The following is a 57,671-nucleotide window of genomic DNA, read 5'->3' on the forward strand; positions in this document are numbered from 1 at the left end:
TAGGGAGGTCCCGTGCAAAGCGGTTATTCCGTCCGATGCCGATTGTACGGGGCGTCGTCGCGCGGAGGCGATACAAGCATGGTCCTTCGAATCCCGGCCAGGCGAAAAAAAGCCGCCCGGAAAGGGCGGCTTCTGCGGATGCGCGACGCGTGGCTTACTTCAGCGCGTCAAACGCGCGCTCGCGGATTTCCTCGACGGCGCCAAGACCCGAGATCTTGCGATACTGCGGTGCCTTCAGGCCGTTTTCCTCGCCGCGCCGTGCCCAGTCGCCGTAATACGTGATCAGCGGCTTGGTCTGAGCTTCGTACACTTCGAGACGCTTCTTGACGGTTTCTTCCTTGTCGTCGTCGCGCTGGATCAGCGGTTCGCCCGTCACGTCGTCGTGGCCCTCGACCTTCGGCGGGTTGAACTTGACGTGGTACGTGCGGCCCGATGCCGGGTGCGTGCGGCGGCCGCTCATGCGCTCGATGATTTCCGAGAACGGGACGTCGATCTCGAGCACGTAGTCGATCGCGACGCCGGCTTCCTTCATCGCGTCAGCCTGCGCGATCGTGCGCGGGAAACCGTCGAACAGATAGCCGTTCGCGCAGTCGGATTCCTTCAGGCGCTCCTTGACGAGGCCGATGATCAGCGCGTCCGGCACGAGCTTGCCGGCGTCCATGTAGCCCTTCGCTTCGACGCCGAGCGGCGTGCCGGCCTTCACGGCCGCGCGCAGCATGTCGCCCGTCGAGATTTGCGGGATGCCGAACTTTTCCTTGATGAAGTTTGCCTGGGTGCCCTTTCCCGCGCCGGGCGCGCCCAACAGGATCAAACGCATGGTGATATCTCCAAGTATGTAGATTCGTGTGGCGAGCCTCAAAGGTGTCGGCGACGGCGGGCGCGGGGCTTGCCTGGCGCGCGGCGGGCCGGTCTGATGCGGCGCGTCGACTTGGGCGACGCGCGGCTGCCGGCAAGGCCGCGGGCGGGGTCAAGCGAGAACGCGCTGGTCGCGGACGGCTCGCACAATCGCCTGATTATGCCACGGGTTATTTTGAACCCGGCCGAAAAAGGGCCTGCACGCGCGCGAGATCGGCCGGCGTATCGATCCCGGCTTCGGGCGCGGACTCGGTGATCCGCACCGCGATGCGCTCGCCGTGCCACAGCGCGCGCAGCTGTTCGAGCTGCTCGGCCTGTTCGATCGGCGCCTGCGCGAGCGACGGATAAGTGCGCAGGAAACGTGCGCGATAGGCATAGAGGCCGATGTGCCGATAGACCGGGAAAGCCGGCGCAGGCATGGCCGCGACGTCCGGCCAGTGCGGCTGGTACGCGTCGCGGCTCCACGGAATCGGCGCGCGCGAGAAGTACAGCGCGACGCTTTGCGCGTCGAGCGCGACCTTCACGACGTTCGGGTTGAACACGTCGGCCGCGTCGTGGATCGGGTGGGCGGCGGTCGCGATCGCGCAGGCCGGATGCGCGGCCAGGTGCGACGCTACGTCGCGCACCAGCACGGGGTCGATCAGCGGCTCGTCGCCCTGCACGTTGACGACGACTGTGTCGTCGCTCCACCCGAAGGCCGCCGCGACTTCCGCGAGCCGGTCGGTGCCGGACGGATGGTCGGCACGCGTGAGCACCGCTTCGAAGCCGTGGTCGCGCGCCGCGTCGAGCACGCTCTGCGCGTCGGAGGCGACGAGCACCTGCCGTGCGCCCGCCTCGCGCGCGCGCTCGGCGACACGCACGACCATCGGCTTGCCGCCGAGATCGGCGAGCGGCTTGTTCGGCAGGCGCGTCGACGCGAGCCGGGCGGGAATGACGGCGATGAAGGGTTGCGGGTGAGTCATCGGGGTGAGCGGTGAGAAGAACGGGGCAGGCGGCGCGTCCGGAACCGGGCGGCCGGCAGGGTTCGGCGCCCCGGCCGGGGCGCCGCGGGCGGCTTAGCGGCCGGCCGGATCAACCGGCGTGCCTTCGACGGTCTGGCGCGCTTCGTCGACGAGCATCACAGGGATGCCGTCGCGGATCGGGTAGGCGAGCTTGTCCGCATTGCAGATCAGCTCCTGCGCGGCGCGGTCGTAGTGGAGCGGGCCTTTGCAGATAGGGCACACAATGATTTCAAGCAGGCGAGCGTCCACGGAGTTTCTCCACAACGAGGGCAATGAGGCGAGGGTCGAGCGCGGCTTCGACGGGGACGACCCACAGTCGGGCATCGCGCCAGGAAGCGCCCAATTTTACTGCATCCTTCTCGGTGATCAGGATTGCATCGACCGCGTCGTCGATGAACGGATTGTCGGCGAACGCGTAGTGGTCGGGCAGCGCGCGCGTCGCCGGCGCGAGACCGGCCGCGCGCAGCGTCGCGAAAAAGCGTTCCGGCGCGCCGATGCCGGCCGCGGCGAGCACGCGCTCGTTGGCGAACTGCGACAGCGGACGGCGCAGCGCCGGCTGGTCGAGGTGCCAGGCGGCGCCCGGCGTCAGCGCGAGCGCGTAGGTATCGGGCCACGGCGGCAGCGTGCCGCTGTACGGGTCGTTGACGAGCGTCGCGTCGCGGTGCCGCGACAACGGCTCGCGCAGCGGCCCGGCCGGCAGCAGGAAGCCGTTGCCGCCGAGCCGGTGGTCGAACACGACGAGCTCGACCGTGCGCGCGAGGCGGTAGTGCTGCAGGCCGTCGTCGCTGACGATCACGTCGACGTCCGGGTGCGCGGCGCGCAGCGCCCGCGCGGCCGCGACGCGGTCGGGGCACACCCATACGGGCGCACCGGTGCGGCGGGCGATCAGCAGCGGTTCGTCGCCGGCCGCGCTCGCGCGCGACGCCGGCGTGACGGCGGTCGGCGCCGTCACGTTCGCGCCGTAGCCGCGCGACACGACGCCGGGCGTGAAGCCGGCCGCGCGCAACGCGTCGACGAGTGCGATCACGGTCGGTGTCTTGCCGGTGCCGCCGACGGTCACGTTGCCGACCACGACCACGGGCACGCCGACGTCGACCGGCTTTTTCCAGCCCTGCGTGTAAGCGGTGCGTCGCAGCGCCGCGCACAGGCCGAACACGCAGGCGAACGGCGTGAGCGCCCAGGCGAGCGCGCCGCGCCGCTGCCATTCGCGTGTCAGGTGCGCTTCGAGCCGCGCGAGCGGGCCGCCGGGCGCGCTCATCGGGCCGGGCGCGGCGCATCGTGCGCCGCGGCGTGGGACGGATTCGTCAAGGCGGATTCTCCGTTGGGCGGCGCGTGCCGCGGGGTCTGCGGAAGGCGGCACTCTAGCGCGCCGCGGGCGGCCGCGGCAAGCGCGGCCGGCCGACGCGGCTCGCGGGGCCGGATCGGGACGGGCTGTGGATAACTCTGTGAAAAACTCCCCGCCCGAGCACCTCAAACGCCCGCCGGGCGGGCATCGAATCGGATGAGAATCATTTCGAAAGATTTAAAAATATATAAAAATCAATGCGTTATCGTCAATCGTCTGGGTTTTCCAGCGGTTTTAATGCGTTTTACGCGGAAGATTGCCAGAGTGTGGACACCTTCCGCGTGCCGCGGCGAATGCGGCCGGCGCTGGACGCCGCGCGCGTGTCGGACTATCGTGTCGCCGCCAGCATTCATCCGACCGCCCATGCTTTCCGACACCCCTTTTTCCGCACCCGGCGCGACGCGCGGCGGCGACGACGTGATTCCCGTTTCGGCGCTCAATCGCGCGATTTCGACGATGCTCGAGCGTTCGTTTCCGCTGTTGTGGATTTCGGGCGAAGTGTCGAATTTCACGCGCGCCGCGAGCGGCCACTGGTATTTCTCGATCAAGGACCAGCAGGCGCAGATGCGCTGCGTGATGTTCCGCGGCCGGGCGCAGTATGCGGAATTCACGCCGCGCGAAGGCGACCGGATCGAGGTGCGCGCGGTCGTCACGATGTACGAGCCGCGCGGCGAAGTGCAGCTCAATGTCGAGGCCGTGCGGCGCACCGGGCAGGGGCGCCTGTACGAGGCGTTCCTGCGGCTGAAGGCGCAGCTCGAAGGCGAGGGCCTGTTCGCGCCCGAGCGCAAGCGGCCGCTGCCGGCGCATCCGCGTGCGATCGGCATCGTCACGTCGCTGCAGGCCGCCGCGCTGCGCGACGTGCTGACCACGCTCGCCCGCCGCGCGCCGCACATTCCGGTGATCGTCTATCCGGCGCCCGTGCAGGGCGCCGGGTCCGCCGAGAAGCTCGTCGCGGCCGTCGAGGCCGCGAATGCGCGCCGGGAGGTCGACGTGCTGCTGGTCTGCCGCGGCGGCGGCTCGATCGAGGATCTGTGGTCGTTCAACGACGAAGCGCTGGCGCGCGCGATCGCGGCGAGCGAATTGCCGGTCGTGAGCGGCGTCGGGCACGAAACCGATTTCACGATCGCGGATTTCGCGGCCGACGTGCGCGCGCCGACGCCCACCGGCGCGGCCGAGCTCGCGAGCCCGCAGCGCGCGCTGCTGCTGCGCGAGGTCGACGACCGCCGGCGTGCGCTCGCGCGCGGCATGGCGCGCCGGCTCGAGCAGCGCGCGCAGCAGCTCGACTGGCTCTCGCGCCGGCTCGTGAGCCCGGCCGAGCGGCTGCAGCGGCAGCGTACGCACGTCGAGCAACTCGCGGTGCGGCTTGCGTCGGCGGCGTCGCGGCCGGTGCGCGATGCGCGTGCGCGTTTCGCGCTCGTGCAGCTGCGCTGGCAGCGCGCGCGGCCCGATCCGTCGCAGGCGCGCCAGGCGCTCGCGGGGCTGTCGCAACGGCTCGCGGTTGCGTGGCAGCGCCGTCACGAACGCGACACGGCGCGCGTGTCGGCCTGTGCGGCGCGGCTCGAGGTGCTGAGTCCGCAGCGCACGCTCGAGCGCGGCTATGCGGCGCTGATCGATGCGCAGACGGGCCGCGCGGTGCGCGCGCCGAACGCGCTGAAGCCGCAGCGGCGCCTGACCGTGCATCTCGCCGAAGGCTCGGCCGACGTGTCGCTCGCCGACGTGCAGCCGCGGCTGACCGATACGATCTGACGTAATCGCCGTAAGGCGGGCGAAGGCCGCCGCAACGGACGCATCGTGCGCGGGAACGGATGCTGCGCATCGTCGGGTTCGTCCTGCCGGACGCCGCGCGAACATCGCTTTTCCGCATACCGCGGATAAATGGCCCGCGAGTTTGCGGGGTTATTCGGTCTCGCCTACAATCGGACGCTCGGCAGCATCCAACACGCCCTCCCTACATACTCAACGAAGGAATCGCCATGGCTCATACGCTCCCGCCGCTCCCGTACGCTGAAGACGCACTCGCGCCGACCATCTCGCTCGAGACGATCCAGTACCACTACGGCAAGCACCATCAGGCTTATGTGACGAACCTGAACAATCTGATCCCGGGCACGGAATTCGAAAACCTGTCGCTGGAAGAGATCGTGAAGAAGTCGTCGGGCGGCATCTTCAACAACGCCGCGCAAATCTGGAACCACACGTTCTTCTGGAACAGCCTGTCGCCGAACGGCGGCGGCGCACCGACGGGCGCGCTGGGCGACGCGATCAACGCGAAGTGGGGTTCGTACGACGCCTTCAAGGAAGCGTTCACGAAGGCCGCAGTCGGCACGTTCGGTTCGGGCTGGGCATGGCTCGTGAAGAAGGCTGACGGTTCGCTCGACATCGTGTCGACGAGCAACGCGGCGACGCCGCTGACGACCGCCGACAAGGCACTGCTGACGATCGACGTGTGGGAACACGCGTACTACATCGACTACCGCAACGCACGTCCGAAGTTCGTCGAAGCGTTCTGGAACATCGTGAACTGGGACTTCGCGGCGAAGAACTTCGCGTAAGTCCGGCTGTTCCGTCACAATAAAGTTTGGAAACGGCAACAAAGTTTGGAAAGTTGACGGAGTGACCCGCAACAAACTTTGGAAATCGTAACCGATATGAAAGCCCTCGTCACGAGGGCTTTTTTTCGAAATTTGAATTTCGAAAGTTGTACGTGATCGCTGACTATAGATACAGGGACTAATCGCGTTTACCCCGCGGTGGGAGCGGTCCAACCGAATGGTGTGAGTGCCACGTTGTACGCAGGCGAGTTCGGAGTTGGGTACCCGGACGTCCACTCACGCGGGCGTGCGCCATGTACGGTACTTTCCTGAAATTCTTGCCGCTCGATGCTGCCGTGCTCCGATGCCATGAGTCTCAGACATTTGGCCAAAGTGCCGCGACATACGCCAGCTCAGCATCAATGATGGCCCTCTGTACCGCAGAGTTGGTGCCAAGCGTGTATAGCTTAGATCCACGCACATCCAGAACCCCCATGCGTGTATTTGCGCTTGATTTTTGTCTGAGGCAATGCTCCATGAGTGCGGTAATAAGATCCATTTTGGATTTATTTACATCGTCATCTTTCAAGTAAAGCTTTATGACGTGTGGCGTATCGTTGTAAAGCAATCCAATTTCAGGGTTGACGGAGACCTCGATACCGGAATTTGTATACACGGCCGTTGGTGGAGAAAACCATTGAGGTCTCTTTGCTCCCCACCATTTTCGATATCCTTCAATAATTTCCGGATACGCGGAGCGCTTCTTTACATCTTTAAGGCCATCGAGAATGGAGTCTAGCTCGGATTTGGATTTTCCAGATTGGTGAACGGAAACGATTCCATCGCGCAATGGCTTGTAGAAATCAATCGCCGGGCTGTAGTCATCTCTGTTCTTGATTTGTCTAACTTTTGTTGCCTTCGGGGAGCCCGCCTTCGAAACTACGTCAACTAGATCGGTGAGGGAAAGTCGCGGCATAATTGCTCCAGGATTATGATCGTGGCGTGCAGTCCGTTTGGTAGCATACTCTTGAATTGGATGGATATGTGGTGCTGAGATCGAAGTTCGATGGATTTTATGTGGAACGGAGGTGGGAATAGATTTAAGGAGGTATTTTTTCTACGGAAAACGTTTGAGGGGTGATGTGTTTTCTCGAATGCTACGTTATGGTTAAGTCCAGTTCACTTCAATTGTGAATTGAATTGCGAGTTGGACATCTAGGTGACGGAGGGCGTTGATGGGGACCTTGCACCCATGGAAAAGACGAGTCTTCATTGACACGGAGTTCACGAATTTGGACTCTCCGGCGCTTGTAAGCCTCGCGCTAGTTGCGGAGGATGGCCGCGAATTCTACGTCGAGCTGACAGATTATTTAGTTAGTGACTGTACTGACTTTGTGCGAACGATTGTTGTTCCACAGCTAGGACAATATCCCGATAGAGTGATGTCCAGTGTGGAGGCGGCAAGGGAGTTGAGCAGCTGGATGAACGAACTTAGACAGCGCCGTGAGAAACCCGTGCTTTGCTACGATCATCCTATCGACGTCGAACTGCTGGTGCGGTTGCTTGGAAAGAGACCAACGGGTTGGCAGTTTCAGAATGTAGCAGCAAGGCTTGATGTGAGCGAGCGTGGCCGATACTTAGAACAATCCGGTAGGCATCATCACGCACTGTTCGATGCACGAGCAAATTGCACTTCGTTTCGTTGAGCAAGTTGTACTTCAGTCCGATAGTCATGACTGGCGCCAGCTCAATTTGGTACCTAAGTCCGGCGAGGCAGTGAATATCAAAGACCTGCTTGCGACAGAACAGCCGGTAGACGATCGCGCGAGACCCTCATCGTTTGCGTTCGGGCGAAGATCCAGAACGAACGCAAGCAAGCAGGGAGTACCGGAGCGCCAGATAGATTGTTGGTCCGCGCACACACCTCCGACGTTCGATCGAGAGGGCCATCAAGGCGTTATATAAACTCCTGCTGTTGAATAGGTCACCCTCATTCGGGTACAGAGAAATTCCAAAAAAACGAGAGGCGGATAGTCTCGACCGACTCGGGCGACCATTCAATTCCGATGCACATCGCTTCGTCAAAGGCCGCGTACGAAAGCTTCGTGAAGTCCTCGAGCTGGGCTATATAGCAGGCGTCAACAGTGACCGGCGCTGCGTGAATTGGTACGTCTCCCAAGTGGCCGATAACACTTGCGACGTCGTTCTCACGTCGGTAGTTAAACGCAAGTGCATCCGAAGCATTGCCTGGGCCTTCGCGCAACTGACGAAGCCATGCTGGCGCACTTTGAATCGGGACGAGGATAGCTGGAGTGCCGCCGTTCCGCTGAATCGATTGTACTTGTTCTGCGAGCCAGCCGAGAAAGACGTCAGTGCTTGTATTGGGCAAAGAAGCTGGGCGCTTAGCGTGCAGGTATTTTTCGATGATGGTTGAAGCAACTTGCTCTCCAACCAGCTTGTTATACCACTCGATGGAGTGGTCATGCCCGCTTTCCAGCGGCGGGTCTGTGAAGGGGCCTTTTCTAACGTTCACGACGTTTAACCTCGACAAGTCAGCGGAGCAAGGTTCAGCGATAAACGTTGGAGCAAGGGAAAGCGGAAAAATGGTGCATTGCTTGTCCAAGATGTAGCGTGAAACCGCGGATGACGCTAGCGCCAATCTGCTATTTGCGACCTGTGCGTTAGTGAATACCGCCTGCCGCGCTTCGGCGGCGGCAGTAGCCAATGCATTCAAGTCGCCCGCCAAAGCCGTTTGTGCGTCCTCCGAGCTGGTTGCATTGCCTAGTGCCTTCCGCAGTTTATCGATCAGATCTAGCCGGGATGTGAGGCCTGGTGAATTCAAAGCGTCGCTGAGTTGTCGCGCGAAATGTCGCAACTGTTCAAGTTGGTTCATGTCTCGAGACCGGTACGGCACAGCCGATACTGCGGTGAAGACACCGAAGGGCGTTCGGCCACCCGCAACGGCAAGGAGTAGCTCGATTTGCGTGTTGAGGAGCGACTGCATATCGCTGTCACCCCAGCCGGAAAATATTCGTCCGCCGAGTCGGTCAGGCTCAAGGGCGTCAAACATAGCGCGCACGACTCCGTTGAGCCGATTCTCGTAACGTCGGTCGGCATTTTGCGCGCGAACGAGATGCAGCCAAACCCTGTTGAACTCGGAAATCTCTCGCACCGCTACCGTTCCACCTTCTATGTAGCTACGCCCAGTTAGTAGTGCGACTGCCAATTCAAACGAAAACGTAGAATCGCAGCCCGAGGCGTCAGTCCACGAAACGAGTACAAGTGCAGTGACAAAGCGAATGTCAACCCAGTATCGCCGCAACAATGTCGACGCGAGCGCCTGCGCAATCGCTGGTTCCTCATCCCCTTCTGGGAGGTTCTCCAACGACGAGCGTACAACCGACCAATTATCGTCAATGCACGCGAGCGTGTGGATGGGGAACTCATGTTCGGGCAACGGATGACCATCAAACTGTGATTCCTGGGATGCCCACCACTTTAGGAGCGAGTCCTCGAGATATAGTGCGGCTGTCCGGTCCCCGCGAACGACTGCCCCGGAAAGCATCTTGACCAAGTATCGAAGATACTCCGCAGCGAGCCGTAGTTGCTCTGAGAGCGCCTGCCATGCATTCGCCGCATTGTCGGGGGGCACGCGGATATCCAAATAGCTGCTGGCTTCCCAACCTTCGATAAAAGTCTTTACCGCGGACTCGTACTGCTTTGCCGATGGGATAGGCAAAACGACTGCGTTTGCAGCACCGCGCATCGTGAGGCCTTTGTCGTCAGCCTTCGATTGCCACCACAAGCCGAGTCGATGTGACATCAGTGATGACAGGTTCAGCACATACGAAACGACATCTGGGTGCTGGCCATGAAGCCGGTTGAGCAGGCGGTAAGGTATGTGGCAGCAGCGGCTATAGAACGGCGTTCCAAGATTGACATCTGTAACGGCTGCGATAATGAGTTGCCGGTACCCATTGACCCATTCTTGGTGAAGACGCAAACCACTCAGTTGATACGGGTCTGAGAGCAACGCGGCATTGTCCTTCGTTCCATCATCGGCCACGAACGCCCCTGCTTTAATCAACTCGGCATGGAGATCGACCAGTGCAGATATCGTTTCGGCCGCGGCCTCGAATCGATGTTGCTCGAGCAGCGTGAGCACCTCGGCAGCCAACTCTTCAAAGATGTCGATTGTGGATGTTGAGGGCTTCCTTTGCCCAAGTACGAGCGAGCGACGAATCAGGAGTGCTGCGATGCGGCTTGGTGGTTCCCCGTCCCGCACTGTGCACAAAGTTTCCTCGCCGCTGAGTTGTTCACCAGGCGAGAACGTAAAGGAGAGGCACGGTGACCGGATCGAGACTGAACGTGGATTCCCAGAGGATTTTTCGCGGTGAGCACGAATCCATAGTTCCGTTGCGATGCGAAGCAAACGAAGGCGGACGTCGACAACCGTCTTCGAGCCGCGGACCATCACGGTGACATAGGGTGTACCGTCGGGGAATGGGAGGTACCGCACGCGAGGTTTGCTCGAACGTCTTCCTTCCTCTTCTACCGTATCCCCGACATGGCCCTCTTGGAGAAAAATGCTTCCCTCAAGCCGCCCACGGATATCTGCTGGCAAGGCGTTGCTCACGGCGTAGCGCGTGAAAACGCGCATCCTGGTGCTGTCGTCAAGATAGAGGACGGTCCGATACAGAAACCATGCAGTGAGCACGGTGTTAGCAAAGAACCAGACACAGTCCCCGGCCGCCCCCATGGCAATCCATTCCGCTGAGACGTAGGGGACAGCCAGATACTCAGCGCCCATGGTGGCGACCAGCGCTATCGAACTGATGCCAGCTGTAAGCGCCGCAGCGTCACGCAGGTACAACTGCAAGCTAAGTTTTGCCGTGGCTCGGCGCTGAAGAAGCACTGCCACAAACGCAATGACGATTGGATATACCAGGGCGGCAATTGTTGCCTGTACTGACCAGAGCGTGCCAACATACGCTGCAAATTCCGCGTTGCTCCAGTCGTAGGACGGTACCGTCAGGGCGAGAAATCGAGGGCAGGTCCACCAAAGCAACGCTATGATGAATTTCACGGCGACCAGTACCGACAAACAAACGAATGGCCTCCCGAGCGCAAGGGGGACCAGCTGCCGCCAGCTCGCAATATTGAAGGATATGGATACGCTCTGCTGGCCCAACCACTGGGCGACAATTTTGTTGACCCGGCGTGACAGATTGTCAAATGCGAAGCTGAGCATCGTTGCTCCACTTAAGCTGTCGGGCTCAACTATCTTCAGGTAGTTGAGCCGGATATCGTGTGACCGAAAAGGTGCTAGCGCCGCCGTGTCGGCGTCAAACTGCTATCTGATGACGCACTGCGAAAAATCCCGAGCGAATGCAAATCGAGTACAGCCAGCTATTACAGAAAGATTTAAAAACCTGACGCTGCTTGCGTCCGCGCGGGGCATGTCCATATTTCCGAGGAGGGAAACCGTCGGGGATAGCGGAACATACAGTGCTTGAGGGCTATCCGGGACGAGAAACTCGCCGGCGCCTGGTTCCGCCTCCGTGACGTACCATCGTATACCCTTTAACTGAAGGTGCGTGTAGTCAATGGCACGCTGGATGTGCATTCCGGTTAGCTGCCGGCTACCCATCATGCCATTCTCGTCTATGAACAGGTAATGGTTGCTCTCCAGCCGTTCCTTTTTATCCTTTGTGATTTCATTATCTGGCGTCACACCTTTCAAAATGACTGCAGGTACAGGGTTTGCGCTGTAGTGCACGCGGTGTTTCCATAGAGCGTAGAAAGCAGTGATCGTATCGTTCTCGAGAGCTAACCATCGACGGTCCCCGTAAAGAACGAGGTTGGCGATTTTCTGAAACCGTTTCTCAATTTGCGCCATGTATCCTGACTCGGCGCGTTGGTCCCAGACACGTTTCGCACAGAACATTTCATGCTCGGCCGTAACGCGAAGACGACTTTGGGTTTCACCCAATCGGAGCACGCTTACTTTCCCGTCAAGTCCATAGAAGCGTTCGATAGATTTTCGAGGGAATATATGTTGTCGTTGTACTAAACCGTACGGATTTCCTTTCTGCACGGGTTCGGGCTTGTGTTTGCGGTATTCCACAGGTTCGTCCTCGTGGATATGACTAGGTTTGCCTCGGGTCGCTTGTTAACCTGCGCTTATCGAGAGCCTCATGGCGAGCGATGGCACATACAATCCCCATGCTACCGTGTCGTCGCTGGCGCTCTGTTCTGAGGCTCACCATTCAAAGAGCCTTCTCTATGTACGGCATCATTCATTGCGTCAAGGAAGGAGGAGTTGAACGGGCCTCGCATGAATAGATGCATTCCAGGAACGACAGGTGGAGGAAGCTGGAAGTGCTGTCGCATGACTTCACTGAATTGCTCGCATACCGCAAGCGTTCGATAGACGACGGAATTGATTGCGGGGCGCAAGGGTACGAGATTGTTAGGTTGACGCTCCTGATCCCGCCATATCTTCATACTCTCAAACGGTCGCAGGTGCCCTGAGATTAGGAAATCTGCATCGCCGGAAAAAATGATCTGCATCTGCGATCCGTGATGCACTAAGTTGTCGCGTATTGTTCGGAGTTGGAGAAAGAACGGCGTCACCGCCACGTAGAAGTCGACAAGGGGCAGTGGCAGACCAAATTTTTCGACCAATTTTTCAGCAGTCGCAGGCGCCTCTTGGAACAATGCGACGGCAGCGAAAGAACCCTTCATCGGGCGCTTCGTGTTGGCAGTGCCAGTTAGCGTAACCTTTTGCCATAGCTTATTGATAACCTCTTGCAGCAAGTCGAAGAGGCTCCTGCATACAGACAATACATACTCGACCTCTGTTGCAACCATCCTCGTGATGCCCGACCCGACATTGTCCCGGGATGTGTGCAGTAGTTGAAGCTTTGCCAGCGATGCCGATAGATTCGAGATGTCATCCATCACGCCGGCAACGGCCAATTTCAGTTCAGGAAAGGACGCGTGCTGAGCGATGAAGTCCATGAACCGAAAATGTGCATCGGTTGGTGATTGAGGCTTCTCGGCGAAATAGAATCCTTCCGCAAGTTCCACAATATTCAGTTCAACCAAGGCACCAGTTGCAACGCGGGCCCATGTCCGCCATCGAGTTCCATCGTGAAAGAAGTTGCTCATCACAATGCGCCTGTCAAGGTTGGCGAGATCTACAAAGGGAATGGGCGCCGACGATGGAGTCTCGAAGACTGGATGTACATCGGGAGTTGGCTGGTTCTCGTCTATCATGGTTTCTGAAGACATCTTGGGGTTCTTTGGCAGCAAAGGAGACTCTTGCAATAGAAGAAGTGGACCGTGTGTCGTTCCTTGAGGAGTGTAGACATCGTCCGAATCTCCGGCAACGAAACCGCCGCCGCAATCGATAGATACCCACCCGATGCCACAGCACGGACGGGTATCAGTTTCCCCAGCCGAGTTCGGTTATGAGGAAACCCGTTGCGTGCAGGGCAAGTTCGGCGTCCTCCTTTGACACCTCCCGAAGGTCGTAGCGCTCGCGCTCATTATCTTTTCCTCTCGGGTGAAGAAGATTGACGGTATCAAGTGCAGCACGGATTAGCCGTTGCTCTTTTTCACCGAAATGCTTCTTGACCGCTGTGATGCAACCTCCGAGGTCTTCCTCAAGTATCGTTTTATTTCCAGTCAGAGCATACAGCCATCGAGCGCTGACGACCGCACAAAGATTTCGACACTGGTCAACAACTGAGGTTGGGGAGTCCCTGTACGCTACCTGCATGACACGGTCGTAGGCACTTGATATGGATTTCTGATTCTCCTCCGGAATTTTCTCCAACTTGAGAGCTGGCAGAATGCCAAACGCAGACTCTGCCCGAAGAGTAACCAGCACATCGTGACTGATTGTTTGCTCGGTCTGCAGGATTCGCCAGAGGGAGTGTGCCTGCGTATTGCCTATCGCTAGCTGAAGTCCCTCACCTCGATTGGGACACCCCAAGAGCTCAGTGCAATGGATGAACACATTTAGGTCTTTCTGTATGCGGCCGTAGTCGTTCCTCAGGCGGCTATCAGATTGTAAATTCGGATGCGCCTCTACGAAAACGGACGTGCGATTAGTTTTACCGAATGACTGGAAGATGCGCCCACGCCTCACTCGGGAGACTGGGTCGAACGAGTCCTCCCGGAAAATCCAACGGAACGGGTCGCCTTGCATTCCGCGAGGCAATTTATCGAAATCAGCAGGTGACTCAATGAGTGTGCATTGAGAAATTATTGGCGCAGGGACGGTGAGGTGGTTAGGATTGTCGGTACCCTCATAAATGAGGCCATGGTCGTGTTCGACGCCGAGGCTGGACATGATTTTTTCCGTCAAAGAAACAGCGCCAATATATCGCAGGTCCGAGCCGAAGCGCGATGCCGTATATCTTCCAAGTGATGACGCAGTACGCCGGCGAGGCGAGGTTGGTCAAAGGGAGACGTCGAATCAGCTTTCGATCGGTTCCCCGGGCACATCAGCTAAGCTGATGTAATCCAAGAGGGATGAAATGAGCAGAGCAAGAAGGCACTTTACTGACGAATTCAAACGGGAAGATGTGCGGCCGTGCAGAGAGCCCGGTGCACCGGGCGCAGAGATTGCCCAAGAGAAGGTATCGTCCGGGAAAGCGATGGAGGCCAGTTCGATCTTGCTTGAGGCTGGGTCGCTTTAGATTCTTTCGCGTGCTGCATAGGGCCACAAGACGTCCGGCAAAAAATGTTGCATCATGCTCCTCAATTTTCACCGGTGAAAGTTGAGGAGTACCACTTCTGATGAACTGTGTAGGCCTCGATGGACATCAATATCCAATATATATCGGACTGCAAAATAAACTTGATGACGAAAAACGAGGAGGTGTCTAATGTGACATCACATGGCTCGACACTCAGAGCACATTTTCTCTACTGAAGTTGGTGAACGTAGGAGGCGGTATGTAGAAAAGAAAAAAGCCAATCACGGATGACTGGCTTTGTTTCTTGGCTCTATGAGAGCGCGGTACTGTGAGACTGGACATCCTCAGTATCGTTCTCGAATTCGGCCGAGTCAAGCCCTTTTTGCCTCTGCATTTGCGTATCGCACGCAGGTCCATATTGCGTGCGATTGATGCAAGCGCATTGGCCGTCGGCGTGCCTGATCGCCTCCTGGCGATCTGGTGGGCCGACATCGGCCGGAGACACGAGATGCGAGGAACGATGACGTGGGAGAAGCTGCAGAAGTTGATTGAAGAGGGGGCGGGCCAAGGGCACGGGGAAAGTTACAGGCCGTTCATCGAGGTTCGACGGAGGAATTCGTCACCGAATAGCAACCAGACGGTCGGTCCGCTTCCAGGCCAGAAGCGCCCATTTCATGGGCTGGCTAGGCTCGAACGTCACATTGGAATGCTGTGCTACTGGTTAGGCGCACAGGACGTACGAGAACAGTTCCCTGTTTGGCCCTTTCCGCATTCCCACCCCTTGGCTGGCGCTGCGACCGCAGAGCAATATGAAACAGTCGTTGCACCAGGTTTGCTCGAGATTGCTGAGGACGCAGGCATAGACCACGGTGTTTACGTCGGAACAGGCATTCCCTATGTCGCCACGCTCGATGTGGTGGCGACGGTACTGAGGGAGCACGTGCCTCCGCGACTAGTCGTTTTCTCGTGCAAGCCCTATGAGGCAGTTGCCAACGCCTGTCCAACATCACGGATCCTGGAGCGACTCGAATTAGAACGACGCTACTGCCGTGCGATATCTGCTCGATATCACATCGCGCACGATCTCGCCCTGCCGCGGCAGTTGTTTGCAAATCTCGAAGTATGTGGAACCGGGCTCGCTTGCCGAGACCGAATTTGCTCGGCGCCGCGCTTCGACGAATTTCGAGATGCCTTGATCAGAGGGATGCTTCGGAGACCACTAAGAGAGGCCGTCCGGATAGCTACGGCAAACACGGGATTTTCGAAATGCTTGGCGTGGCCGGCGTTCAGGTTGCTCGCGTGGCAGCTCGATATCGATATCGACCTAAGTGAGCCGATTGCAACGTCGAGCTTGATGGTTCGTGGGGGGCGAGCCATACACGCGCGTCTGCGGGATTCGCTTTTCGAGGGAGGTGGAAAGTGAGCAGAATTCTCGAGAACAGTATTTTTCGCTTCAACGACGCGCCGTCCACATCGTGCGGAACGTATCGAGCACTTCTTCTCAATGTCCCATGTAATCGTGTCTGGGCGATTCAAACTGCTCGCGAGGACAACCGCAAGATCACCTATCATCGCGGCCCCAAGATGTTTTCGCTAGGGCAGATCGAGCTGTCGATTGACGACGGACGTGTGGAAATTGAAACATACATCGCTCCTACCACTTGGTTGCTCTCGGACGAGCAGATCGAGGCAAGGTACGGCCGAAGCGCTGGAAGCGAAAAGTGTGCTCAACTCAGTCGCCGCGATAGAGCGTGGCACGTGATCGAGCCAATCGTCTCTCGGTACTGCCTCCACGATTTGCTGGAACTTGGCATGTTGCGAACGGCAGTTGGTGAGCGCGCATCCGAGTTGGGCGTCAAGAACAAGATCATTCTTGCGATTCTGCATCGATACTGGGCGGGTGCTAGTAATCGCAATGCCTTGTTGGGGAGTCTCAGCAACTGTGGGGGAAAAGGAAAGATCCGTTCGCAGGCTAGGAAGTTGGGCCGTCCGAACGTCGCGATTCGAAGCGATCCATCGGCGTCACCCGGGTACTTGTTGAGCGACGTTGATCGTGAGCAGTTGCAGTTTGGGTGGGAGACATTTCTACGCCCGGGAGTATCGGTTCATGCGGCCTATCTTAGAACGATGGAGGCCTTTTATCGTGCCGAGACCGAGAAACGGGGGGATGCATTGATACCGATGCTGAGACTCCCCGAGAACAGGCCGACGCTGCGCCAGTTTAGATACTGGGGGATGGGCGGTCTGCGGTCGAGAGCAGCCTCTCGGTTGCAACTGATGGGAGGTGAGTTTGACCGGAATCTAAGAGCGCTGCCGGGGACAGCGCGAGACGGAATTCAATGTGTCGGGCAGGTGGCGTACTGCGATGCGACAACGAACGACGTTTATCTTGTGTCTTCAGCGAGCCCCCTACTCGTTGTGGGCACAGCGAATCGGATCATGATTCGCGACGCATACACCGGAATCATCGCCGGATTCTACTGTGGGTTCGATGCGCCGTCTGCGGAGACGGCTATGCAAGCGATCGCTCATGCAGCTCTCGACAAGATGGACTTTTGCTCGCGCTTTGGGCTTGTCGCTTCCTTCGAGGATTGGCCTGCAATAGCGTTCCAACGATACATCTGCGATAACGGCGAATTTCGAGCACAAGAATCCATACAACGCGTCGCGAATTTTGGCAGCACCTTGGAGTTTACGCCGGTGGGGCGCGCCGATCTGAAGTCTCCGGTCGAGACATATCATCATGTCCTTCATTCCGCGTTAGATCATAAGATCCCGGGCACGACTCGCGGTAAGCGTACCGAGCGCGGGCAAAAATCGCCGGTGCTATCCGCATGTCTGACGTACTTCGAGTACGTGAGGAATTTAGTCAAGCGGATTCTTCATCACAATAACGAAGAGCGCTGCGAAAATCTACTGACCACCGAAATGCGCCGAGATAACGTCGTTCCTACGCGGATCTCAATTTACAGATGGTGCATTGAGAACGGGTACACGGCGGGAGGCCCCCCATCGGCAGACTTGGTGAGATCGCATCTGTATCCAAAGTTGCCGGCCGTATTGACCGGATCAGGTGTGTACCTTCTACGACCTGATCGCGGACGAAAAGCTGAAGTCGTGAGAAAAGCCCGCTTCGTCGGAAAAATTCTTCTGGAGCGAGGGTTGATGGAGGAGGCGCGCAGGAATCACGTGCGGCTTGAGGTTCGCGCAGATCCCAACGATCTTCGCAAGATTTGGATAGTCCACGACGGGGTGCACGAACTCACCAACGTTGACGATCACGATCGCCTTGCAGTGACGGAGTGGACATTGCAAGACCATCTTGCCGTACAAGATCACGATCTACTTGAGCGGCATCGAAGCAGAGGGATGTGCGAGCAGCAGGACGTAACCCTCGATGCAGAACTTTTTGCTGACGTGAGCAATGCAAAGGAAGAGAAGAAGGAGCTTATCGAGCGCAGTCGGAAGCGATTTTCTGAGAGGTCTTTGAAGTCGAACATCAGACAGAATCGAAAGTTCGAAAAGAGTATTCTGGCGAGCGTTGCTGAACCACTTTCTCGAACGGACAGCGTCCGAGAAGACACGGTGCCGCCGACGACAAGTGCGAATGGGCCCAATACCGCATCGACACAGACGTCACCGGCCTTGGAGGTGATGAGGCGATTCAACAGAATGCGAGAAGAATCATGACTCGAGTTCATGCCGCGTCATCGTCGGAAGGTGCCGTACCTGTGAACCCGCTGTTGGAGGTACTACCGCTTCCAGTACGCTACGAAGATCTTCCGATGCTCCTGAACCACGAGCCTCTCTTGTCGGTAAGGATGCGGGATTTGCCTCTTGCCGATCGAGAACCATATGCGTCCAAGATCACTACACATTTCGTACCTACACCGGCAGCAGTGGATATTGCAGATGCCATATTTTCGGCAATCTGGGCAGGTTATGAGGATCGAAATCCTGCGACGAAGTCCTTCCTGAGCGAGCGAATGCAGGTGGCCAAAATGGATCCGCTCAAAGGTCTTTCGCTGCAACTGGGGAACGTAAGAAATGCGCGCGGTCTTACTATCAAAGGTATGACGGGACTCGGAAAGTCGACGATCGTTAACCGGGTGCTCAGCCTCCTCCCACAGGTCGTCCAGCACGGTCAGAATCAGCAGTGTGGCTGGGCGTCGCAACTGCAGTTGGTCTGGATCAAAGTAGACATGACATCGGACGGAAGCCGGCATGGCTTCCTGATGCAGATATATGCCGCTGTGGACGCTGCGTTGGGAACCGACTACTTCAGGCAATACTCGGCGAAGAAATGGTCTGTAGAAACGCACATGGTCGTTGTTGCTCAGCTGCTCTTCAATTCGTTCTGTGGTGTCCTGATAGTTGAGGAAATTCAGCTGCGCAATTTCCAAAGTGACGCGTCTCGCAATCTCATGTTGCTGTTCTTCCTTCGCCTCTGCAATCTTGGTATCCCAATCGTTCTCATTGGAAACCCGATTGGGTTCGAAGGATTCGAAGACTTCTCACAAGATGTGCGGCGTATGAGCTCCGGCGGTGCATTTGAGCTGTGGCCCGCGCCCTCGTCGAATGATGTTGAGTGGGTTGAGTTCATCGTCCCGGGCATGCTGAGATTCAATATTCTTCCGAAGCCGCCGCAGCTTGTCGACGCCGCCGAGTTGTTGTTTAGCTTTACCGGCGGCATTTGCGACTTCCTTGCGAAGCTCTTGATCCAGGCACAACTGCTGGCATTGAGATCTGGAAAGGACCACCTGAGCAATGATGAGGTGGTGGCAGCGTTTAGAAGTCCAGTGATGCGCTCGTCGCATGCCCTCATTCGCGGGCTTGTTGAGCGAGACGTCAATGCGTTGAGCAGGTTCCTTGATGTGCCAGCATTGTCGTTTGCATCAATGTGGGAATCCGAACTTGATCCGATGAGGCCAGTAAAAGGCGGTTCTTCGTCTTTGAGCGCTGCTGCTTCTGCCAAGATGGCGCTGACACAAGGCGCAGATATCGCAAGCAAAGGTGGGCGCGCGAGATCATCTGCCAAGGCACCTCGGTTTGTGGCCGCAGCAGCGACATTTCAAGGAAAGAAGACATCGGCTGAGCGCCGCAAGCAAAAAGCGGAGGAGTTGCGAGCATCTCTGTCTCCGGAGGATGTACGAGCGGATGGACGCCAGAATGTGCTGCTTGGGAATTTCCATGAACTGAAGAAGCGGAAGGGTCCGTAGGTTTTTGGTTTCCCGGGAAGCCAGATATGAGATTGCAAACCAAGCAGAGCTACATACGTTGTCTGCGCATTTCTTCGACGATATCGTTGAGAAGTGCTGCGGTGCGTGGCATTTTGGCTAGCTGGACAGCAAAAGGAAGTGGGCCCAGCTCGCGGAGAACCGTGCTCACAGTGATGCGTCGACCTGCGGAAAGGCTGATGCGATCGCGCTGTTCCATTGCTAGTGCATGCAACCGCGCGTCACGTTGAGGCCAATTGACCCACGTGTCGTAGCGACGATTGGGTGGTAGCGGTTTACGACAATTCTTTTCGAGCCAATCCGGATCGTGGCGATATAGCCACCGCCATGGTCCGCCAACATCTCGAGCTATCTGCGATCGTGATGCGCCGGGATGTTCAGTGAGGTAGCGGAGCACGGATGTGACGGCTTCTTGCCGGCGACGGTGTCTTTCCGATGGCGATACTAGCCGCCTTTGTATCGATGACGGACGATAGGTGGCTGACGGAGGTTGTGTCTCGCATTGTTGTGTTGGGGACATGGTGCTCTCCCACTCATATACCGATATGAAATGCTCCCACGTGCCAAACAGCATTCCAATGAGAACGAGGTTTGGCAATGTGTTAGACGTTTCTCGCTTTGAGCGCAGTATGTCGACAAGCGAGACTATTTCTCGTGATAGTTCGGGGCGACAGAGTTGGACACCACGAGGTAGCGAACTCACATGTAGTCTTAGCTTCGATTCGAGTTCGGCGAGCCGCAGTCGTCCGGATCTTGAGAGCAACTGCCTCTCTTTGAGAGCATGCCGGTACGTGTGATACAGAACATGCTGGTCGAACTGCCCGGGAAGCCGGCATTGAAGCGCGGCAGCGGCTAGCTTCGCAAACTGCAGTGTGCTGCTGCTGGATTTGTTCTGGGTGTCGGCAGAGCGCGTCCACGTCAAATCACTCGGTAGAAAAAGCGTTGTTTGCTTACCTTGTCGCATCGACTTCGCAGTTATCAACCCGACTCGATGTGCCGGGCAAACAGCAACTCCTGGAAGTTGCGGTGTCCGGTGCCAATATGCGGCGCCTGCTGATCCAACATCTTCCTCCATGCATTCTGGGCAGGCCTTGATCGGAAGGCTCGCCCCAACCGCGCACGCCTGCAATCCCAATCGCCGCTTCAGCGACGCAACCGTTCCGCTGCAAATCTGTTCGACAGCGCTTTGTGCGAATTTCGGTTCGCGAAATCGAACAAAAAAGGGCAAGCAAGTTGCAGCGATCGCGATGTCCACGGGGCTCGATAGAGGCGGTGGCATCAGCCTTGCCAGGGTGGACAGTCCGTGAGGGTAATCGAAGATCAGTGCCGCTCTTCTGTTGCCAAGTAGTAAGCGACTCAGATCCGTTGACGTTGCTTGAGAAGTCAGCAGCATTGTGCGCGAGAGCAAGCTGAACAACGTCTCGTCATATTGGAGAAGCGGCAGATTTAGGACATGACCAGAATCTTGATAGAGGCGCATAACGCACTCCTGCGTTGAACTCAGATGCTCGCGCTATCTGCCGCAACAAGCAACGCTAGGAGCTTGCATAAAAATATGCAAAAGCGCATAGTCGTTCAATGGACTCCGAAACTGAACAGTTACTTACATGGTTACGTACTGCCGTAGCGGATCGCCGATTGACGCAAGCGGATGTTGCCCAGAAGACCGGCGTCAACCAGTCTCAAATCAGTCGGATATTGCGTGGTCACAACAAGCGAACCTCTGAAAACGTCGCCGTACTGTGCTCGTTCGCGCGGCACGAGATTCAGTCGATGCTTGGCGCGGGAGAGGTGGGTTTGGAGGCCGAAGCGCAAGGGATACTTCGGAATTTAATGAACGGAAGCGATCACGAGCGCCGGCTCGTCGTCGACGTTTTGAGACGACTCAAGGTGCTGCGTGATACCTGGAGGGCTGCTGATGATTCCTCAAAGTGACCGACCGCTGTTTGTGCCGACCATCCCGGATGGCGTGACCTTCTTTTCGCTTGTTGCTGTTACGCATGCTCTGTCGGGCAATACGTCAAAATCCGTAACGAGCTTCCAGCTGTTCGGCTGCGCGACTCCGTTTCCTGCGGCACCCTTCGCGCAGTGCCTTTACCGAGCGCAAGCAAAAAGATGTATCCCAGAGAGCAACTCGTTGCTCGAGCGTGGAACGTTGTTCGGCTTCTACTCATCGGCGATGTCGATGCGCCAAGCGCACGAGTGGCGAATGACGATACGGCCGAAGCGGTTTCAAGGACGTAATACGAGGAGTTTCATCCCGACTTCTTCTCAGAGAAACTTGGCCAAGTACAACATGTATCGTTGTACGGCGTGCATGGAAGTGGATGTGTGCAGATACGGCCTGGCGTATTGGCATACGATCCACCAGGTTCCGGGGATACATCATTGTCCAATCCACGGCCTTCCTCTCCTGGGAGCCTGTAACGCTTGCGGCCGAAGTCAGGGATCTAACAGTGACTGGCATCTCCCTCAACCGAGTTGCCCGCACTGCGGTAATGGCCAGTTCGATTCACGATCTACCATCCTGACGCGCGGTTATCTACGTCACTTGGACTTAACTTCTGAGCTCTTTTCGAGTAACCGCCGGGCGATATCGCCTACCCGGCGGATGGCGTTGTACCGTCGAGCATTTGCGACGGAGCGAAAACGTTATCCGGAACGCATAATTCGGTCGCTGCTGCGAGATTGGGAGTGCACGTCACTGCGTCAACTTTCGAACGTGGTTGGGGCTGAGATTACACCCGCGTTCGTAGAGCGGGCGATAACTGGCAATGACGGTGGTGTGAATCCGATTGGTCAGTTGGTGCTGGTGGCATTAGCCCGTGCGTCCGTTTCTTGACAGGAGTGAGAAGTAGAGCTGAATGGACGTCGCCCCATTGGGCTTTTGAGTGCGGATCTCATGTGCTAACTGTGACGTTGACCGATAGTACCTGACCACAATAGTACTGAGCAGGTTGTAGCAGTTACAACTCAGTGAGCACGAGATGGCAAGATCTGAGTAGACTATGGTGGATACATGCGACTAGCCGCGGACCGCGGAGCATGCTTCGATATTTCTCGCAATTACAGATTTGGCTACCCCATCACCGACAGTTTTCATGACGCTCACTGGAGCGATGAGCCTGTCTTGCTATCAGAGTTGCCTGATCTCTACCATGTGTATGTCATCTGTGACGCGGCCGGGCAACTCAGCGTCGCTATCGATAAGTCGCGAGAGATTACTGGCGCGGCTCGCCCAGTGGACGCTCAGGTTCCGTCATTTCCACCGTGGAGACAGTTCCGCGCGCGGTCACGACCTTGAATAAGGTGTCTGCGTAGCTAATCGGGTTTCGGTAGGCCCAGGCATCGACACCGTTCGCAATTGGTTCAAGGTCGTTGCCCATTAGGTCGGTTCGCTCTTGGCGCAATTCCTGAAGGAGTTCACTGACCTTTAAGGTTTTGGGCTTTTGTTCCCCGCCCTGTGCAGTCAGTAGCTTCCAGACCAAAGGGGCAACCTTTTCGCTAATCATTGTTGGGGCGCGCACGATGACAGTTCGTGCCTCACCCCCGTCAAGCATGATCGGCAGGGAGATGTGTTGGCCGTCTACGGTTTCAAGGTTATCAAACTTACCGCCAACGAAGGTGCGCTTACCGTGCACAATGTTAGATAAGTCCTGGTTCACAATAGAGAGACGGTCCTCGCTCTGATTGGCAATCGTGACTTTCCAGCACAGACCGATTATCCCCATTTTGGGGCCGCCGCTATATTGCACGGCACACTCACCGGTTGGGATGGCTGTCATGGTGAGTGCTTCGCGCTTTGCTTCGTTAGCCTGCCACGAAAAGAACGCGGATGCGCTACCGACAATTAACGCGAGCGAAGCGACGATCGAGTTGATCCATTCGTGCAGGTTTGTGCTTTTTGATGCCATTTATATAGACGGCGCATGAGCCGCTTGTCTAGAACGTTGAGAGATTGTATCGGCAAGAAGAAACCCGCTCGATATCTTCGCTGCTCGAACGCCGGGCTGGCACTGTGGCGTTGACCGAGACGCCGGGAGGGCGGTGACGGCCATCAACGGTCGTTCAGAGCGATGGTGCCGGCGACCAGTCTTAGACTGGCGGCTGTCCGTCCCACGATGCTTGCGAGCGCCAGCAGACGAATTCTGCGGTCATTGCGATTGCGCTCTGAACGGGACCGTCGATTCGGAATCGCGAAGCGTCTGGGGCGGGACGCCGGGATGGTTGCCGGAAGACGCCACTGGCGACGTCTACCCAAAGTCGGCTGAAAGGTTACCGCCATTCTTTTCCACGAACAGGTGGCGGGCGCGGCGGAGAGTTCGTCAGATGGTGCATGGTGTTGGTCGAACTCACGGCGTCTTGAGGCCGCTGTCCAGCGAGACAGTCGCGTTGGCGCAAGGCCGTTTTCGTTACTGTCCCTTAGTACGCAGCGCAAAGGGGCGAGGCCGCCAGGCCGTGCAAAATTCGAACAAAACCCCCGGTACTCTGTATAGACGGTCGCATTCGCTTCCCGAAGGTGACTTCAGTTCACGGAGGCGCAGGATAGCCCCTCCCGTGAACTAAGCTAAGCATCGCATGAACGGCGCGCGACGAGCATAAGTTATTGCTGCATAAAGCTTTTCAAGATATTCTGGCTTGTAGATCCTGCACCTATATCTAGATACACTTTCCTAAAGTCGATAAATTCCGGTTCATCAGCTCAACGTCCGAAAGGAAGGACCAGATGAACAAGGAGTTGCTGCTTTTCTGCTTGGATTGGTTGTCGGCAAACGCGCCGTCGCTGGTCCAGTTGCTCACCGCGCTGGTGCCCGTCATGGCGCTTGGGGTCGCCGGGTACGCGCTTTACCTCGCGTCGAAGAAGGGGGGCCAGAAGTGATCCGATCCTCGCAATGGCATCGACTGCCCTCCGCACCTGTGCTCGCGGCTCTGCCTGAGATGAAATGGAGCACTGCTGACAATGCGAGGCCTGCAGCTGAAACGTCGGCGCTGATGTTGTTTGTTGCGCTCAACTTCATGGCGACGGCATGGCTCGACGAGCAAGGGCGGTACGTGGCAGTCGCCGAAGGGACGTACGTTGATCTTGGCGAGGCGACCGGCTTATCGCGTGCGCTGATCTCGGCAGGACTGCAACGCCTGGTGGCGCTCGGTCTGATTGCGCCTGAGGGTTCGCATCAGAAGCGCCGCTATAAGATCAATTGGCCGGAGGAGCACCGCTTCTTCAAGTTGCCCTGCCATGCGATCGTGGCGGGCAATGTGATCAAGCCGTTCGCGCATTTCACAATGCGCTCGAAGCACGAACTGCACGCTATGAAGCTTTACCTCTACTTCGCGGCGGTTCGTAGCAACCACGCCTATTTTTCGATGGCATCGTACGAAACCATCTCCGAGCGGACTGGCATCTCCGAGCGGGACATCCGCAAGGCGATCAGTCTGCTGATCGGCACCGGGCTGCTGGTCGGAATCAACCGCGACCACAGCCACGTCTCGACTGTGAATGAGCCAAACAAGTACTACCTGACGGGCTATCAGGCGCTGGTGCAACAGAAGAGCGGCACCCCCGACGGAGGGACCGCCGTCACGCCGCCATCGACGGTCGCAGTTGCCATTACCTAGCGTGAGTGGGTGCACCGAGCAGGATTCCCGCGGCGGCTTCGTTCTGCCAACAGAAGAAGGAAACATCGCGGGCATGGCGTGCATGGCGGACAGGACGGAGTATGGGATGCAGGTAAGACAACTGAAGATCAGCAACTTTCGTGGGATCGGTGCACTCGACTGGAAACCGCAGTCTCCGCTCTGCTGTCTCATCGGCGTGGGCGATACCGGTAAATCCACGGTCCTCGACGCCATCGAGGCAGCCCTGTCCTCACGCTGGCTCACCTTCAGCGAAGTTGATTTCCTCGATGGAGATACGGCGACGCCAATCTGCGTCGAGGTCACGGTCGGAGAATTGTCGAAGGCACTGAAGTCAGACGAGCGCTTTGGCCTGTACATCGGCGGCTGGTCGGTAACTGGGACGCTGAACGACGAGCCGGAAGACGGCGATGAACCGGTGCTCACCGTGCGACTAACTGTCGACGCCACGATGGAACCAATATGGGAGCTAGTCCGCGACTCTGCCACCCACCCGCGCACACTCTCGAACAGGGACCGAGCGTTGTTCGGCCTGGTGCGGCTGGCAGGTGACGACGCCCGACACCTGACTTGGGGCCAAGGCTCGGTGCTTGCCAAGCTGACGGGTGATGCCGACGACGCCGCTCGCAACCTCGCCGATGCCTACCGCACGGCGCGCAGCAGCGCGAAGCTCGACAAGGTGACGGCACTTGCGGATGCCGCGAAAGTGGCGCAGGCGCAGGCCTCCTCCCTCGGCGCTTACGTGCAGGATGAGTACGGCCCCGGCCTAGAGCTGCTGCGAGGTGGGTTCTCCACCAGTTCGATCGCACTCCATGACGGCAGCGTCCCTTTGCGGCTCGCGGGCCTAGGAACTCGGCGGCTGGCGACGCTGGCAATTCAGCGTTCCGCCATCACGGAAGGTGCCATCGTCCTTATCGACGAAATCGAACATGGCCTTGAACCGCACCGTGTGATCGGCGCGATTGCACGCCTCAAGGAGGCACAGGCGGCCGCCGCGACGGAGAAGAGGGCGGTGGGACAGCTTCTCATGACCACGCATTCCGATGTCGCTATCGGCGAGATCGAGGCGCGCAGCCTCTATGTCGGGCATCGCGACAGGGCCAGCAAGTGCGTCGAATTCCACGCACCTTCGATGCTCTCATCCTTTGCGAAGTTGATGAAGAAAACGCCGCGGGCTCTGTTCGCGCGCCGCATCGTCATCTGCGAGGGCGTGACAGAGGTGGGTCTGTTGCTTGGCTTTCGCGATCCCTTGTGCTCACGCAATAGGGGTGTCCCCGTCGAACAGCGCGGCGTCGCTTTTGCAGATGGCGAAGGAGCGCAAGCCCCGCAACTGGCAATAGCGCTTGCGGCGCTCGGCTACCCCGTCGCCTTGTATCGGGACTCCGACCGTCCGATGACACCGGACGAGACGCGCGACATCGTAGCCGCCGGCGTCGTAGTCTTCCAGTACGACGGCGCGATGGATACGGAGACGTCGCTGTTCACAGCAGCGAGCGATGCGCAGGTGCAGGCGCTGCTAGACTACGCTCGCGCCGAGAAGACCGAAGAATCGGTCGCTGCGACCCTGAAGGCCAGGGACGCCGAGCTGACGCCTGAGACGACGAGCCTTGCCTTCGACACGTGGCAACTGTTTGTTACCGCAGACGGGGCTGCCCTTCGCGCGACTCTGGCGGAAATTGCATCAAAGAAAAACTGGTTCAAGGAACTGCATTCGGGGCGCGCCATCGCGCCCATCGCATGGGAGATTGTCGAGCAAGCGCCCGCATCGGCTTTCTCGAGGTGCGTACGAGCGCTGGAGGCTTGGCTCTATGCCTGAGGCCCGCATCTTGGCCGAGCTTCCCGTCGGCTCTCTAATCGCACCGGCGGGCCACGGAAAGACCGAAGCCATCGCGAAGACGGCGGCGCTAGGTATCCGGACGCTTATCCTCACACATACACATGCAGGCGTAAACGCGTTGCGCAGCAGGCTGAAGCGTCTCGGCATACCTGCAGGTGCGGCGAACGTGGACACCATCGATGGATGGTGCATGCGCTATGTGCGCGCCTTCCCCAAGCGCGGCCACCCGCCAGCGGGCATGCCCACCGGGGCCGAATGGAGCGCGCTTCGGCAGAACGCCCTCAACGTGCTGAAGATCTCGGCGGTCCGCGACGTGGTGCGATCCTCGTATGACCGTATCCTGATTGACGAGTATCAGGACTGCGATCCCGGCCAGCATGCGCTTGCCATCGCGCTCTCCGAGATTGTTCCTACGATCGTATTCGGCGATCCGATGCAGGGCATCTTCGAATTCGCGAACGCCAGGCTGCGCTGGCAGCGCGATGTTTATCCGATCTTCCCGCTCGCGCTCGAATTGGAAGAGCCGCGCCGCTGGCAGAAGAAAAACCCGGCCCTTGGTGCTTGGATCGCCGAGACGCGCCAGCGCCTCATCCGCGGCGAGCGCATCGATCTGGACTCCGGTCCGGTCACGTTTCGGTACACCGACGAAGCCTTCGACATGGGCGCGTTTTTCGAAGGTATCGGGGATCGCGAGGGAACATCCGCTGCGATCCATTGCCGCCGGGGCATGTGTGACAACCTGGCCCGCGCAACGCGAGGCATGTACCAGTCCATCGAGGAGGTTGCTGCTAGGCGGCTGACGAGATTCGCTTCCGACTGGGATGGCAGCGCAGACGCACAGCAGCGTCTGGACACCGTCTTGGCCCTGAGCAAAGATTGCTTCCATAAGCGCGAGAAGCAACCCAACGAGGAGTTGTCGCCCGACCAAACGCAGGTCATCGACGAAATGAAGACTGCCGCGCGACAACTGGGAGGCGCTGACTGTGCCGAAGCGGCTCGCGAGTTCATGCGGCTCGCGCGGCGTCACCCGCGCTGGCGGTTATTCCGGGGGGAACTATGGCGCGACGCCGAGCGTGCACTGGGCGAACTGGCTGCCGATCGGGCGGCTAACCTCGCCGAAGCCGTGCTGAAGATCCGACTGCGTGTGAGTGCTGCGGGCCGCTCTCTGCAGCGACGGACGATCTCGACGCCCCTGCTGCTCAAGGGCCTGGAGTTCGATCACGTGCTGATTCCCGACGCCTCGCACTTCGGCAACGAGGAGTACGCGCAGGCGAAGCTCTTCTACGTCGCAATCTCCCGAGCGACGCAGAGCCTGACTATCACCGCACCGGGTCGGTATGTTCAATTTCCACGGCCCGATCTATGAGGGGGATGCTCTTTAGGTGGGGCAATCGGGACACCGCGCGCACGACCTTGATGGCCGCTGTTCGTGCCTCGACGGCGGGGTTCTTGTACGGCGGCGGTGGAAGTCGTCGACAACCCAGAGTCTTCCGCAATTAACGCTGGCGGTGTGATCGTCTTTACCCGCCCACTGCGATTGCACAGATGAACAAAAAAGCTAGGAAATATGCTTTCAATGAGATTTCATGTCGGGCTGAAAACGCAGATGACATAGGAAACATACGCAATTTTTTATGATTGAATAGAATTTCATGCGAAATTTGATATAAGGAGCCGATGATTTCCTGTTCCAACCGCGCATGCGCGAGGTTGGTGCGTTCCAAACTTAATTGCGAAACATTCCAGACTTTATTGTCACGGGACACCGGCGCCGGCGTGCCGCCACGGCGCGCAGCACCCCGAAAAAGCCCTCGTTTCGAGGGCTTTTTTGTTTTTTGTCGCGCGGGCAGGCGGCGCGCGTGCCGGATCAGGCGGCCAGCCCGAGCGCCCAGCCGAGTGCCGCGCTCGCAAGCACGACGGCCCATGGCGGCACGCGCCAGAACACCAGCGCGACGTAGGCGACGAGCGCGGCGGCCAGGTCGCGCGGTGCGACGATCGTGTCGGTCCAGACCGGGTGATAGAGCGCGGCGAGCAGCAGCCCGACGACGGCCGCGTTCACGCCCGCGAGCGCGGCCTGCATGCGCGTGCTGCGGCGCAGGCGCTCCCAGAACGGTGCGGTGCCGGCAATCAGCAGGAACGACGGCGCGAAGATCGAGACCAGCGCGAGCGTGCCGCCGAGCCAGCCGTTCGGCGCGTCGCGCAGCGAGGCGCCGAGGAACGCCGAGAACGTGAACAGCGGTCCCGGCACGGCCTGCGCGACGCCGTACCCGGCAAGGAACGTCGAATCGCCGACCCAGCCGGGCGCGACCACGGCCGCCTGCAGCAGCGGCAACACCACGTGCCCGCCGCCGAACACGAGGGCGCCGGTGCGGAAGAACGCATCGACGACGGCGAGCGTATCGGAGTGGAGCGCGCGGGCCGCGAACGGCAGCGCGACGAGCAGCGCCGCGAACAGCGCGAGCCACAGCATGCCCGCGCGGTGCGACACGTGAAGCGGCAACGGTTCGTGCGCGTCGCGTGCCGGTTGCGGCAACAGTGCGAGGCCGGCGGCACCGGCCGCGGCGATCACCGCGATTTGCGTCCACGCGGCCGGCGCGAGCAGTGCGACGCACGCGGCCGCGGCCATCAGCGTGACGCGGCGCGCATCGGGGCACAGCGTGCGCGCCATCCCCCAGACGGCTTGCGCGATCACCGCGACCGACACGATGCGCAGCCCGTGCAGCGCGCCGGCTTCGATCGGTGCGCCCGTCGCGTGAACGCCGAGCGCGAACAGCATCATCAGCAGCGCCGACGGCAACGTGAAGCCGAGCCACGCGGCGAACATGCCCGCATAGCCGGCGCGCGCGAGGCCGATCGCCATCCCGACCTGGCTGCTCGCGGGCCCCGGCAGGAACTGGCACAGCCCGACGAGATCCGCATATGTGCGTTCGCTGAGCCAGCCGCGCCGCGTGACGAATTCGGCGCGGAAGTAGCCGAGATGCGCGACCGGGCCGCCGAACGACGTGAGGCCGAGCCGCAGGAACGCGACGAAGACGGGCCACGGATGACGGTGCGGGGCGGCGGCGGTCGATGGATTCAAGATGGGGCGCGGGGAGATCGGACGAGCCGACACGATAGCGCAACGCGGCGGCGGCGGGGCGGCGTGCGACAGCGCGGTACGCGCTGCTCAGCGCGTGCCGTCGCCCAGCCCGCTCGCGCGGCGCAGCGCGTCGATGTCGACCAGCTCGATCTCGCCGACATGCAGCCGCACGACGCCGTCGGCCTGCAGCGCCTTCAGCAACTGGTTGGTGGTCTGCCGCGTCAGCGACAGCATCGACGCGAGCGTTTCCTGCGACAGCCGCACGCGCGTGCGCCCGGCGCTGATGCCGCCGTAGCCTTCGGCGATCATCAGCAGGCGCGCGGCGAGCCGCTGCGCGGCCGGCATCACGCTCATCGCCTCGACGGTCAGGAAGCTCAGGCGCAGCTTCTGCGCCATCAGCAGCGCGAACTGCCGCCAGTATTGCGGCGTCGCATCGAGGATCGCGAGCAGCGCGGCCTGCGGGACGTGCAGCAGCAGCGCGTCGTCGAGCGCGATGGCGTCGTGCGTGCGCGGCTGGCCGTCGAACAGTGCGATTTCGCCGAACCACGTGACGGGCTCGGCCACCGTCAGCAGCGCTTCCTTGCCCTGCGGGTCGACCGCACCTATCGTGAGTGAACCGGCCAGGACCGCGTACAGCCCGCACGGCGGGTCGCCGCGCCGGAACAGCGCGTGGCCGGCCGGCAGGCGGCGCAGCGCCGCGCCGGCGAGCAGGTCCGCGCGCAACGCGGGCGGCAGCGCGGCGAACCACGGGTTCGCTTCGATCTGCGGCAGGTATGGGGCGAGCAGAGCTGGCATGGGCACGCGATGTCGGGTAGCTGACAGAGGTTGTCGGGCGTGACGCGCATCATAGCGCTCAATAACCGACCAGGAGACGCGATGAAGACGCTCGAAGACCATCTTTCGCAGTATGCGGCCTACCATCGCGACGCGCGCAACATCGCGACGCATCTGGTCGGCATCCCGATGATCGTGTTCGCGGTCGAGGTGCTGCTGTCGCGGCCGGCGGTCGGGATGCTGGCCGGCGTCGCGCTGTCGCCGGCGCTGCTGCTCGCGGTCGCGTTCGTCGTGTTCTACCTGCGCCTCGACCTGCGGTTCGGGATCATGATGACCGCGCTGTTCGCGCTCGGCCTGTGGGCCGCGCAGTCGCTCGCGTTGCTGCCGACCGCGCAATGGCTCGCGATCGGCATCGGCGCGTTCGTCGTCGGCTGGATCGTGCAATTCGTCGGGCACTGGTTCGAAGGGCGCAAGCCCGCGTTCGTCGACGACCTCGTCGGCCTGATGGTCGGGCCGCTGTTCGTCGTCGCCGAAGTCGCGTTCTTCGCGGGGCTGCGCGCCGAGGTGCGCCGCGAAGTCGAGCGGCGCGCGGGCCCCGTGCACGGCGGCGCGCACTCGCATGTCTGATGCGCCGGTCTGCGTGTTCGGCGCAGGTGCCGTCGGCTGTTATCTCGGCGGCCGGCTCGCGGCGGGCGGCGCGCACGTGACGCTCGTCGGCCGCGCGCGGATCGGCGATGCGATTCACCGGCACGGGCTCACGCTGACCGACCGGCGGGGCTATCGCGCGACGCTCGCGGCGGCCGATGTCGCGTTCGCGACCGATCCGGCCGCCGCGGCCGACGCACGGCTCGTGCTGGTCGCGGTGAAGTCGGCCGCCACGCGGGAGGCAGCCGGGCAACTGGCCGGCGTGCTGCGGCCCGGCACGGTCGTGATCAGCTTCCAGAACGGCCTGCACCATGCCGACACGTTGCGCGACGCGCTGCCGCAAGCGACCGTGCTGGCCGGCATGGTGCCGTTCAATGTGATCGAGCGCGGGCCCGGTGCGTTTCACCAGGGTTCGGCCGGCGCGCTCGCGGCCGACGCGTCGTCCGCGCTGCAGCCGTTCGTCGGCGCATTCGCGCGTGCCGGGCTGCCACTCTCGCTGCATCGCGACATGCGAGCCGTGCAGTGGGCGAAGCTGCTGCTCAACCTGAACAATGCGGTCAATGCGCTCGCGAACCTGTCGCTGCGCGACGAGCTTGCGCAACGCGCGTACCGTCGCTGCGTCGCGCTGGCCCAGCGCGAGGCGCTGCACTGGCTGGCACGCGCCGCGATCCGGCCGGCGCGGCTCACGCCGCTGCCGGCCGGCTGGGTCCCTGCCATGCTCGATCTGCCCGACGCGGCTTTCCGTGTGCTCGGCGGCCGGATGCTGGCGATCGACCCGCTTGCGCGCTCGTCGATGTCCGACGATCTTGCGGCGCGCCGTGCGACGGAGGTCGAGTGGATCAACGGCGAGATCGTGCGGCTGGCCGCGCGCTTCGGCGCGCAGGCGCCCGTCAATGCGCGCCTGTGCGCGCTCGTCCACGACGCGGAAGGCGCGGTCGTGCGCCCGGCGTGGCGCGGCGACGCGCTGTGGGCCGAACTGATCGCGCGGGCGCCACGCGCGGGCGACGTGCGGGCCGCGTAGGCCGGGTCGCGCGCGGCGCCGCAGGCCACGCGCAACGGCTAAGATGCGGGGTGCGTCATACGACGCCCTTGCGGAGCACTCACCATGGTGGATCGCCCGACGCTCGACGCGTACGACGCCCATGCCGCGCGATATGCGCAGGACTGGCTCGACCAGGCCGCGCCCGACGACATGTACGCGCTGCTCGAGCAATATTTCTCGCCGGGGCCGACCGCGGACGTTGGCTGCGGCGCCGGCCGCGACACGGCCTGGCTCGCGTCGTGCGGTTTCGACGTCCGCGGCTACGACGCGAGCGCCGCGCTGCTCGACGAGGCGCGCCGGCACCATCCGGACCTGCGCTTCGAGCTTGCCGCGCTGCCGGCGCTGGCCGGTGTGCCGTCCGGCGCGTTTCGCAACGTCCTGTGCGAGACGGTCGTCATGCACCTCGAACAGGCCGATGCGGCAGCGGCGGCCGCGCGGCTGGCCGATCTGCTGATGCCGGGCGGCACGTTGTACCTGAGCTGGCGGGTGGCGGGACACGGCACGTCGCGCGACGAGCGCGGCCGACTCTATACGGCACTGGATTCGGCGCGGATGCATGCGGCACTCGGCGCCGACGTGCAGGTGATCGACGAGCACGAGGTCGTCGGCGCGTCGTCCGGCAAGCGCGTACACCGGCTGATCGTGCGCAAGGCGGGCGGCGCCGCGTGACGGCGGCGCGCCGTCGCGCTTACTCGCGGTTGAGCGCCGCTTCCCAGTTGATGTCGACGCAGAGCACCTGCATGCCGGTCGCCGCGGGCGCGGCGATCGACGCGGTCACGCACAGGTGCGCCTCGTTGATCGACAGGTAGGGCGCCGTCAGGTGCACGCGGCCCGGCGCCCGCATCGCGTCGATGAAGTACGGGCGGCGCTCCCAGCTGGCCCCTTCGGAATGCAGCAGCGGACGGAAGCGCTTCGCGCGTTGCGACACGCTGCCGCGCGCGAGCACGTTGTCGCCGATCTGGCGCCCCGATGCATCGAGCAGGAAGCAGCGCGCGGTTTCCGGCAGCCCGAGCACGGCGGCGGCCGCGTCGGTGAGCGGCGCGTCCGCGCCGAGCTTCTGGCTCGCTTCCTCGAGCGCGGCGACGTACGGCGCGAGCCGTTCCGCCTGCGTGCGTTCGCGTTGCGCGACGCGCAGCCGCAGTGCGGCCGACAGCGTATCCATGCAGCCCGCGGCGGCCTGCGGCTGCACGGGGTCGACGCTCGGCCCCGCGAAATACTGGCCCTGCACGAAATCGACGTCGCATTCGAGTGCGATCAGCGCGTCGCGTTCGGTCGACAGGCCGCCCATCAGCACGAGCTGGCCGGATTCGTGCAGCAGCGACACGAGCCCCGGCAGCACGCGTTCGAGGTGCGAGTGCTCGCTCGCCTGCGCGAGGATGCCGCGGTCGAGCGTGACGATGTCGGGATGCAGGTGCCACACGCGGTCGATGTTCGAATGCTTCGCGCCGAACCCGCCCAGCGCGATCAGGAAGCCGGCCTTGCGCAGCCCGTCGACGATCGCCGCGTAGCGCGGCGTTTCGCCGCCGGCCTGCTCGGGTACCTCGAGCACCACGCGGTGCGGCGGCAGCCCGAGTGCCTTCAGGTTCGCGAGCAGCGCGTCGCCGTAGACGGTGTCCATCAGCGCGGCCGGATGCAGGCTCAGGAAGAGCCATTCGTCGTGACTGTCGAACGCGTGGAAGTTACCGAGATGCAACGATTCGGCGAGCCGGCCGAGTTCGAGGAGGTCGCCGCGCCGCGCCGCCTGCGTGAAAACCTCGTGCGACGCCACCTGGCGGCTTTCCTCGTCGTGCGCACGCAGCGACGCGTGATAGCCGATCGCGCGGCGGTGCGACACCGAGAAAACGGGCTGGAACACGCTGAACACGGTGTATCCGCCGTACAGCACGGTGCGCCGGTTCCCGTCGTCGCCGGCGACGGGGCGGGGCGGCTGAAAGCCGGGGGGATCGATTTCGATCATGCTCATGATGTCGGCCGATGGAAGACTGCCAGTTTACCTAGAGAATAGGCCAGCAAGAAGCATGCACGGCATCGCGCCGCGTGCGGCCGCCCGTCGCGGCCGGGACGGGGCGCATCGGCGCGTGCGTTGCCGGGGGCGGTCTGCACCGTCCTGGTGCGCGCGGCGGCGGCGCGGCCCCCGAAACGGCGCGCGCCGCGCGTCACGCGCGCTCGGACGGGTCGGTCTTGCGCGCGGTGCTGCGGATCTCGGGGGCGAGCTGCGCGAAGATCCACGCCGACGCGGCCGTGATGATCCCGACGCAGATGAAGGTCGCGTGGAACGCCGGCAGCGTATTGCTCGGCGTCACGGTGCGCAGCATGCCCGTGAACGTCGCGAGCAGCGCGCCGGCGACCGTCACGCCGAGGCTCATCGACAGCATCTGCACGAGCGAGAACAGGCTGTTGCCGCTGCTCGCGCCGCCCGTGCCGAGATCCTTCAGCGTCAGCGTGTTCATCGCGGTGAACTGCATCGAGTTGAAGCCGCCGAACAGCGCGAGATGCACGACCTTCACCCACACCGGCACCGAGTCGCGCATCAGCGCGAAGCTTGCCATCATCACGCCGACCATGATCGTGTTCGCGAGCAGCACCTTGCGGTAGCCGTGCTGCGTGATCAGCCGCGTGATGATCCGCTTGGAGAACATCCCGGCCGCCGCGACCGGCAGCATCATCAGCCCCGCCTCGAACGCCGAGTAGCCGAGGCTCACCTGCAGCAGCAGCGGGATCAGGTACGGCATCGCGCCGCTGCCGATCCGCGCGAACAGGTTGCCGAGCAGCCCGACGCTGAACGTGTGGATCCGGAACAGGTCGAGCGAGAAGATCGGTTGCGGCGCACGCACCGCGTACAGCCCGTACGCGACGAAGCACGCGAGGCTCAGGATCAGCAGCACCAGCACGGCGGCGTGCTGCATGCCGAGATCGGCGAGCCCGTCGAGCGACAGCGAGATCGCGACCATGCCGATCGTCAGCAGCAGATAGCCCTTCAGGTCGAAGCGGCCGACGGCCGGGTTGCGTGAATCGGGCATCGAGTAGAAGGTCGCGATGCAGCCCGCGACGCCGACCGGCACGTTGATCAGGAAGATCCAGTGCCACGACGCGATCTTCACGAGCCAGCCGCCGAGGGTCGGTCCGATCAGCGGGCCGATCAGGCCCGGGATCGCGACGAACGACAGCGCGGGCAGATAACGCTCGGCCGGAAAGGTGCGCAGCACCGCGAGCCGCCCGACCGGCAACAGCATCGCGCCGCCGACTCCCTGCACGACGCGGAACGCGACGAGCTGCGAGAGCGTATGCGCATTCGCGCACAGCAGCGAACCGAGCGAGAACACCAGGATCGCGCTGAAGAACACGCGTCGCGTGCCGAAGGTATCGGCGAGCCAGCCCGACACGGGGATCATCACCGCCATCGTCAGCGAGTACGCGATCACGACCGACTGCATCCGCAGCGGCGATTCCCCGAGGCTCGCGGCCATCGACGGCAGCGCCGTGTTGACGATCGTCGAATCGAGGGTCTGCATGAAGAAGCCCGTCGCAACGAGCCAGAGCATCACGGTGAGATTTTTTTCGCCGGGGGCGGCGGCAGGCGGGCGCTGGAACATGGGAGCGGGGCGGTGGCGCGGGACAGCCGACATTGTAGGGAAACCCGATGGGCCGTGCAGGTTCGGCACCCGGCGTGACGCGAAATCCGGCGGTCGGATGCCGTCCTCGTCGCTCGACCAGTACAGTTCAGCTAAAAGTGTCTGCAGCCGTATCTGTCCGCGTGCTGTCACTGTCCGAAATACTGGTGCCATCGAAACCGTGCGACCAGGAGGCTGCCATGCGCGAACTGCGACTTTACGTGATCGACGGCGACGAGCCGGCCGCACGGTGGCGGATCGTCGATCGCACCGCACTGCAGGTGGCGGACGGCGACGTGTGGGTGACCGTCGAGGGCCGGCTCGACGACCACTGGCTGCGCGCCGGCGATTCGCTGACGTTCGAGCCCGGCGTGCGCGTATGGGTCAGCGCGGGGCCACGCGGCGCGACGTTCGCGTTCGGGCCGCACGCGGCACCGGCCGCGCGTGTTGTGCATGCGTGGTGGCGGCCGCTCGTCGCGTGGCGGGACGGCCGGCGCCACGCGGCCGCGTCGCTGCCGATGTAGCGTGCGCGGGGCGCTTGCGCGAACGCGGCGGATGGCGGAGGTACCCGGCGCCGCGGACGGATCTGGCGCCGATCGCGCTTGCCGGCCTCCCGAAGCGCGCCCGCGCATCGATTCGCGCGATCGGGATTGATTGCGCCGGGCGCGAATTCTAGACTCGATTCCGTGTCCTCCATCGCCCCTTCACCATGACGCCGGAACTCGCATTGACGCATCTGTGGCAAAGCGCACACGGCGATCGCGACGCGCTCGCCCGCGTGACCGTGACGGGGCGGGACCCGACGTTGCCGTCGACGTTTCATGTCGGCACGCTCGCGGCAGCGACGATCGCGGCAACCGGGCTCGCGGCGGCCGAATGTCACCGGCTTCGCACGGGCGTCGCGCAATCCGTCGACGTGTCGGTGCGCGATGCGCTGGTCGCGTTCCGCAGCGAACGCTACCTGCGTGTGGACGACGGCCCGCCGCCGGAGTTGCGTCATCCGGTGACGGGCTTCTTCGAGACGGGCGACGGGCGCTGGATCCAGCTGCATGCGAACTTCCCGCATCACCTGCGCGGGATCCTCGCCGTACTCGGTTGCGGCGCGCAGCGCGCCGACGTCGCCGCGGCGATCCGCAGATGGGACGGCGCGGCGCTCGACACCGCGCTGGCCGAGGCCAGCCTGTGCGCGGCATTGATCAGAACCCCTGACGAATGGGCGGCGCACGAGCAGGCGCGCGCGATCGCGTCGCTGCCGTTGTTCGACATCGAGCGGATCGGCGATGCGCCGCTCGAACCGATCGGCCGCGGCGAAGCCGGGCCGCCGCTCGCGGGCGTGCGCGTGCTCGATCTCACGCGCATCATCGCGGGCCCGGTCGCGGGCCGCACGCTCGCGTCGCACGGCGCGCAGACGCTGCTCGTCAACGGGCCGCACCTGCCGAACATCGCGCCGCTCGTGATCGACAACGGGCGCGGCAAACGTTCGACATGGATCGACCTGCGCGATACGGCGGGTGTCGAGACGCTGCACGCGCTCGTGCGCGACGCGGACGTGTTCCTGCAGTCTTACCGGCCCGGCTCGCTCGCCGCCCGCGGTTTCGCGCCGCAGGCGCTGGCGCAGCGGCGGCCCGGCATCGTGTGCGTGTCGATCTCGGCATACGGGCATGCGGGGCCGTGGGCGGGGCGGCGCGGCTTCGACAGTCTCGTGCAGTCGGCGAGCGGGATCGCATGGCGGGAGCAGCAGGCCGCCCATGCGGATGCGCCGCGCCCTCTGCCTTGCCAGGCGCTCGATCATGCGACCGGCTATCTCGCGGCGTTCGGCGCGATGATCGCGCTCGCGCGGCGATCGTGCGAAGGGGGAAGCTGGCACGTGCGGATGTCGCTCGCGCAGACGGGGCGCTGGCTGCAGTCGTTCGGCAATGTGCAGGACGGCCTGCATGCGCCCGATCTCGCGGCTGCCGACGTGCGCGCCCGGATCGATCGCGTCGCGTCGCCGTTCGGCATGCTCGACACCGTGCGCCCGGCCGAGCGGTTGTCGGCCACGCCGCCGGCGTTCGCGCGGCCGCCCGTGCCGCCCGGCACCGACGATGCGCGCTGGCTGTAGATGCCGGCTGCGCGGCCGGCGTTACTTGCGCAGTTCGACGACGAAGTCGTAGTAGTCGTTGCGGCAGTAGGTATCGGTCAGTTCGATGGCGCGCTGGTCCGACGTATAGCCGATCCGCGTGATCAGCAGCAGCGCGTCGTGCGGCGCGATGCCCATCTGTTCGGCGATCTCGTCGGTCGCGTTGACCGCGCGGAAATGCTGCAGCGCGCGCACGATCGGCGTGCCGCGCGCTTCGAGATAGCTGTACAGCGAGCCGGCGATCGCCTGCGGATCGGGAATCAGCGTGGCGGGGAACGTCGAGTTCTCGACGGCCATCACGATGCCGTCGGCGAGACGCAGGCGTTTCAGGCGTGTCACCGATGCGGCCGGCGACAGTCCGAGCTGGATCACTTCGTCGCGGTTCGCCGGCTGGATTTCGCGCGCGAGCCATTGCGAGCTCGGCTTGAAGCCGCGGCGCTCGAGCATTTCGCTGAAGCTCGACAGTCGCGACAGCGGATCCTCGTAGCGCGGCTGGATGAAGTTGCCCGCGCCCTGCGTGCGGCGGATCAAGCCCTGCTCGACGAGCAGCGCGATCGCCTTGCGCGCGGTGATGCGCGATACGCCGAGCGCATCGGACAGCACGCGCTCCGAAGGCAGGGCCTCGCCGGCCGTCCAGCGGTTGTCGTGGATCGCATCGCCGAGCTTGCGGGCGAGCTGCAGGTACAGCGGCGTGTCGTTGTCGGGGTCGGGGCGCAGGTCTTGCCACCGGTCGTCCGTGGGTGCCTTCATGGAATGGGTATCGATCAGGTTGCGGCCATTCTAAGTCATCATGCGGCACCGTTATAGCCGGTTTTTGCCGTGCAATAGGCCGACGCCGCGCCGATTGACTACACTGACACGTCGTATTCCATGCTTCGGCCGCGGTGCGCGGCCACGAATCCGCAACGAGGAACGCATGACAGACACGATCGCCACGGTCGTCCTGCCGGACGGCGAGACGATTCCGAAGCTCGGCCAGGGCACCTGGGAAATGGGCGAGCGGCCGGCCCGCCGGGCGGACGAGATCGCCGCGCTGCGTGAAGGTGTCGAACTCGGGATGACGCTGGTCGATACGGCCGAGATGTACGGCGACGGCGCGACCGAGGCACTCGTCGGCGAGGCGCTCGCGGGCCTGCGCGATGACGTCTTTCTCGTCAGCAAGGTCTATCCGCATCATGCGAGCCGGCGCGGCGTCGTCGCCGCGTGCGACGCGAGCCTCAAGCGATTGCGCACCGATCGCCTCGACTTGTACTTGCTGCACTGGCGGGGCTCGGTGCCGCTCGAGGAGACGGTCGAGGGTTTCGAGACGCTGCGGCGCGCGGGCAAGATTCGTCACTGGGGCGTGAGCAACTTCGATACGGCCGATATGGAGGAGCTCGTCGGCGGGGCGGGCGGCGGCGCCTGCGCGACCAACCAGATCCTCTACAACATTGCGCGGCGCGGCCCGGAATTCGACCTGCTGCCGTGGCTCGCCGACCACCGGATCCCGGCGATGGCATACAGCCCGGTCGACCACGGACGGTTGCCGAAGCGTTCGCCGCTCGACGAGATCGCGCGGCTGCGCGGCGTATCGGTGATGCGCGTCGCGCTGGCTTGGGTGCTCGCGCAGCCGGGCGTATTCGCGATCCCGAAGGCGTCGAGGATCGAGCACGTGCGCGACAATCGCGCCGCGCTCGATCTCGAATTGAGCGAGGACGAGCGCGCGCAGCTTGACGCGTACTTCCGTCCGCCTCGCAGCAAGCGCGCGCTCGAGATGCTCTGACGGCACCCGGCCGGGTAACGCTTCCGGTCAGTGGTTGCCGCCGGACGATCCGCCGTTGCCGTGACCGCCGCCATTGCCGTTGCCGGTACCGTGGCCATTGCCGACACCGTTGGCTCCGCCATTGCCGGCCCCACCACTGCCGTTACCGTTGCCATTGCCGCCGCCGTTACCGTGGCCACCATTGCCGTTGCCTTGGCCACCGTTGCTGCCGGCCCCATTGCCGTTGCCGCCGCCGTTGCCCGAACCGCCGCCGCTGCCATGGCCGCCGTTACCGCCAGCGCCAGCGCCATTGCCGTTGCCAACGCCGTTGGCACCACCGTTGCCAGCGCCGCCACTGCCGTTGCCATTGCCATTGCCGCCGCCGTTACCGTGGCCACCGTTGCCGTTGCCCGAACCGCCATTGCCGCTGCCACTGCCATGGCCGCCGTTACCGCCAGCGCCATTGCCGTTGCCGGCGCCGTTACCGTGGCCACCGTTGCCGTTGCCCGAACCGCCATTGCCGCTGCCACTGCCATGGCCGCCGTTACCGCCAGCGCCATTGCCGTTGCCGCCGCCGTTACCGTGACCACCGTTGCCGTTGCCCGAACCGCCATTACCGCTACCACTGCCATGGCCGCCATTGCCGCCGGCACCATTGCCGTTGCCTGAGCCGCCACTGCCGTTGCCATTGCCGTGACCACCACCGTCACCGTTGCCGTGGCCGCCACCATCGCCGTGACCACCGCCATCGCCGTGGCCGCCACCATTACCGTGGCCACCGCCGTCACCGTGACCACCGCCGTCACCGTGGCCGCCACCGTCGCCGTGGCCGCCGCCGTCACCATGGCCGCCACCATTGCCGTGACCACCACCGTCTCCGTCGCCTCCACCTCCGTGTCCGCCATGGCCTCCGCTTCCAGAAGTACCGCCGCCCGAAGTGCCGCCGCCCGAAGTGCCGCCACCCGAAGTGCCGCCACCCGAAGTGCCGCCACCCGAAGTGCCGCCACCCGAAGTACCGCCACCCGAAGTACCGCCGCCCGAAGTGCCGCCACCCGAAGTACCGCCACCCGAAGTACCGCCGCCCGAAGTACCGCTGCCCGAAGTACCGCTGCCCGAAGTGCCTCCACCTGAACCACCGTTACCGGACGCGTTGCCTCCGCGACCCGTGCCGCTCGTACCGCCGGATGTGCCGCCTGTCGCTCCACCGACACCGGCAGGCCCGACGGCGCCGTTCCCGTTATTTGCACCGCTGCCGCCGCCATTGCCGTTACCCGGCCCGGGACTGCCGCCGCCGCTGCCACTCGGGCCGGCACCTTTACCGCCGCCGATCCCATGACCGGCATGAACCTGCCCCGCACACGCGGCCGGATTGGCGGCGCATGACGAAGCGTCCGCGACCAGCGTCATGATGGTGTCCGCGCTGGCGCTCGCGTCGGGCCCGGAGTCGGGCGTGGTGGTTTGTGCGACGGCATACGAGCAGCAGCACGCCAACGCGGCTGCGGCCAGCAAGGTTGCACGAGGGCGCCGTCCCGCCGGGCGGGACGGTTGTTTCGTCTTATGCATCATGGCCTCCCCTTGCGCGCGATGCCTCGTTGCCGCGCGACTATCTACGTGTGGTGCAGGGGGCCAGCAAGGATTCGTTGTCCGGTCGGCGGCCGATTGCGTTCGGGCCGACGCTTGACGCCAGCCGCGAACGCGGATCGGCACGCGGGCCCGCCGTGCGAATCCCTCTCTGCGAGATTCGTGCCATCGGCCGCTTGTGCCCGTCGCGCAACGCGCACGCGGGCACGCGACGGGCGCATGCAACGTCGTGGGGGTGTTTTGTTTCCGGATTGAAACGTCTGAGCGTTCGCGGGCGGCTCAGCGTGCGGGCGTGTCGGCTGCGCGCTGCCAGCGATGGAACAGGATCGACGCGATCCAGCAGACGAGGAACAGCGCGATGATGCCGTAGCCGATCGAGCCGAAGCGATCGCCGAGCGCATCGAGCGTATCGCGCACGGGGCCCGTCAGCGACAGCTTGTCGGCCAGGAGTCCGGCCGCCTCGATCCCGCCGATCGCCAGTGCAACGGCCGCCGACACGAACGTGATGCTCGCGTTGTAGAGCAGCTTGCGCTGCGGATCGTCCATCGCCCAGCCGTATGCCTGAATCATCAGCACATTGTCGGTCGAGTCGATCAGCGTCATGCCGGCGGTGAACAGCGCGGGAAACAGCATGACCGTGTAGACCGGCAGCCCCTGGCTCGCCTGCGCGGCGGCGATCGCGAGCAGGCCGATTTCGGTTGCAGTATCGAAACCGAGCCCGAACAGCACGCCGACCGGATACATGTGCCAGCTCTTCGACACGAACCGGAACAGCGGCCGCAGCAGTCGCGAGACGAGCCCGGCGGGGCGGTGTACATGCGCATCGTCGTGCGCGTGACCGGATGCGCCGCGATAGCGTCGCCAGACGTCGCGCAGGATCAGCAGGTTCACGCACGCGAGCACGAGCAGGAAGGTGGCCGATACGGCCGTGCCGATCGTGCCGCCGATTTCACGGAACGCATCGAACCGGTCGCGCAGCGCGAACGCGGTCAGCGCGATGCCGAGCGTCGCGGCGATCACGATGGTCGAATGGCCGAGCGAGAAGAACAAACCGACGCTCACCGGACGCTGGCCATCCTGCATCAGCTTGCGCGTCGCGACGTCGATCGCGGCGATGTGATCGGCGTCGACCGCGTGACGCAGCCCGAGCCCGTACGCGATTGCCGCGGTGCCGAGCAGCAGCGGATGGTCGCGCAGCACCGCGAGCGCCCACAGCCAGACCGCGACGTTCGCGGTGATCAGGCCGGCATAAAGGATCAGCAGGCGGCGCAGGGCAGGGGTGGGCGGCATCGGGCGGGTTCCATCTGACAATTCGCCATCCATTGTGGCACGCGAAAAAAATGCCTGGCGTGCCGATCAAAAAGCCGCGAACCCCGCGCGCGCCGGATGAAAAAAAAGCCCGTCCGGAACCGGACGGGCCTTGCGCGCATGCGACGGGGCGCGCGCGCCCGGCGCTTACTTCGTTTTCGCGCTGATCACGCCTTCCGACACGTTGGCCGGCGTTTCCGCGTACTGCTTGAACTCCATCGTGTAGGTCGCGCGGCCCTGCGTGGCCGAACGCAGCGACGTCGAATAGCCGAACATCTCCGCGAGCGGCACTTCGGCGCGCACGAGCTTGCCGCCGCCGCCCGCGATGTCTTCCATCCCCTGCACGATGCCGCGACGGCTCGACAGGTCGCCCATCACGTTGCCCATGAATTCCTCGGGCGTCTCGACTTCGACGGCCATCATCGGCTCGAGCAGCACGGGCTTCGCCTTGCGCATCGCTTCCTTGAACGCCATCGAGCCGGCCATCCGGAACGCGTTTTCGTTCGAGTCGACGTCGTGGTACGAGCCGAACGTCAGGTGCACCTTCACGTCGACGACCGGGTAGCCCGCGAGCACGCCGCTCTTCAGCGTTTCGGTGATGCCCTTGTCGACGGCCGGGATGAACTCGCGCGGAATCACGCCGCCCTTGATCTCGTCGAGGAACTCGTAGCCCTTGCCCGGGTTCGGCTCCAGCGTGATCACCGCATGGCCGTACTGGCCGCGGCCGCCCGACTGCTTGACGAACTTGCCCTCGACGTCGGCGGCCGTCGTGCGCACCGTCTCGCGATACGCGACCTGCGGCTTGCCGACCGTCGCTTCGACGCCGAATTCGCGCTTCATCCGGTCGACCAGGATTTCGAGGTGGAGCTCGCCCATCCCCGAGATGATCGTCTGGCCGGACTCTTCGTCGGTCTGCACGCGGAACGAAGGATCTTCCTGCGCGAGACGGTTCAGCGCGAGGCCCATCTTTTCCTGGTCGGCCTTCGTCTTCGGCTCGACGGCCTGCGAGATCACCGGCTCGGGGAATTCCATCTTCTCGAGGATGATCGGCTTGGCCGGATCGCACAGCGTGTCGCCCGTCGTCGCTTCCTTCAGCCCGACGGCCGCCGCGATGTCGCCCGCGCGCACTTCCTTGATTTCCTTGCGCTCGTTCGCGTGCATCTGCAGGATCCGGCCGAGCCGTTCCTTCTTGTCCTTCGTCGCGTTGAGCACCGTGTCGCCCGACTCGACGACGCCCGAATACACGCGGAAGAAGATCAGCTGGCCGACGAACGGGTCGGTCATGATCTTGAACGCGAGCGACGAGAACGGCTCGTCATCGCTCGGATGACGTTCCGCCGGTTTTTCCGGATCGGCGAAGTCGTGGCCGAGAATCGCGGGCACGTCGACCGGCGACGGCAGGTAGTCGATCACCGCGTCGAGCATGGCCTGCACGCCCTTGTTCTTGAACGCGCTGCCGCACAGCATCGGCACGATCTCGTTCGCGATCGTGCGCTTGCGCAACGCGGCCTTGATCTCGTCCTCGGTCAGCGACTCGTGGTCGTGCAGGTACTTCTCGAGCAATTCCTCGCTCGCTTCGGCCGCCGCCTCGACCATCTTCTCGCGCCATTCGTGCGCGAGCTCGACGAGGTTCGCGGGGATCTCCTCGTACGAGAACTTCACGCCCTGGCTTTCGTCGTCCCACACGATCGCCTTCATCTTCACGAGATCGACGACGCCCTGGAAATGATCTTCGGCGCCGATCGGAATCTGGATCGGCACGGCGACACCCTTCAGGCGCTCGCCGATCTGCTTCTGCACGCGGAAGAAGTCGGCGCCGATGCGGTCCATCTTGTTGACGAACGCGATGCGCGGCACCTTGTACTTGTTCGCCTGGCGCCATACGGTTTCGGACTGCGGCTGCACGCCGCCGACCGAGTCGTAGACCATGCACGCGCCGTCGAGCACGCGCATCGAGCGCTCGACTTCGATCGTGAAGTCGACGTGCCCGGGCGTGTCGATGATGTTGATGCGGTGTTCCGGATAGTTGCCGGCCATGCCCTTCCAGAAGGCCGTGGTCGCCGCCGACGTGATCGTGATGCCGCGTTCCTGCTCCTGCTCCATCCAGTCCATCGTGGCCGCGCCGTCGTGCACTTCACCGATCTTGTGGCTCACGCCGGTGTAAAACAGGATGCGCTCGGTCGTCGTGGTCTTGCCGGCATCGATGTGAGCGCTGATCCCGATATTGCGATAGCGCTCGATGGGGGTTTTGCGGGGCACGTGAACCTCCTGGTGGTTCGGATCTTAAGCGGGCCGACTGGGCCGGCCCGGGCTGGAACAAGCGAGACTTCAAGCATAGCGCTTGCGCGTGGCTTTTGCAGATGCGGCCAGCAGCGGCGGAATCAAGCGGGGCGTTGCCGCCGGCAGGCGAAAAAAAACCGGCGCGCAGCGGGCGGCCGGCTTCGGTCGGTGCGCGGCGCGCCGCCGCGGAAAAGACCGTTACTGGGCCTTCGGCAGGCCGTCGAGCTTCATGCCGGGCTTGATGCCCTTGGCCGCGAACCAGCCCTTGCCCATTTCGAGCGCGTAGACGCCGTTGTTGCGCGGGCAGTGGTTGTCGGTCGTCTCCGCCCGCATCTCGTCGATGTCGGTGATCGTGCCGTCCGCGCGGATGAACGCGATCGACAGCGGGATCAGCGTGTTCTTCATCCAGAAGCAGTGCACGGCGTTCTCGTTGAAGACGAACAGCATGCCTTCGTTGGGCGCGAGCTGCGAACGGTACATCAGCCCCTGTTCGCGGTCGGCGTCGTTCGCGGCGACGGCCGCGTCGATCACGTACATGCCGGCGCGCAGCTTCACGCGCGGGAACTCGCTCGGCTGCTTGGCGCCGGGCGGCACCTGCGCGGCGGCGGCCTGCATGCCGAGCGCGAGGACGGCGAGCGCGGCGGGAAAGACGGCGGCGCGCGCTAGGCGGCCGAGCGACGAGCGCAGGGAGAATTGCACAGCATGGCTCCTGTCTGGAAAACGAGACCCGCATGGTACGCGATGCGCGCCGGCGGGCACAAAAAAGAAAAAGGCAGATCGCCTTGCGGTGATCTGCCTTTCAACGCCGTAAGAACGGCAAGACTGCGTGTTCTTGACTGCGTTATTACAGCTTGCTTACTTAGTTCGAAGCAGCTGCCGGTGCTGCTGCGTCGCTTGCTGCAGCCTTCTTCGATGCCTTGTGGTGCTTCTTGGCAGCGTGGTGCTTCTTGGCAGCGTGCTTAGCCGGTGCCGAAGCAGCTTCTGCTGCTGCCGGAGCAGCTTCCGGAGCCGAAGCTTGTGCGAAAGCAGCCGTTGCGAAGAGGCCAGCGACCAGAGCGGCGATCAGTTTGTTCATGTTGTGTTCCTCAGCTTTAGTTAATTAACCAAATGACCCGGCAATAGGAGTCATGTCGTCTAACGGTGCCATCCACCTTTCGGTTGACAGACGCTTCGAGAAATTTCTCATTGCGCTGCGGGCGCCGAATCGTATTCGAGAAAAACGTCGCTTTCGTGACGCAAACACGGGTTCGGCTGCCAATGCCGGATAGCTAAGGTTGGCATCTGCGTGGTTTAACGCGCGATCTTCGCGGGCGGTTGACGAAAAAGATGACGAAAAATGCGCGCCTCCCGAATTCGTCATCCGGCGGGCGCGAAACCGTCCCATGGCGCGCGCGGCGGCAGTGCGATTGTTTCGCCCGGCGCAATGCCGAGCGCAAATATGTCCAGCGCGCCGATGCCGACACGCACCAGGCGCAACGTCGGGAAGCCGACGGCCGCGGTCATCCGGCGCACCTGCCGGTTCTTGCCCTCGGTGATCGCGAGTTCGATCCACGTGGTCGGGATCGCTGCGCGATAGCGGATCGGCGGCGTGCGCGGCCACAGCGTGTCGGGCGGCTCGATGAATTCGGCGCGGCACGGCCGCGTCACGTAGTCGCCGAGGTCGACGCCGCGCGCGAGCGCCTTCAGGTCGGCCGGGCCGGGCGCGCCCTCGACCTGCGCCCAGTAGCGTTTCACGAGCTTGTGGCGCGGCTCCGCGATGCGCGCCTGCAGCGCGCCGTCGTCGGTGAGCAGCAGCAAGCCTTCGCTGTCCGCGTCCAGCCGGCCGGCCGCATACACGCCGGGCGTTTTTACCCAGTCGCCGAGCGACGGGCGCGTCTCGTGCGCGGAAAACTGGCAAATCGTGCCGAACGGCTTGTTGAGGGCGATCAGGTTCATGGCGGGGCGCCCGCCCGGCGCGCCGCGGGACGCGGAGGCGGGCGGTCTATGGCAAATGGCGGAATCTTAATGCATAATACGGAACGGCAAGTCCTCTGTCTTATATAAGACATAAGTGAGGTCTTGATACGCAGTGCCGCGGTTCATGCCGAAGTGCCCGGTTGGGGCGCTAGAATAGCGGCTCGCTGTTGCCCGTCACGGGGTGGCCATGCCGCGCCCCCGCCGCGCGCGCAGCTTCGACCAGCATCACCTGCTCAGCCACGTCACTGGAGTCGATCATGCCGTATCAGCACATCAAGGTTCCGGAAGGCGGTGACAAGATCACCGTCAACAAGGACTTCTCGCTCAACGTTTCCGATCAGCCGATCATTCCCTATATCGAAGGCGACGGTACGGGCTTCGATATCACGCCGGTCATGATCAAGGTCGTCGACGCGGCGGTCGCGCATGCCTACAAGGGCAAGCGCAAGATCCACTGGATGGAGATCTTCGCGGGCGAGAAGGCGACGAAGGTGTACGGTCCGGACGTGTGGCTGCCGGACGAGACGCTGCAGGTGCTGAAGGAATACGTGGTGTCGATCAAGGGGCCGCTCACGACCCCGGTCGGCGGCGGCATTCGTTCGCTGAACGTCGCGCTGCGCCAGGAACTCGACCTGTACGTGTGCCTGCGCCCGGTCCAGTACTTCAAGGGCGTGCCGTCGCCGGTGCGCGAGCCGCAGAAGATCGACATGGTGATCTTCCGCGAGAACTCGGAAGACATCTACGCGGGCATCGAATGGGCCGCGGGTTCCGAGCAGGCGAAGAAGGTCATCAAGTTCCTGCAGGACGAGATGGGCGTGAAGAAGATCCGCTTCCCGGAAACCTCGGGGATCGGCGTCAAGCCCGTGTCGACGGAAGGCACCGAGCGTCTCGTGCGCAAGGCGATCCAGTACGCGATCGACAACGATCGCAAGTCGGTCACGCTGGTGCACAAGGGCAACATCATGAAGTTCACGGAAGGCCTGTTCCGTGACGCCGGTTACGCGCTGGCCCAGAAGGAATTCGGCGGCGAGCTGATCGACGGCGGCCCGTGGATGCGCGTGAAGAACCCGAAGACGGGCAACGAGATCGTGATCAAGGATTCGATCGCCGACGCGTTCCTGCAGCAGATCCTGCTGCGCCCGGCCGAATACGACGTGATCGCGACGCTGAACCTGAACGGCGACTACATCTCCGACGCACTGGCCGCGCAGGTCGGCGGCATCGGGATCGCGCCGGGCGCGAACCTGTCGGATTCGGTCGCGATGTTCGAGGCGACGCACGGCACGGCGCCGAAGTACGCGGGCAAGGATTACGTGAACCCCGGTTCCGAGATCCTGTCGGCGGAAATGATGCTGCGCCACCTCGGCTGGACGGAAGCGGCCGACACGATCATCGCCGCGATGGAGAAGTCGATCCTGCAGAAGCGCGTCACGTACGACTTCGCGCGCCTGATGGAAGGGGCGACGCAGGTGTCGTGCTCCGGCTTCGGCGAAGTGCTGATCGAGAACATGTAAGACCCCTTCCGGGGTGGGCCGGCGCATGCCGGCCGCTCCGGTGCTGACTGCCGGCGCCGGAGCGTTTCGTGGATGGCAGGTTTGTTGGCAGGGCGGTCCGGCATGCGGGCCGCGGCGCCGCGAAGCGGCCCGGAGGCCCTGCAAGGTAGAACATGACGGCCCTCGCAACACCATCGCCCGGCTGAACCCGGCGCCCCTTTCGCGACCGACCTGGTCGCTCCCCGCCGGTTACCCGCCGGCGCTCCTCAGTCCCATTTCACGTAGCAACGCATCGACCATGTCCACTTCGCCCAAGATCATCTACACCCTCACCGACGAAGCGCCCGCGCTCGCGACCTATTCGCTGCTGCCGATCGTCAAGGCCTTCACGCGCTCGTCCGGCGTCGCCGTCGAAACGCGCGACATCTCGCTCGCCGGCCGCATCATCGCGGCCTTCGCGGACATCCTGCCGCCCGAGCAGAAGGGTTCCGACGATCTGGCCGAGCTGGGCCAGCTCACGCTGAAGCCGGAAGCGAACATCATCAAGCTGCCGAACATCAGCGCATCGGTGCCGCAGCTGAAGGCCGCGATCGCCGAACTGCAGGCGCAGGGCTACAAGCTGCCGGCCTACCCGGAAGACCCGTCGACGGACGAAGAGAAGGCGGTCAAGGCGCGCTACGACAAGATCAAGGGCAGCGCGGTGAACCCGGTGCTGCGCGAAGGCAACTCCGACCGCCGCGCGCCGCTGTCGGTCAAGAACTACGCACGCAAGCATCCGCACAAGATGGGCGCATGGAAGGCGACGTCGAAGGCCCACGTCGCGCACATGAGCGAAGGCGACTTCTACGGCAGCGAGAAGTCGGCGCTGATCGCCGAGGCCGGCAGCGTGAAGATCGAGCTCACGACGACCGACGGCGCGAAGAAGGCGCTGAAGGAAAAGACGGCCGTGAAGGCCGGTGAAGTGATCGACGCATCGGTGATGAGCCGCAATGCGCTGCGCAGCTTCATCGACGCGCAGATCGCCGACGCGAAGGCGCAGGACGTGCTGTTCTCGGTGCACCTGAAGGCGACCATGATGAAGGTCTCGGACCCGATCCTGTTCGGTCACTTCGTGTCGGTGTTCTATCGCGACGCGCTCGCGAAGCACGCGGACGTGCTGGCGCAGGTCGGTTTCAACCCGAACAACGGGATCGGCGACCTGTACGCGCGCCTGAAGGACCTGCCGGCCGACACGCGCGAAGCGATCGAAGCCGACGTGAAGGCCGAATACGCGGTGCGCCCGCGCCTCGCGATGGTCAACTCGGACAAGGGCATCACGAACCTGCACGTGCCGAGCGACGTGATCGTCGACGCGTCGATGCCGGCGATGATCCGCGATTCGGGCGGCATGTGGGGCCCGGACGGCGCGCTGTACGACGCGAAGGCCGTGATTCCGGACCGCTGCTACGCAGGCGTCTACCAGGCCGTGATCGAGGACTGCAAGCAGCACGGCGCATTCGATCCGGTCACGATGGGCAGCGTGCCGAACGTCGGCCTGATGGCGCAGGCGGCCGAAGAATACGGTTCGCATGACAAGACGTTCCAGATCCCGGCGGACGGCGTCGTGCGCGTCACCGACGAAGCCGGCAACGTGCTGCTCGAGCACGCGGTTGAGTCGGGCGACATCTGGCGCATGTGCCAGACCAAGGACGCACCGGTGCAGGACTGGGTCAAGCTCGCGGTGAACCGCGCGCGTGCGACCGGCGCACCGGCCGTGTTCTGGCTCGATCCGGCGCGCGCGCACGATGCGCAGATCATCGCGAAGGTCGAACGCTACCTGAAGGATCACGACACGAACGGTCTCGACATCCGCATCATGACGCCGGTCGACGCGACGCGTTTCTCGCTCGAGCGCATCCGTGCGGGCAAGGACACGATCTCGGTCACCGGCAACGTGCTGCGCGACTACCTGACCGACCTGTTCCCGATCATGGAGCTCGGCACCAGCGCGAAGATGCTGTCGATCGTGCCGCTGATGGCCGGCGGCGGGATGTTCGAAACGGGCGCCGGTGGTTCGGCACCGAAGCACGTGCAGCAGTTCGTCGAGGAAGGCTTCCTGCGCTGGGATTCGCTCGGCGAATTCCTCGCGCTGGCCGCGTCGCTCGAACACCTCGGCAACGCATACCAGAACCCGAAGGCGGTCGTGCTCGCGAAGACGCTCGACCAGGCGACCGGCAAGTTCCTGGACGAGAACAAGTCGCCGGCGCGCAAGGTCGGCGGCCTCGACAACCGCGGCAGCCACTTCTACCTGTGCCTGTACTGGGCGCAGGCGCTGGCCGAGCAGACCGAGGACGCCGCGCTGAAGGCGCAGTTCGAAGGCGTGGCGAAGTCGTTGTCCGACAACGAAGCGCGCATCCTGGAAGAGCTGGCGGCCGCGCAAGGCAAGGCGCAGGCGATCGGCGGCTACTACCGTCCGAACGTCGACCTGACGAGCCAGGCGATGCGCCCGAGCGCGACGCTGAACGGCATCGTCGACGCAGTCGTCTGACGCGGGCCGCGCGATCGCGCGAGCCGATGCGTATGTCGACGCGGCGCGGTTAGCCGTTCGCCGTCCGACATCCAATGAAAACGCCCCGGTCGCCCGGGGCGTTTTTCGTTGCAGGCTTGCCATTCAGACGTGAACGATTTCCCATTCGGCGATTTCGTGCGGCACCTCGAGCGTGGCCGTGTCCAGTTCGGACAGGTGTTCGCAGTCGCCGCGGGAGATGTGGTCGGCCGCGACTTCGGGGCACGAGAATGCGCCGAGCAGGGCGTTGCCGAACGTCGCTTCCCAGCCGCCGTTACCCGGCAGGATGTAGAACGACCCGAGCGCTGAACCAAAGCGAAATCCCTTCATTTCCGTTCTCCCTTTCTGATCACAAGCGATTCTGGTGTGCCGCCTGCCGGCTCGGCCGGCTGTGGCCCGACTGGCTGCTTGCGCCGGGTTCCGTATCGAACGTCGTGGCGAAGCGTCAGTGCATGGAACAAAGTCTACGTCCGCGACCCGGTTGGATGGTGCAACTAGAACGGCTTCTCGAAACAAAAATTCATGTTTAAAAACAACGGATTATTTTCCATGTTCCATATTGCGGAACGTTTTTTGCCATCGCGAAACGGGAAATTTGTGCCCTGCACCACGAATTTTTACAACGCAGGGACTTGTTCCGCATCGTGAAAAATTGGCGGTTTCGTGGAGGGGTGGCGCGACACGCGCCGACCGGGTGGCCGACGGTAGGGGCGAAACGGGCGGCTGGATGCGGCGGCGGGCATGGTTCAGGGCAGGGGCGATCGCTGCCGAAGGGCCGTAAGCAGCAGCGCTGCGGCGTATCGCCGCCCGGCCGGGGCGGCGCCGTTCGAGCGGAGCCAGCGGTTATGATGACGCGGGCATCAGGTTTCGCGTCGCGCACCGGCGGTCCGGCCGGCCGGCGCGTGCGTCGCGGCGGTCGTGCGACGCTGCATGGATAACGAGGATCGATTGATGAGACGGAGAACCTTCCTGTCGCGCGCCATCGGCGTCGCAGCCGCGTCGCTGTTCGCGCGCACCGCGTGGGCGCAGCATGCCGGTCATGCGGGCATGGCCGGCATGGATTCGATGGACGACATGCCGGGCATGTCGGGGATGGCGGACCATGCGGGGCACGGCAAGCCCGCGCCGGCCGCGCTCGCGGCCGCCGACGCGCTGCCGGCCGGCGCGCCGCTCGCGACGTTGCGCACGCTCGCGAACGAAAGCCGCGAACCCGGTACGTTCCGGGCGACGCTGGTCGCGCAACCCGTCGCGCGCCCGATGCTGCGCGGCACGCGGCCGACCACGTTCTGGCAGTTCGGCGCGGGCGCGCAAGGCCCCGTCGTCGGCCCGCTGATCGACGTGCGCGAGGGCGACACCGTCGAAATCAAGTTCGTGAACCGGCTGCCGCAACCGTCGACGATCCACTGGCACGGCCTGCCCGTGCCGCCCGACCAGGACGGCAATCCGTCCGATCCCGTCGCACCCGGCGCGTCGCGCGTGTACCGTTTCACGCTACCGAAGGGCAGCGCCGGCACTTACTGGTACCACCCGCATCCGCACATGATGACGGCCGAGCAGGTATTTCGCGGGCTGGCCGGCCCGTTCATCGTGCGCGCCGCGGACGATCCGCTCGCCGGCTGGCCCGAGCGCAACCTGTTCGTGTCGGACCTGAAGCTTGCGCGCGACGGCACGATTGCGCCGAACGACATGATGGACTGGATGAACGGCCGCGAAGGTCAGTTCGTCCTGGTCAACGGCGCGCGCCGGCCGCGCATCGACATCGCGGGCGACGAGCGCTGGCGCGTGTGGAACGCGTGCAGCGCGCGCTACCTGCGCGTCGCGTTCGACGACGGCCGTGCGTTCGAGCACGTGGGTACCGACGGCGGGCTGTTCGATGCGCCGCGCCGCGTGACGTCGTTGCTGATCGCGCCCGGCGAGCGTGCGGAGCTGCTCGTGCGCGCGGGCGACCGCGCATCGCGCGCGGTGCTGCAGGCGGCCGAATACGACCGCCGCAAGATGGCGATGTCGCACGACGACGGCCACGGCAGCCTGCCGCCCGATCCGGCGCTGGCACTGGCCGATGTCGCGTTCGCGCCCGCCGCCGCGCGCGCGTTGCCGGCCACGCTGCGCACGGTACCGCCGCTGGGCGAACCGGTTGCGCGCAAGACGGTCGAGTTCGGAGAGGAAATGGACATGGACGCGATGATGAAGGGCGCGGCGCACGGCCGGCCGGCCGGCATGCGCTTCATGATCAACGGCGAAACCTATGCGGCGCACCGTGCAACGCTGACGAGCCGCCGCGGCGACGTCGAGCGCTGGGAGATCCGCAACGGCACCGACATGGATCACCCGTTCCACCTGCACGGCACGCAGTTCCAGGTGATCGAGCGCGCGTCGGGCGGCGCGCGCACGACCGAACCGTTGCGCGCATGGCGCGATACCGTGAACGTGCGCAGCGGTGAAACCGTGTCGATTCTCGTCACGCAAGACATGCCCGGAGAGCGCATGTTTCATTGCCACATTCTCGAACACGAGGATCTCGGCATGATGGGCACGCTGAAGGTCGTGTAACGAAGTCGTGAATATGTTTCACGTGCGGGATCGATATCCGATCTGCATGTGTGACAAGACAATGTGTGTTCAATTATCGGGATTGAACGAAAAGGCCGGCCAATCGATTATCGAATGGCCGGCCTCCAAAAAAAGAAACCCGGCGCAATGCGCCGGGTTTCTTCGTCAGATATCCGATGCCTTATACGGCCTGGATGTTCGACGCTTGCTTGCCCTTCGGCCCTTGGACGACGTCAAAGCTCACCTTCTGGCCTTCCTTCAGCGTCTTGAAGCCATTCATGGTGATAGCCGAGAAGTGCGCAAACAGATCCTCACCGCCCTCGTCGGGAGTGATGAAACCGAAGCCCTTCGCGTCGTTGAACCATTTAACGATACCAGTTGCCATTTCCTACTTCCCCTGTCACACAGTCGCTGCTACTTACCACGAGCACGCTCGAAAAGCTAAACGACCGGAAAATGCAGCCGTTCCCCCCTCACAAGCTCACCTCGGCCTCATTCATTTCGCCAACCGGCGAATTGAAAAAAGTGCCAGCTTGATTGTTGGCGCTCTTTATTGGAGTGTCAAGAGGAATTTTTAGACGTTTAGAGGGTCGTTGTAAAGAACCCATTTTCAGGGTTTTTCCGGCTTTGCTTTGCAGCATGCCGCCGAGCGCCGGGGCTTGAAAAGCCGCATAATCGGCTCATATACCAGGCTCGAGTGACACGCGTTCGAGTCGTCCCGGCTTGTGGGATACTGGATGCGGACACGACGCTCCGGTGCAGTTGCCCCCTGACGGTTCGTGTTCCGCGCCACGCGTGAAAGCCGGCACCGCAGCCGGCTTTCGTATGGCACGAAGACGATAGCGTGTTCCGGGATACCGGGGAGGGCGCCGGCCGGTCGGTCGGGTTATGGCAGGATTGCGGGCCTGTCCGAGTTGTTTAGAATGGGTGTATGGCGATTATCCCGGACAAGCAGGACAGTACCGTCCTGGAACGCAAGCAGCAGAAGCTCAAGCCGCCTTCGATGTACAAGGTGGTGCTGCTGAACGACGACTTCACGCCGATGGAATTCGTTGTGATGGTGGTCCAGGAGTATTTCAAGAAGGATCGCGAGACGGCCACGCAGATCATGCTGAAGGTCCATCGCGAAGGGCGAGGGGTATGTGGGGTCTATACGCGGGACATCGCGTCGACCAAGGTTGAGCAAGTCGTTACCCATGCGCGGCAGGCCGGGCATCCGCTGCAGTGCGTGATGGAGGAAGCATGATTGCCCAGGAATTGGAAGTCAGCCTGCACATGGCGTTCATGGAAGCACGCCAGGCGCGCCATGAGTTCATCACGGTCGAGCACCTGCTGCTGGCCCTGCTGGATAATCCGACGGCAGCCGAGGTGTTGCGCGCGTGCGCGGCAAACATCGAGGACTTGCGTCAGAACCTGCGCAATTTCATCCACGACAACACACCGACCGTCCCGGGTACCGACGATGTCGATACCCAGCCGACGCTCGGTTTCCAGCGGGTGATCCAGCGCGCGATCATGCACGTCCAGTCGACGTCGAACGGCAAGAAGGAAGTCACCGGCGCGAACGTGCTGGTCGCGATCTTCGGCGAGAAGGATTCGCACGCCGTGTACTACCTGCAGCAGCAGGGCGTCACGCGCCTCGACGTGGTGAACTTCATTTCGCACGGCATCGCGAAGACGAACAACGGCGAAGCCGCGAAGTCGACCGACGCGAACGCGGAAAGCGAAGACGCGAACGCGCAGAAGGAAACGCCGCTCGCGCAGTTCACGCAGAACCTGAACCAGATGGCGAAGGACGGCCGCATCGATCCGCTGATCGGGCGCGAGCCCGAAGTCGAGCGCGTCGTGCAGGTGCTGTGCCGTCGCCGCAAGAACAATCCGCTGCTCGTCGGCGAAGCCGGCGTGGGCAAGACCGCGATCGCCGAAGGGCTCGCGTATCGCATCACGCGCGGCGAAGTGCCGGACATCCTCGCGAACGCGCAGGTGTACTCGCTCGACATGGGCGCGCTGCTCGCGGGCACCAAGTACCGCGGCGATTTCGAGCAGCGTCTGAAGACGGTGCTGAAGGAACTGAAGGAGCGCCCGCACGCGATCCTGTTCATCGACGAAATCCATACGCTGATCGGCGCGGGCGCCGCGTCGGGCGGCACGCTCGATGCGTCGAACCTGCTGAAGCCGGCGTTGTCGTCGGGCACGCTCAAGTGCATCGGCGCGACGACGTTCACCGAGTATCGCGGCATCTTTGAGAAGGATGCGGCGCTGTCGCGGCGCTTCCAGAAGGTCGACGTGACGGAGCCGAGCGTCGAGCAGACGGTCGCGATCCTGCGCGGGCTGAAATCGCGCTTCGAGGAGCATCACGGCGTCAAGTATTCGTCGGGTGCCTTGTCGGCCGCGGCCGAACTGTCGGCGCGCTTCATCACCGATCGTCACCTGCCGGACAAGGCGATCGACGTGATCGACGAGGCCGGCGCCGCGCAGCGCATCCTGCCGAAGTCGAAGCAGAAGAAGACGATCGGCAAGAGCGAGATCGAGGAAATCATCTCGAAGATCGCACGCGTGCCGGCGCAAAGCGTGTCGCAGGACGATCGCAGCAAGCTGCAGACGCTCGACCGCGACCTGAAGAGCGTCGTGTTCGGCCAGGATCCGGCGATCGACGCGCTCGCGGCCTCGATCAAGATGGCGCGCGCGGGGCTCGGCAAGATGGACAAGCCGATCGGTGCGTTCCTGTTCTCCGGCCCGACGGGCGTCGGCAAGACCGAAGTGGCGCGCCAGCTCGCGTTCACGCTCGGCATCGAGCTGATCCGTTTCGACATGTCGGAATACATGGAGCGTCACGCGGTGAGCCGCCTGATCGGCGCGCCGCCGGGTTACGTCGGGTTCGACCAGGGTGGCCTGCTGACCGAAGCCGTCACGAAGAAGCCGCATTGCGTGCTGCTGCTCGACGAAATCGAGAAGGCGCATCCGGACATCTTCAACGTGCTGCTGCAGGTGATGGACCACGGCACGCTGACGGACAACAACGGCCGCAAGGCGGATTTCCGCAACGTCATCATCATCATGACGACGAACGCGGGCGCCGAGTCGATGCAGAAGGCGACGATCGGCTTCACGACGCGCCGCGAAACGGGCGACGAGATGACCGACATCAAGCGCCTGTTCACGCCGGAGTTCCGCAACCGCCTGGATTCGATCATCAGCTTCCGCTCGCTCGATGAGGAAATCATCATGCGCGTGGTCGACAAGTTCCTGATCCAGCTCGAGGAACAGCTGCACGAGAAGAAGGTCGACGCGCTCTTCACCGACGCGTTGCGCAAGCATCTCGCGAAGCACGGCTTCGACCCGCTGATGGGCGCGCGGCCGATGCAACGGCTGATCCAGGACACGATCCGGCGCGCGCTGGCCGACGAGCTGCTGTTCGGCAAGCTCCTCAACGGCGGTCACGTGACGGTCGACGTCGACGAAAACGACAAGGTGCAGTTGTCGTTCGACAAGCTGGCGAATCCGCCGCACAAGCCGAACGAAGAGACGGTCGAAGTCGAGTAAGCGATAATTCGTTGTTCATGCGAACGGCGCGGGAAGTTCTCCGCGCCGTTTCGTTTTATCCGGCGCCGGCGGCGCGATGGTGGTGCAGGGGAGTGGTAACGCAGTGACACAACAACAACGGTCGTTCGACGATATCGTCGCGCGCGAACAAGGGTTGCGCCACGCGCTGACGTCGGGGCAGATGGCGATGATCGCGATCGGCGGTGCGATCGGCACGGGGCTGTTCCTCGGCAGCGGATTCGCGATCGGGCTC

At 62.8% G+C, this 57,671-nt stretch carries 49 protein-coding genes and 1 pseudogene (1 of these 50 only partly in view); 25 read left to right on the forward strand and 25 right to left on the reverse strand.

The features are described 5' to 3' along the window. Window positions 1-154: 154 nt before the first annotated feature. The 4 genes from adk to lpxK form a co-directional block, all read right to left on the reverse strand. On the reverse strand, window positions 155-817 hold the full coding sequence (gene adk, locus HWX00_RS31660; protein WP_034191141.1) for an adenylate kinase: 663 nt from the start codon (window positions 815-817) through the stop codon (window positions 155-157). A gap of 208 nt (window positions 818-1,025) precedes the next feature. Next, entirely contained in the window at window positions 1,026-1,817 is a 792-nt protein-coding gene (kdsB, locus tag HWX00_RS31665) for a 3-deoxy-manno-octulosonate cytidylyltransferase (RefSeq protein ID WP_034191140.1), read from the reverse strand. Window positions 1,818-1,910: 93 nt separating this feature from the next. Next, complete coding sequence (locus tag HWX00_RS31670) at window positions 1,911-2,105, reverse strand: Trm112 family protein (RefSeq protein ID WP_006482216.1); 195 nt, start codon at window positions 2,103-2,105, stop codon at window positions 1,911-1,913. After that, window positions 2,086-3,114, reverse strand: coding sequence for a tetraacyldisaccharide 4'-kinase (lpxK, locus tag HWX00_RS31675; protein WP_124609890.1), 1,029 nt, complete (start codon window positions 3,112-3,114; stop codon window positions 2,086-2,088). The genes HWX00_RS31670 and lpxK overlap by 20 nt, the downstream gene beginning before the upstream one ends. Before the next feature lie 450 nt (window positions 3,115-3,564). Here lpxK and xseA point away from each other — a divergent pair, with 450 nt between their 5' ends. Together xseA and sodB are read left to right on the forward strand one after the other, a co-directional pair. Continuing rightward, complete coding sequence (xseA, locus tag HWX00_RS31680) at window positions 3,565-4,947, forward strand: exodeoxyribonuclease VII large subunit (RefSeq protein WP_059560276.1); 1,383 nt, start codon at window positions 3,565-3,567, stop codon at window positions 4,945-4,947. Between the two features lie 227 nt (window positions 4,948-5,174). Then, on the forward strand, window positions 5,175-5,753 hold the full coding sequence (gene sodB, locus HWX00_RS31685; protein ID WP_011352986.1) for a superoxide dismutase [Fe]: 579 nt from the start codon (window positions 5,175-5,177) through the stop codon (window positions 5,751-5,753). A gap of 355 nt (window positions 5,754-6,108) precedes the next feature. Here sodB and HWX00_RS31690 read toward each other — a convergent pair whose 3' ends face one another. After that, entirely contained in the window at window positions 6,109-6,708 is a 600-nt protein-coding gene (locus HWX00_RS31690; protein ID WP_124609891.1) for a hypothetical protein, read from the reverse strand. 259 nt (window positions 6,709-6,967) lie between these two features. On the opposite strand from HWX00_RS31690, the gene HWX00_RS31695 reads away from it, so the two are divergent. Beyond that, window positions 6,968-7,438 carry a 3'-5' exonuclease family protein gene (locus tag HWX00_RS31695; RefSeq protein ID WP_124609892.1) on the forward strand — a complete coding sequence of 157 codons (471 nt, stop codon included), beginning with the start codon at window positions 6,968-6,970 and terminating at the stop codon, window positions 7,436-7,438. A gap of 284 nt (window positions 7,439-7,722) precedes the next feature. On the opposite strand, the gene HWX00_RS31700 is transcribed toward HWX00_RS31695, so the two are convergent. The 4 genes from HWX00_RS31700 to HWX00_RS31715 all read right to left on the reverse strand — a co-directional run bounded on the left by HWX00_RS31700 (window position 7,723) and on the right by HWX00_RS31715 (window position 14,094). Further along, window positions 7,723-10,983 carry a hypothetical protein gene (locus HWX00_RS31700; RefSeq protein ID WP_226194307.1) on the reverse strand — a complete coding sequence of 1,087 codons (3,261 nt, stop codon included), beginning with the start codon at window positions 10,981-10,983 and terminating at the stop codon, window positions 7,723-7,725. Between the two features lie 102 nt (window positions 10,984-11,085). Next, a complete protein-coding gene (locus tag HWX00_RS31705; protein WP_124609893.1) occupies window positions 11,086-11,859 on the reverse strand; it encodes a hypothetical protein in 774 nt (257 codons plus the stop codon). 101 nt (window positions 11,860-11,960) lie between these two features. Beyond that, window positions 11,961-13,028: a hypothetical protein gene (locus tag HWX00_RS31710; RefSeq protein ID WP_175028265.1), complete on the reverse strand. Its 1,068-nt coding sequence runs from the start codon at window positions 13,026-13,028 to the stop codon at window positions 11,961-11,963. 154 nt (window positions 13,029-13,182) lie between these two features. Beyond that, window positions 13,183-14,094, reverse strand: a complete 912-nt coding sequence (locus HWX00_RS31715; RefSeq protein ID WP_124609895.1) for a hypothetical protein — start codon at window positions 14,092-14,094, stop codon at window positions 13,183-13,185. 187 nt (window positions 14,095-14,281) lie between these two features. Here HWX00_RS31715 and HWX00_RS37565 point away from each other — a divergent pair. The 3 genes and pseudogenes from HWX00_RS37565 to HWX00_RS31730 all read left to right on the forward strand — a co-directional run. Further along, window positions 14,282-14,380: pseudogene (locus HWX00_RS37565) on the forward strand (transposase); the annotation flags it as partial. 1,482 nt (window positions 14,381-15,862) lie between these two features. Next, the gene (locus HWX00_RS31725) at window positions 15,863-18,133 is read left to right on the forward strand and encodes a hypothetical protein (RefSeq protein WP_124609897.1); all 2,271 of its coding nucleotides are present in this window, start codon (window positions 15,863-15,865) and stop codon (window positions 18,131-18,133) included. Then, window positions 18,130-19,662, forward strand: coding sequence for an ATP-binding protein (locus HWX00_RS31730; protein WP_124609898.1), 1,533 nt, complete (start codon window positions 18,130-18,132; stop codon window positions 19,660-19,662). The genes HWX00_RS31725 and HWX00_RS31730 overlap by 4 nt, the downstream gene beginning before the upstream one ends. A 49-nt stretch (window positions 19,663-19,711) precedes the next feature. Here the strand turns inward: HWX00_RS31730 and HWX00_RS37465 are convergent, their stop codons facing one another. Then, on the reverse strand, window positions 19,712-21,160 hold the full coding sequence (locus HWX00_RS37465; protein ID WP_124609899.1) for a TnsD family Tn7-like transposition protein: 1,449 nt from the start codon (window positions 21,158-21,160) through the stop codon (window positions 19,712-19,714). Between the two features lie 98 nt (window positions 21,161-21,258). Here HWX00_RS37465 and HWX00_RS31740 point away from each other — a divergent pair, with 98 nt between their 5' ends. Then, entirely contained in the window at window positions 21,259-21,615 is a 357-nt protein-coding gene (locus tag HWX00_RS31740) for a helix-turn-helix domain-containing protein (protein ID WP_124609900.1), read from the forward strand. Window positions 21,616-22,901: 1,286 nt separating this feature from the next. Here the strand turns inward: HWX00_RS31740 and HWX00_RS31745 are convergent. Continuing rightward, on the reverse strand, window positions 22,902-23,594 hold the full coding sequence (locus tag HWX00_RS31745) for a hypothetical protein (RefSeq protein WP_124609901.1): 693 nt from the start codon (window positions 23,592-23,594) through the stop codon (window positions 22,902-22,904). A gap of 812 nt (window positions 23,595-24,406) precedes the next feature. Here HWX00_RS31745 and HWX00_RS31750 point away from each other — a divergent pair. From HWX00_RS31750 to HWX00_RS31765, 4 genes are all read left to right on the forward strand, one after another. After that, entirely contained in the window at window positions 24,407-24,559 is a 153-nt protein-coding gene (locus HWX00_RS31750; protein WP_175028264.1) for a hypothetical protein, read from the forward strand. 59 nt (window positions 24,560-24,618) lie between these two features. Continuing rightward, on the forward strand, window positions 24,619-25,296 hold the full coding sequence (locus HWX00_RS31755) for a helix-turn-helix domain-containing protein (RefSeq protein WP_124609902.1): 678 nt from the start codon (window positions 24,619-24,621) through the stop codon (window positions 25,294-25,296). A gap of 106 nt (window positions 25,297-25,402) precedes the next feature. Beyond that, on the forward strand, window positions 25,403-27,130 hold the full coding sequence (locus HWX00_RS31760) for an ATP-dependent nuclease (protein ID WP_124609903.1): 1,728 nt from the start codon (window positions 25,403-25,405) through the stop codon (window positions 27,128-27,130). Window positions 27,131-27,317: 187 nt separating this feature from the next. Continuing rightward, window positions 27,318-28,517 carry a UvrD-helicase domain-containing protein gene (locus HWX00_RS31765; protein WP_376698810.1) on the forward strand — a complete coding sequence of 400 codons (1,200 nt, stop codon included), beginning with the start codon at window positions 27,318-27,320 and terminating at the stop codon, window positions 28,515-28,517. Window positions 28,518-28,671: 154 nt separating this feature from the next. On the opposite strand, the gene HWX00_RS31770 is transcribed toward HWX00_RS31765, so the two are convergent. From HWX00_RS31770 to HWX00_RS31780, 3 genes are all read right to left on the reverse strand, one after another. Beyond that, window positions 28,672-29,076 carry a hypothetical protein gene (locus HWX00_RS31770; protein WP_175868171.1) on the reverse strand — a complete coding sequence of 135 codons (405 nt, stop codon included), beginning with the start codon at window positions 29,074-29,076 and terminating at the stop codon, window positions 28,672-28,674. Further along, window positions 29,019-30,230: a chromate efflux transporter gene (gene chrA / locus HWX00_RS31775; protein ID WP_175028263.1), complete on the reverse strand. Its 1,212-nt coding sequence runs from the start codon at window positions 30,228-30,230 to the stop codon at window positions 29,019-29,021. The genes HWX00_RS31770 and chrA overlap by 58 nt, the downstream gene beginning before the upstream one ends. Window positions 30,231-30,317: 87 nt before the next feature. Further along, window positions 30,318-31,025, reverse strand: a complete 708-nt coding sequence (locus HWX00_RS31780) for a Crp/Fnr family transcriptional regulator (RefSeq protein WP_175028262.1) — start codon at window positions 31,023-31,025, stop codon at window positions 30,318-30,320. Between the two features lie 81 nt (window positions 31,026-31,106). Between HWX00_RS31780 and HWX00_RS31785 the strand changes: the two genes are divergently transcribed. The 3 genes from HWX00_RS31785 (at window position 31,107) to HWX00_RS31795 (ending at window position 33,360) form a co-directional block, all read left to right on the forward strand. After that, on the forward strand, window positions 31,107-31,631 hold the full coding sequence (locus tag HWX00_RS31785) for an Mpo1 family 2-hydroxy fatty acid dioxygenase (RefSeq protein WP_124670941.1): 525 nt from the start codon (window positions 31,107-31,109) through the stop codon (window positions 31,629-31,631). Continuing rightward, window positions 31,624-32,670 (forward strand): 2-dehydropantoate 2-reductase, encoded by a 1,047-nt coding sequence (locus HWX00_RS31790; protein WP_124670940.1) that lies wholly within the window; start codon window positions 31,624-31,626, stop codon window positions 32,668-32,670. The genes HWX00_RS31785 and HWX00_RS31790 overlap by 8 nt, the downstream gene beginning before the upstream one ends. An 84-nt stretch (window positions 32,671-32,754) precedes the next feature. Next, entirely contained in the window at window positions 32,755-33,360 is a 606-nt protein-coding gene (locus HWX00_RS31795; RefSeq protein WP_059560288.1) for a class I SAM-dependent methyltransferase, read from the forward strand. 19 nt (window positions 33,361-33,379) lie between these two features. Here HWX00_RS31795 and HWX00_RS31800 read toward each other — a convergent pair whose 3' ends face one another. Then, window positions 33,380-34,654: an EAL domain-containing protein gene (locus HWX00_RS31800; protein ID WP_034191133.1), complete on the reverse strand. Its 1,275-nt coding sequence runs from the start codon at window positions 34,652-34,654 to the stop codon at window positions 33,380-33,382. 193 nt (window positions 34,655-34,847) lie between these two features. Further along, window positions 34,848-36,284 carry a multidrug transporter subunit MdtD gene (gene mdtD, locus HWX00_RS31805; protein ID WP_034191132.1) on the reverse strand — a complete coding sequence of 479 codons (1,437 nt, stop codon included), beginning with the start codon at window positions 36,282-36,284 and terminating at the stop codon, window positions 34,848-34,850. A 218-nt stretch (window positions 36,285-36,502) separates the two neighbouring features. Between mdtD and HWX00_RS31810 the strand changes: the two genes are divergently transcribed. Next, window positions 36,503-36,826: a DUF2917 domain-containing protein gene (locus HWX00_RS31810; protein ID WP_034191131.1), complete on the forward strand. Its 324-nt coding sequence runs from the start codon at window positions 36,503-36,505 to the stop codon at window positions 36,824-36,826. A 185-nt stretch (window positions 36,827-37,011) separates the two neighbouring features. Continuing rightward, window positions 37,012-38,403, forward strand: coding sequence for a CoA transferase (locus tag HWX00_RS31815; RefSeq protein WP_175028261.1), 1,392 nt, complete (start codon window positions 37,012-37,014; stop codon window positions 38,401-38,403). A 21-nt stretch (window positions 38,404-38,424) separates the two neighbouring features. Here the strand turns inward: HWX00_RS31815 and HWX00_RS31820 are convergent, their stop codons facing one another. Continuing rightward, entirely contained in the window at window positions 38,425-39,171 is a 747-nt protein-coding gene (locus tag HWX00_RS31820; RefSeq protein ID WP_034191129.1) for a GntR family transcriptional regulator, read from the reverse strand. A 166-nt stretch (window positions 39,172-39,337) separates the two neighbouring features. Here HWX00_RS31820 and HWX00_RS31825 point away from each other — a divergent pair, with 166 nt between their 5' ends. Genes HWX00_RS31825 through HWX00_RS37475 form a run of 3 tightly spaced genes read left to right on the forward strand, consistent with a single transcriptional unit; the run spans window position 39,338 to window position 41,293 of the window. Next, window positions 39,338-40,183 (forward strand): aldo/keto reductase, encoded by an 846-nt coding sequence (locus tag HWX00_RS31825; protein WP_059560297.1) that lies wholly within the window; start codon window positions 39,338-39,340, stop codon window positions 40,181-40,183. Between the two features lie 60 nt (window positions 40,184-40,243). Further along, on the forward strand, window positions 40,244-40,831 hold the full coding sequence (locus HWX00_RS37470; protein WP_175868175.1) for a hypothetical protein: 588 nt from the start codon (window positions 40,244-40,246) through the stop codon (window positions 40,829-40,831). 24 nt (window positions 40,832-40,855) lie between these two features. After that, window positions 40,856-41,293: a hypothetical protein gene (locus tag HWX00_RS37475; protein WP_175868176.1), complete on the forward strand. Its 438-nt coding sequence runs from the start codon at window positions 40,856-40,858 to the stop codon at window positions 41,291-41,293. Between the two features lie 729 nt (window positions 41,294-42,022). On the opposite strand, the gene HWX00_RS31840 is transcribed toward HWX00_RS37475, so the two are convergent. The 5 genes from HWX00_RS31840 to HWX00_RS31860 all read right to left on the reverse strand — a co-directional run bounded on the left by HWX00_RS31840 (window position 42,023) and on the right by HWX00_RS31860 (window position 47,266). After that, window positions 42,023-43,033, reverse strand: coding sequence for a HoxN/HupN/NixA family nickel/cobalt transporter (locus HWX00_RS31840; RefSeq protein ID WP_175028259.1), 1,011 nt, complete (start codon window positions 43,031-43,033; stop codon window positions 42,023-42,025). Window positions 43,034-43,198: 165 nt separating this feature from the next. Continuing rightward, window positions 43,199-45,310 carry an elongation factor G gene (gene fusA, locus HWX00_RS31845; protein WP_034186327.1) on the reverse strand — a complete coding sequence of 704 codons (2,112 nt, stop codon included), beginning with the start codon at window positions 45,308-45,310 and terminating at the stop codon, window positions 43,199-43,201. Window positions 45,311-45,529: 219 nt separating this feature from the next. Continuing rightward, window positions 45,530-46,030 carry a DUF192 domain-containing protein gene (locus HWX00_RS31850; protein ID WP_034186326.1) on the reverse strand — a complete coding sequence of 167 codons (501 nt, stop codon included), beginning with the start codon at window positions 46,028-46,030 and terminating at the stop codon, window positions 45,530-45,532. A 160-nt stretch (window positions 46,031-46,190) separates the two neighbouring features. Beyond that, window positions 46,191-46,406 (reverse strand): hypothetical protein, encoded by a 216-nt coding sequence (locus tag HWX00_RS31855; RefSeq protein WP_011352970.1) that lies wholly within the window; start codon window positions 46,404-46,406, stop codon window positions 46,191-46,193. A 281-nt stretch (window positions 46,407-46,687) separates the two neighbouring features. Beyond that, a complete protein-coding gene (locus tag HWX00_RS31860; RefSeq protein ID WP_034186325.1) occupies window positions 46,688-47,266 on the reverse strand; it encodes a pseudouridine synthase in 579 nt (192 codons plus the stop codon). Between the two features lie 278 nt (window positions 47,267-47,544). Here HWX00_RS31860 and icd point away from each other — a divergent pair, with 278 nt between their 5' ends. Together icd and HWX00_RS31870 are read left to right on the forward strand one after the other, a co-directional pair. Next, window positions 47,545-48,801, forward strand: a complete 1,257-nt coding sequence (icd, locus tag HWX00_RS31865) for an NADP-dependent isocitrate dehydrogenase (RefSeq protein ID WP_006478026.1) — start codon at window positions 47,545-47,547, stop codon at window positions 48,799-48,801. Between the two features lie 277 nt (window positions 48,802-49,078). Continuing rightward, complete coding sequence (locus HWX00_RS31870; protein WP_175028258.1) at window positions 49,079-51,307, forward strand: NADP-dependent isocitrate dehydrogenase; 2,229 nt, start codon at window positions 49,079-49,081, stop codon at window positions 51,305-51,307. 123 nt (window positions 51,308-51,430) lie between these two features. Here the strand turns inward: HWX00_RS31870 and HWX00_RS31875 are convergent, their stop codons facing one another. Continuing rightward, window positions 51,431-51,655: a hypothetical protein gene (locus HWX00_RS31875; protein ID WP_034186323.1), complete on the reverse strand. Its 225-nt coding sequence runs from the start codon at window positions 51,653-51,655 to the stop codon at window positions 51,431-51,433. Window positions 51,656-52,276: 621 nt separating this feature from the next. Here HWX00_RS31875 and HWX00_RS31880 point away from each other — a divergent pair. Continuing rightward, entirely contained in the window at window positions 52,277-53,875 is a 1,599-nt protein-coding gene (locus HWX00_RS31880; RefSeq protein ID WP_175028257.1) for a multicopper oxidase family protein, read from the forward strand. 181 nt (window positions 53,876-54,056) lie between these two features. Here the strand turns inward: HWX00_RS31880 and HWX00_RS31885 are convergent, their stop codons facing one another. Next, window positions 54,057-54,260 carry a cold-shock protein gene (locus tag HWX00_RS31885; RefSeq protein ID WP_006488945.1) on the reverse strand — a complete coding sequence of 68 codons (204 nt, stop codon included), beginning with the start codon at window positions 54,258-54,260 and terminating at the stop codon, window positions 54,057-54,059. A gap of 88 nt (window positions 54,261-54,348) precedes the next feature. Further along, window positions 54,349-54,516: a hypothetical protein gene (locus tag HWX00_RS31890; protein ID WP_154233702.1), complete on the reverse strand. Its 168-nt coding sequence runs from the start codon at window positions 54,514-54,516 to the stop codon at window positions 54,349-54,351. Between the two features lie 290 nt (window positions 54,517-54,806). On the opposite strand from HWX00_RS31890, the gene clpS reads away from it, so the two are divergent. From clpS to HWX00_RS31905, 3 genes are all read left to right on the forward strand, one after another. Continuing rightward, the gene (gene clpS / locus HWX00_RS31895) at window positions 54,807-55,121 is read left to right on the forward strand and encodes an ATP-dependent Clp protease adapter ClpS (protein ID WP_006398529.1); all 315 of its coding nucleotides are present in this window, start codon (window positions 54,807-54,809) and stop codon (window positions 55,119-55,121) included. After that, window positions 55,118-57,418, forward strand: a complete 2,301-nt coding sequence (gene clpA / locus HWX00_RS31900) for an ATP-dependent Clp protease ATP-binding subunit ClpA (protein WP_034186321.1) — start codon at window positions 55,118-55,120, stop codon at window positions 57,416-57,418. Before clpS ends, clpA begins: the two co-directional genes overlap by 4 nt. A gap of 103 nt (window positions 57,419-57,521) precedes the next feature. Continuing rightward, window positions 57,522-57,671, forward strand: partial view of an amino acid permease gene (locus HWX00_RS31905; protein ID WP_034186341.1) — the beginning only. 1,230 nt of this gene lie beyond the right edge of the window; 150 of the gene's 1,380 nt are visible here — the first part of the coding sequence; its start codon is at window positions 57,522-57,524; the stop codon falls past the right edge of the window.

The sequence above is a fragment of the Burkholderia seminalis DSM 23518 genome, from assembly GCF_902832885.1.
Classification (GTDB): Bacteria; Pseudomonadota; Gammaproteobacteria; order Burkholderiales; family Burkholderiaceae; genus Burkholderia; species Burkholderia seminalis.

What these genes read in the sequence shown, in the direction of transcription:
- HWX00_RS31815 (WP_175028261.1), top strand. Translation starts at nt 37,012, where the DNA reads ATGACGCCGGAACTCGCATTGACGCATCTGTGGCAAAGCGCACACGGC.
- HWX00_RS31810 (WP_034191131.1), top strand. Translation starts at nt 36,503, where the DNA reads ATGCGCGAACTGCGACTTTACGTGATCGACGGCGACGAGCCGGCCGCA.
- HWX00_RS31710 (WP_175028265.1), bottom strand. Translation starts at nt 13,028, where the DNA reads ATGTCTTCAGAAACCATGATAGACGAGAACCAGCCAACTCCCGATGTA.
- HWX00_RS31760 (WP_124609903.1), top strand. Translation starts at nt 25,403, where the DNA reads ATGCAGGTAAGACAACTGAAGATCAGCAACTTTCGTGGGATCGGTGCA.
- HWX00_RS31825 (WP_059560297.1), top strand. Translation starts at nt 39,338, where the DNA reads ATGACAGACACGATCGCCACGGTCGTCCTGCCGGACGGCGAGACGATT.
- lpxK (WP_124609890.1), bottom strand. Translation starts at nt 3,114, where the DNA reads ATGAGCGCGCCCGGCGGCCCGCTCGCGCGGCTCGAAGCGCACCTGACA.
- HWX00_RS37465 (WP_124609899.1), bottom strand. Translation starts at nt 21,160, where the DNA reads ATGCGCCTCTATCAAGATTCTGGTCATGTCCTAAATCTGCCGCTTCTC.
- HWX00_RS31875 (WP_034186323.1), bottom strand. Translation starts at nt 51,655, where the DNA reads ATGAAGGGATTTCGCTTTGGTTCAGCGCTCGGGTCGTTCTACATCCTG.
- adk (WP_034191141.1), bottom strand. Translation starts at nt 817, where the DNA reads ATGCGTTTGATCCTGTTGGGCGCGCCCGGCGCGGGAAAGGGCACCCAG.
- HWX00_RS31890 (WP_154233702.1), bottom strand. Translation starts at nt 54,516, where the DNA reads ATGCTGCAAAGCAAAGCCGGAAAAACCCTGAAAATGGGTTCTTTACAA.
- HWX00_RS31745 (WP_124609901.1), bottom strand. Translation starts at nt 23,594, where the DNA reads ATGGCATCAAAAAGCACAAACCTGCACGAATGGATCAACTCGATCGTC.
- mdtD (WP_034191132.1), bottom strand. Translation starts at nt 36,284, where the DNA reads ATGTTCCAGCGCCCGCCTGCCGCCGCCCCCGGCGAAAAAAATCTCACC.
- HWX00_RS31885 (WP_006488945.1), bottom strand. Translation starts at nt 54,260, where the DNA reads ATGGCAACTGGTATCGTTAAATGGTTCAACGACGCGAAGGGCTTCGGT.
- HWX00_RS31855 (WP_011352970.1), bottom strand. Translation starts at nt 46,406, where the DNA reads ATGAACAAACTGATCGCCGCTCTGGTCGCTGGCCTCTTCGCAACGGCT.
- HWX00_RS31790 (WP_124670940.1), top strand. Translation starts at nt 31,624, where the DNA reads ATGTCTGATGCGCCGGTCTGCGTGTTCGGCGCAGGTGCCGTCGGCTGT.
- HWX00_RS31840 (WP_175028259.1), bottom strand. Translation starts at nt 43,033, where the DNA reads ATGCCGCCCACCCCTGCCCTGCGCCGCCTGCTGATCCTTTATGCCGGC.
- HWX00_RS31700 (WP_226194307.1), bottom strand. Translation starts at nt 10,983, where the DNA reads ATGCTCAGCTTCGCATTTGACAATCTGTCACGCCGGGTCAACAAAATT.
- sodB (WP_011352986.1), top strand. Translation starts at nt 5,175, where the DNA reads ATGGCTCATACGCTCCCGCCGCTCCCGTACGCTGAAGACGCACTCGCG.
- HWX00_RS31750 (WP_175028264.1), top strand. Translation starts at nt 24,407, where the DNA reads ATGAACAAGGAGTTGCTGCTTTTCTGCTTGGATTGGTTGTCGGCAAAC.
- HWX00_RS31730 (WP_124609898.1), top strand. Translation starts at nt 18,130, where the DNA reads ATGACTCGAGTTCATGCCGCGTCATCGTCGGAAGGTGCCGTACCTGTG.
- HWX00_RS31755 (WP_124609902.1), top strand. Translation starts at nt 24,619, where the DNA reads ATGAAATGGAGCACTGCTGACAATGCGAGGCCTGCAGCTGAAACGTCG.
- HWX00_RS31795 (WP_059560288.1), top strand. Translation starts at nt 32,755, where the DNA reads ATGGTGGATCGCCCGACGCTCGACGCGTACGACGCCCATGCCGCGCGA.
- HWX00_RS31780 (WP_175028262.1), bottom strand. Translation starts at nt 31,025, where the DNA reads ATGCCAGCTCTGCTCGCCCCATACCTGCCGCAGATCGAAGCGAACCCG.
- HWX00_RS31860 (WP_034186325.1), bottom strand. Translation starts at nt 47,266, where the DNA reads ATGAACCTGATCGCCCTCAACAAGCCGTTCGGCACGATTTGCCAGTTT.
- HWX00_RS31715 (WP_124609895.1), bottom strand. Translation starts at nt 14,094, where the DNA reads ATGTCCAGCCTCGGCGTCGAACACGACCATGGCCTCATTTATGAGGGT.
- clpS (WP_006398529.1), top strand. Translation starts at nt 54,807, where the DNA reads ATGGCGATTATCCCGGACAAGCAGGACAGTACCGTCCTGGAACGCAAG.
- HWX00_RS31695 (WP_124609892.1), top strand. Translation starts at nt 6,968, where the DNA reads ATGGGGACCTTGCACCCATGGAAAAGACGAGTCTTCATTGACACGGAG.
- icd (WP_006478026.1), top strand. Translation starts at nt 47,545, where the DNA reads ATGCCGTATCAGCACATCAAGGTTCCGGAAGGCGGTGACAAGATCACC.
- clpA (WP_034186321.1), top strand. Translation starts at nt 55,118, where the DNA reads ATGATTGCCCAGGAATTGGAAGTCAGCCTGCACATGGCGTTCATGGAA.
- kdsB (WP_034191140.1), bottom strand. Translation starts at nt 1,817, where the DNA reads ATGACTCACCCGCAACCCTTCATCGCCGTCATTCCCGCCCGGCTCGCG.
- HWX00_RS31880 (WP_175028257.1), top strand. Translation starts at nt 52,277, where the DNA reads ATGAGACGGAGAACCTTCCTGTCGCGCGCCATCGGCGTCGCAGCCGCG.
- HWX00_RS31770 (WP_175868171.1), bottom strand. Translation starts at nt 29,076, where the DNA reads ATGGGCCGTCGTGCTTGCGAGCGCGGCACTCGGCTGGGCGCTCGGGCT.
- HWX00_RS31690 (WP_124609891.1), bottom strand. Translation starts at nt 6,708, where the DNA reads ATGCCGCGACTTTCCCTCACCGATCTAGTTGACGTAGTTTCGAAGGCG.
- HWX00_RS31740 (WP_124609900.1), top strand. Translation starts at nt 21,259, where the DNA reads ATGGACTCCGAAACTGAACAGTTACTTACATGGTTACGTACTGCCGTA.
- HWX00_RS31785 (WP_124670941.1), top strand. Translation starts at nt 31,107, where the DNA reads ATGAAGACGCTCGAAGACCATCTTTCGCAGTATGCGGCCTACCATCGC.
- HWX00_RS31820 (WP_034191129.1), bottom strand. Translation starts at nt 39,171, where the DNA reads ATGAAGGCACCCACGGACGACCGGTGGCAAGACCTGCGCCCCGACCCC.
- xseA (WP_059560276.1), top strand. Translation starts at nt 3,565, where the DNA reads ATGCTTTCCGACACCCCTTTTTCCGCACCCGGCGCGACGCGCGGCGGC.
- HWX00_RS31870 (WP_175028258.1), top strand. Translation starts at nt 49,079, where the DNA reads ATGTCCACTTCGCCCAAGATCATCTACACCCTCACCGACGAAGCGCCC.
- HWX00_RS31800 (WP_034191133.1), bottom strand. Translation starts at nt 34,654, where the DNA reads ATGAGCATGATCGAAATCGATCCCCCCGGCTTTCAGCCGCCCCGCCCC.